Here is a 56,983-nt window from a genome sequence, read left to right as displayed (position 1 = left end):
CAGGCCGAAGCAGCCGAGGGCCTCGCCGGAGCACAGCCGGGGCAGCCACTCGCGCTTCTGCTCCTCGGTGCCCCAGGCGGCGACGGTCTTGGCGACCAGGCCGAGGGAGACGGAGACGATGCCGCGCACCGCGGAGTCCCCGCGGCCCAGTTCCTCGGTGACGAGCGCGTAGGAGACGTGGTCGCCGCCGGAGCCGCCGTACTCCTCGGGGACGGTGAGGCCGAGGAAACCGAGGTCGCCGAGCTTCTTCACGATGGACCGGTCCACGCTCTCGGCACGGTCCCACTCGGCGGCGTACGGGGCGATCTCGCGCTCGCTGAACGCGCGGGCGAGCCGGCGCACGGCTTCCTGCTCCTCGCTGGGTTCCAGGTTCACGGGTGCCTCCGGGTGGGGCGCGGTCGCGGGTGCCGGAGCCTTTAACTAGCACCGGTAGTTTATGACGGGCAGGGCCTACTATGTGGCGCATGGCCAGACCGCGCAAGCCCCTCCTGAGCAGAGACCGCATCGTCGAGGCGGCCGGTGCGCTGGTGGACGCGGAGGGGCTGGAGGCGGTGTCGACGCGGCGGCTGGCCGCGGCCCTCGGGGTCAGCGGGCCCTCGCTGTACAACCACTTCCGGACCAAGGACGCGATCCTGGAGGCGGTGGCGGACGCGGTGAGCGCCCGGGTCGACCTGTCGATGTTCGGTGCCGTCGGCGGCGGCGGCGAAGGAGACCGTGTCGGTGACGGTGGGGCGCGCCGGGACTGGCGCGAGGCCCTGCACGCGTGGGCGCACTCGTACCGGGACGCCCTGGCGGACCACCCGAACATCGTGCCGGTGCTGGCACGGGGGCCGGGCCGGCGCCCCGCCGGGCTGCGGCTGGCGGACGCGGTGTTCGGGGCGATGACGGAGGCGGGATGGCCGCCGGCCCACGCGACGCGGATCGGCGCCCTGATGCGCTACTTCATCCTGGGCTCGGCTGTGGCCTCGTTCGCCCGGGGGTTCGTGGACGACGAGGCGGCGTACGACCCGGTGGACTACCCGCACCTGGGGCGGGCCCACCTGCTGGCGGAGCGCAGGCGCGAGGTGGACGAGGGCGCGTTCGAGACGGGCCTGACGGCCCTGCTGGACGGCCTGTCCCTCCAGTACGAGGCCCTGCGGGAGCCGCGGGCCTGACCCGGCCGGCCGCACGGGGTGGGTGCGGCCGGCCGGTCGGACCCGGGGCCGGCCGGATCAGAAGACGACCAGGGAGCGGCCGCCCTTGCCCGCGAGCATCGCGTCGAAGGCGGCGGGGATGCCGTCGAGGGTGATCCGGTCGGTGACCAGCGCGCCGAGGTCGAGGCGGCCGGCCCGCACGTGGTCGGCGATCACCGGGAGGTCGCGGGCCGGATCGCTGTTGCCGTAGACGCAGCCGCTGAGGGTGCGGGCGTAGTGGAAGATCTCCAGCGCGTGGAAGGCGACCTGCTGCTCCTTGCCGCCGATGCCGACGACCGTGGTGCGCCCGCCCCGGCGGGTGGAATCCCAGGCCCCGCGGATGGTCTCCGCGCGGCCCACGCACTCGACGGCCACGTCCGCGCCCTGACCGGCGGTGAGCGCGCGGATCTGCTTGGCGGTGGTCTCGGAGGCGAGCACGAAGTCGGTGGCCCCGGCGGCACGGGCCAGTTCCTCCTTCGCCGGGGAGACGTCGACCGCCACGACGGCCCCCGCCCCGGCGATCCGGGCCGCCTGCAGCGCGGCCAGGCCGACCCCGCCGACACCGAACACGGCCACCGACTCGCCGGGGCGGACCTGGGCGCTGTGGTGGACGGCCCCGTACCCGGTGAGGACGGCGCAGCCGAGCAGGGCGGCTTCGGGCAGCGGGATCCCGGCGGGCGCGGGCAGCACGCAGTTCGCCGCGACGACGGTCTCCTCGGCGAAGGCCGCGACGTTCAGCCCGGGGTGCAGCTCGGTGCCCTCGGCGTCGTGGGCGTAGACCGCGCCGACCCCGGTCAGGGCCTTGGCGCAGAGCCAGACCTCGCCGATCCGGCAGTGGTGGCACTCCCCGCAGGACGGGGCCCAGTTGAGCACCACCCCGTCGCCGGGTGCGACGTGGGTGACACCCTCGCCCACCGAGACGACCGTCCCCGCGCCCTCGTGGCCGAGGACGGCGGGAACGGGCACCCGCATGGTGCCGTTGGTGAGGGAGAGATCGGAGTGACAGACCCCGGCTGCGGCGAGCCGCACCCGGACCTGCCCGGGGCCGGGTTCGGGCAGCACGATGTCCCGTATCTCCAGCGGGGCTCCGACGGCGGGCAGGATGGCGGCGCGGACCATGGTCTTCGTCTCCGTGTCTTCTGGGGTGCTGCGGGTCGCGGTCAGAACTGCAGGGACTTGGTCTGGAGGTACTCCCCCAGGCCGTGCGGGCCGAGCTCGCGGCCCACGCCCGACTGCTTGTAGCCGCCGAAGGGCGCGCGCACGTTGAAGCGGCCGCCGTTGATGTCCACCTGACCGGTGTCCATGCGCCGGGCGAAGGCCACGGCCGTCTCCACGTCCGCCGCCCAGACGGCGCCGCCCAGGCCGTAGACCGTGCCGTTGGCGATGCGCAGGGCGTCCTCCTCGTCCTCGTAGGGGAGGATCGCCAGGACGGGACCGAAGATCTCCTCCTGGGCGATGGTCATCTCGGGGGTGACGTCCGCGAACACGGTCGGGGTGACGAAGTACCCGTGCTCGTGCGGCGCTTCGGAACCGCCCGCGACGAGTCGGGCGCCCTCCTCGACGCCCTTGTCGATGTACGCGCGCACGCGGGCGCGCTGCTTGGCGTTGATCACCGGGCCGAGTCGGGTGCCCGGGTCGCGGGGGTCGCCGGTGGGGTACTTGGCGACGGCGGCCACCGCGAGGGACACGGCCTCCTCGTACTGGTCCCGCTGGACGAGCATGCGGGTGAGGGCGTTGCAGCTCTGACCGGAGTTGCTCATGACGTCGGCGACGCCCGCGGCGACGGCCTTGGGCAGATCGGCGCCGGGCAGGATGACGTTCGCCGACTTGCCGCCGAGTTCGAGGGCGACGCGCTTGACGGCGGCGCCGGCGATGGCACCGATCTTCTTGCCGACGGCGGTCGAGCCGGTGAAGGAGACGAGGTCGACCCCTTCGTGCTCGGCCAGCGCCTGTCCGGCGACCGGGCCGGTGCCGGTCACCAGGTTGAAGACTCCGGCCGGGATGCCCGCCTCGTGCACGGCTTCGGCGAAGAGCTGCGCGGTCAGCGGGGTGTCCTCGGCCGGCTTGAGGACGAGGGTGCAGCCGGCGGCGAGAGCGGGTGACACCTTGGCAACGACCTGGTGCAGGGGATAGTTCCAGGGCGTGATGGCCCCGACCACACCGACCGGCTCCAGCAGCACGGTGGAGTTCCCGATCCGCTCCTCGAAGGCGTACTCGGCCGCCAGCTCGGCGTAGGAGGAGGCCACCGCGATCGGGGCCCCGACGTGGACGTTCTCCGAGAAGCCGGAGGTGGCGCCGAGTTCGGCGGTGATCGTCTCGGCGATCTCGCCCTTGCGGGCCGCCAGGGCGTCGCGCAGTGCACCGATCAGGGCGGCCCGCTCGGCCGGAGCCGTGGCCGCCCAGCCGGGGAGGGCCGCGCGGGCCGCGCGTACGGCCGCGTCCACGTCCTCGGCGCCCCCGGCCGGGACGGTGGCGATGACCTGCTCGTCGGCCGGGTTGACGACCTCGATCCGGTCGGTTCCGGCGGCGGGCCGCCACTCCCCGCCGATGTACATCCCGTCGTGGGCCTTCATGGCATTCCTCCCGAGCACGCACGAGCGCGTAGAGCTGACGTCGTCGACACCCTACAAACTAGCGCCGGTAGTTTTCGGGGCACCAGGGGCCGCCCGGCTCAGATGATGCCGAAAAGCATCCCCGCGGCCAGTACCACGAGGGAGGTGAGGGCCGCCCATTTCACCGTGAAGCGGGTGTGGTCGCCGAACTCGACCCTGGCCATGCCGACGAGGACGTAGACGGCCGGAACCAGCGGGCTCGACATGTGCAGGGCCTGGCCCACCAGGGAGGCGCGGGCGATCTCCAGCGAGGAGACCCCGTGGGCGGCGCCGGCCTCGGCGAGGACCGGCAGGACGCCGAAGTAGAAGCCGTCGTTGGACATGAAGTAGGTCAGCGGCAGGCTGAGCAGCCCGGTGACCAGGGCCATGTGCGGGCCCATGCCCTCGGGGACGGCGGCGACGAGCCAGTCGGCCATGTGCTTGACCATGCCCGTTCCGCTGAGGACGCCCGTGAAGACGGCCGCGGCGAAGACCATGCCGGCGACGTTGAGGACGTTGTCGGCGTGGGCGGCGATGCGGGCCTTCTGGTCCGGCATGTGGGGGAAGTTCACGGTGAGCGCGAGGGCGGCGCCGAGCAGGAACAGCACCGGGATCGGCAGCAGCTCCATGATCATCGCGGTGAGCAGGGCGACGGTGAGGCCCGCGTTGAACCAGTAGAGGCGGGGGCGCAGCGTCGGACGGTCGGGGTCGAGCCCCTGGAAGCCGTCGTCCCCGGGCGCGGCGGCGGAGGCGGCGCCCGCACCCGCGGCGGAACCCGGGCCGGAGGAGGAACCGGGGGCGGGATCCGTGGCGGAACCGGAGCCACCGCCCCCGGGCGCCTTCGCGTCCGGCTGCGCGCCCGTGTCCGTCCTGCCGCCCGAACCGACCGCGACCAGGAACTCCTCCTCGGCCTCGGCCCCCGCCTCCCCGGGCATCACCAGGGAGCCGACGCGGCGGCGCTCGCGCAGGCCCAGGACGTAGGCCAGGACGAAGACGCACAGGAGCCCGACCGCGAGGGCGGGGATCATCGGGACGAAGATGTCGGCCGCGTCCAGCTTGAGGGCGGTGGCGGCGCGGGCGGTGGGTCCGCCCCAGGGGAGGGTGTTCATCACGCCGTTCGCGGTCGCGGCGACGCCCGTCATGACCACCAGGCTCAGACCCAGCCGCTTGTAGAGCGGGTACATGGCCGAAACGGTGATCATGAAGGTGGTCGAACCGTCCCCGTCGAGGGAGACGATCGCCGCCAGCACGGCCGTGCCGACCACGACCCGCATCGGATCGGCCTTGCAGAAGCGCAGGATGCCCCGGACGATCGGGTCGAAGAGGCCGACGTCGATCATCACGCCGAAGTAGACGATGGCGAACATCAGCATGGCGGCGGTCGGGGCGAGCTTCCCGACGCCGTCGATGACGTAGTCCCCCAGGTGCGCGCCCTTTCCGGCGAACACGCAGAAGAGCGCGGGGATGAGGACGAGCGCCGCGATGGGCGACATTTTCTTCAGCATGATCAGGACCAGGAAGGTCGCGATCATGGCGAAGCCGAGGAAGGTCAGCATGCAGGGAACCTAGGTGCCGCCTCCTTGTGCCAACAAGACGTCGACGCGTGAGCAATACGAGCAAAACCCCAGCTCAGGGCAGGGGTACGAGTTCGACGGGGAAGCCGTTGAGCACCGCCGTCCCGGAGAGCGGGTCGAGCCGGGTGCCGTCGAGGAGCTGGTTGACGTTCACTCCCGGTTCGGCGGCCGCCACCGCGAGGCGGGTGCCGTCCCGGTCGTGGCCCCAGCCGTGCGGCAGGCTGACCACGCCGGCGCGGACGGCGTCGGTGACCTCCACGGGGACCTCCAGACTGCCGCCGTCGGCCGTGACCCGGGCCCGTCCCCCGTCGGCCAGTCCAATCCGCTCCGCGTCCCGCGGATGGACCTGGAGGGTGCAGCGGTTGGAACCTCCGGTGAGGGCCGGGACGTTGTGCAACCAGCTGTTGTTGGACCGCAGGTGGCGGCGGCCCACGAGCACCAGGGCGGCGGGGCGGCCGGTGAGGGCCGCGCGCAGTCGGGGGAGCTCGGCCGCGATCGGGTCCGGGAGCAGCTCGATCCTGCCGCTGCGGGTCCTGAGCAGGCCCGGGAGCCGGGGCCGCAGCGGGCCGAGGTCGATGCCGTGCGGGTGGGCGAGCAGCCTGTCCAGACTCAGCCCGCCGTCCGACCCGTCCGGCTGCCCGTACGCAGACCCGCCCTCCGGCGCTTCCGGCTGCCCGTCGGACTGCCCGACCGGCTGTCCTGCGGCGCCGAACAGGTCTCCGTACGGGCCGAGTCGCAGCATCAGGTCGAGCCGCCGTTCGGGTCCGTTCTCGCCCGCCAGGAGCCCCGCGAGGCGGGCGGGGTCGGCGCCGTGGAGGGGGGAGCGCCGGTCCGCGGTCTCCCGGGCGAGGGCGCCCTGGATCGCCGTCTCGTCGACGACGGACGGCTCGGCGGCGCCGTGCGTGCCGGAGACGGCCAGGACGAGGCGCGCGTGGATCTCGCACTCGTCGAGCCGCCCGGCTTCGAGGGGGACGGCGGGACGGGTGTAGCGGACCTGGTTGCGGATGGCGAAGCCGTTGAAGGCGAAGTCGTGGTGCGCGCTCTGGGACGGGGGCGGTGGAGGCAGCACGACGTGGGCGTGACGGGAGGTCTCGTTGAGGTAGGGGTCGACGCTGACCATGAAGTCCAGCCCGGCCAGGGCCGCGTCGAGCCGGCGGCCGTCGGGGGCGGACAGCACGGGGTTGGCGGCGATGGCGATCAGGGCGCGGATCCGCCCCGGACCCGGGGTCTCGATCTCCTCGGCGAGGGCGGCGATGGGCAGTTCGCTCTTGGCCTCGGGGTGGCCGGAGACCCGGCTGTGCCAGCGGCCGAGCGCGAATCCCCGGCCGGGTCCGGCCGCACGGGGGCGTGGGCCGGTCGCCGGGAGCGGGAAGAGGGCCCCGCCGGGCCGGTCGAGGTTGCCGGTGAGGATGTTCAGTACGTCGACCAGCCAGCTGGCGAGCGTCCCGTACTCGACGGTGCAGCTGCCGATCCGCCCGTAGACGGCGGCGGTCGGCGCGGCCGCGAGATCACGGGCCAGGTCACGGATCTCGGCGGCCGTGAGGTCGCAGGCGGGGGCCACGGCCTCAGGAGTGAAACTCCCGAGGGCGTCGGCGAGTTCCCCGAGCCCCTCGGTGTGTCGCGCCAACGCGCCGGGAGCGGACAGCCCTTCGGCGAGCAGGGTGTGCGCGACGGCGGCGAGCAGCAGGGCGTCGCTGCCGGGGCGGGGTGCGAGGTGCCGGTCGGCGAGCCGGGCGGTGCGCGTCCTGCGCGGGTCGACGACGACGAGGGTGCCTCCGCGCGCCCGCAGCGCCTTGAGCCGGCCGGGGAAGTCGGGGGCGGTGCACAGGGAGCCGTTGGACTCGACCGGGTTGGCGCCGAGCAGGAGCAGGAAGTCGGTGCGGTCGAGGTCGGGCACGGGGATGGCGAAGGGGTCGCCGAACAGCAGTCCGCTGGAGACGTGTTTGGGCATCTGGTCGAGGGTGCTGGCGGTGAAGAGGTTGCGGGTGCCCAGGGCGCCCACGAGCAGCGGCGGGTAGAGGGCGCCGGCCATGGTGTGCACGTTCGGGTTGCCGAGGACGACGCCCACGGACTGCGCCCCGTGTTCCCGGACCAGGGCGGGGACGGCTGCGGCGATGGCGTCGTAGGCCTCCTCCCAGGTCGCCCGGCGCAGGCGGCCGTCGCGGCGGACGAGGGGGGTGCGCAGCCGGTCCGGGTCGGCGTCGAGCGCTCCGAAGGCGGCGCCCTTGGGGCAGATGAAGCCGCGGCTGAAGACGTCGTCGCGGTCACCCCGGGCACCGGTGACGGTGGTCCCCTCGATGGTCAGGGTGAGGCCGCAGGTGGCTTCGCAGAGGGGGCAGATGCGCGGGGCGGTGCGGGGCATGGGCCCTCCAGGGGGCGGCAGGCCGCGGCACGGACCGTCGGCGGCCCGGCCCGGCGGCGCGGGCACGCGGGCGCCCCGAGCATACCGACCGGTAGGCACGTCGGGGAGGGGGTTGCGGCGACCGGTCGGCTCCGGGCCGTTCAGTCCAGGACCCGGGCCAGGTAGGCGTGCATCATGGCCCGCGTCTCGGCGACGATCGCGGGGTCCCCCGCCGGGTCGGACCGGAAGGCCAGCTGGACGAGCGCGTCGGTCGCCTCGACGGCGACCAGTACCGCGCGCTCCAGCCCGGCGTCGGGGACGAGGCGCAGATGCCCGCACAGCAGCCGGGTCAGGCGCGCGGCGACCAGGTGGTTCGGGTCGGCGGCGGGCCCCTCCGCGGGCGGCGCGGGCACGCCGAAGTCGACGAGGGCGAAGCCCGGGACGCTGCGCTTCATGGCCAGGTACTCGTCGAGGACGGCGTCCACGACGGGCCGCCAGTGGGCGACCGGCAAGACGGCGAGGCGCCTTTGGATGCCGTCGGCGTACCGGTCGAGGTTGCGGTGGGCGAGGGCGACGGCCATGGCCCGCTTGTTCCCGAAGAACCGGTAGACGGATCCGATGGGCACGCCGGCGCGCAGGGCGACGGCACGGGTACTGAGGTTCTCGTAGCCGGTCTCGTCCAGGAGCTCGGCACAGGCGTCGAGGATCCGGGCGAGACGGTCGGCGCTGCGCTGCTGGACCGGGGTCCGGCGCAGGGGGTGGGCGGGAGGCACGGGGTCCATCATGCCGCTCCTGGCGTGTGGTTCGGGTGAACGGGACGTCCGGCCCTCAGTTCAGCAGGAGAGTGAGCCCGCCGAGGGTGTACGTGACCATCAGCGCGAGCAGCGGGAGTTGGCCGGCCACGGCCCTGGCGGGCGGGAAGAGGCGGACGGAGCGGTCGTGGGCGGCGATCACGCCGAGTACGTGACCGACCACGACGGCGATCACCTGGAGGGCCGCGAGGCCTCCGGAACCCAAGGGGGGACTGGGCTCTGGGGCATTGTCAGTGCCCAGTGCCATGATTACTGTGCGTGGTCCTTCGGTGACGAGGAGGGAGAAGTAATGGGCGATGAGATAGCCGAGGGCGATCGGTACGAGTGAGTGCGCGAAGGCGGTCAGCGGGCGGGGGTGCGGGCCGCTGACGAGGCGGGTGGCGCCGGCGCACAGGCAGTAGAGGGTGGCGACGAGGGCGATGGAAGCGAGCAGCCCGAGGGTGGCCGCGGGGGTGCGGCCGAGGGGGGAGGTCTGAACGGCGTTGATCCAGGCGGGGTTGTCGGAGTAGCCGTCGTAGGCGGTGGACCCGAGCAGGACGCAGACGGTGGCGACGAGTCCGGGCCTCTCGGGCGTCGCGTCGAGTCCGTGCAGGGGGTTGCGCAGGGCCAGGCGGCCGTCGCCGCGGCGGCCGAGCGGTGAGAGCCGGGCCAGGAGGTCGGAGTAGGCCTCGAAGGCGTCGGCGTCGGCGAACCACCGCTCGCCGAAGCGGGCGGCGAGCAGCAGGTGGAGGGCGGCGTAGCCGGTGATGGCACAGAGGAGGGTGGTGGTGGATGCGGGATCGGGGGCGACGAGCTCCAGCCAGGTGAAGCCGAACAGCCCGGCGGCGGCGGGCCATTGGCCGAGCCGGGCGGGCAGGGGGCGGTCCTCACCGGGCGGGCGGCGGCGGATTCGGCGGAGGAGCCGGTGCAGGGTGCGCAGCGGGTTGAGCAGGCGCCAGACGGGGCCGAGGAGGAGGGAGGCGGGGACGAGTCCGACCCAGAGCAGGACGTAGACGGCGCCGGGAGCGGGGTTGCGGGCGGGGTCGTCGGGATCGAGGAGGAGGTGGAGGAGTACGGCGAGGGCTGCGGCGAGGCCGAGGCCGCGCAGGGTGGTGCGGGTGGCCGGCGCGTCGGCCACCCGCTGGAACCCGGCGGGCAGGGCCAGACCGGAGCGGTCGCCGCGGAAGCGGGAGACCGACCAGAGGAGACCGAGTGCGAGGAAGGAGACGAAGAGTGCGGTGAAGGCTCCGGCGAAGGCGTAGAAGGGAGAGATGGGCAGGTCGTGCTGGGAGCCGATCCCGTGCGCGAGCGGGACCTGCGGGTCGGCCGGGTGAAGGACCACGCTCCGGCCGGGCCCCGGCCCGAACGCCGCCACCGCTCCCGGCTCCGCCGACGGTCCGGGCCGGACGCCGGACCACACCCCGGGCGCTGACGCCCGGCCCTGGGCCGCCGCCCCGGGGCCGGGGGTCATCGGACCAGGAGCTGGGTCAGGACCAGCCCGGACTCGTGGGTCTCCACCTCGAAGAGGCCCGTGCGGTCGGCCGTCAGGACCAGGGTCGCCTCCTGGCCCGCGGGCAGGGCGAGTTCCTTGTCGTAGCCGTGGACGTGGAGGGTGTCGGCGCGGTCGCTGGTGACCCGCAGGGCGACGCGTTCGCCGCGCTTGACCTCGGTGCGGCCGGTGGCGGGGACCACCTTGCCGTCCCGGACGGCGAGGGTCACGGTGCGGTCGGCCCGCGGAGCCCCGGAGGGCGCCGCCGAGCCGGTCGGCGCGGGTGCGGAGTGGCTGTGGGACGCCTCGCCCGGGGGGCCCGCGGTCAGCGGCACGGACGCCTCGACCGGCTTGCCGGCGACGGCCCAGGCCGTGTGGTCGTCGGCGTAGAGGCGGACGGTCAGGGTGTGCGCGCCCTCGGGCACCTGCGCCGCGGGCAGGTGGAACCAGGGGCCGTACACGCGGGCCAGCTTGTGGCCGTCGAGTCCGAGGTGGGCGTGGCCGGCGCCCGGGAGGGCGGCGCCACCGGTGCTGTCGGGGGTGAAGCGGAAGTTGGTGACGGCCAGTTGGAGGTTCCAGCCGTCCTCGGAGTCGGGGCGGGCGGTGAGCCTGACCTCCGGCGCGCCCCCGGCCGGGACCTCGCGCAGGCGGTGGCCGCCGCCGTCCTGGGTGTCGAGCAGGGTGCCGGTACTGCCGGAGGCCTGCTCGTGGGTGGTGCCGGGTTTGTGGTGGGTGGTGGCCCTGCCCCCGCAGCCGGTGGCCGCGCCGCCCACGAGGAGCAGGAGGAGGGCGACGAGCGCGGCCGTGCGGGCGTCGGGGCGGCCGGCCCGCGCGGGCGGGTGGTCGGCAGGCGTCGCACCGGATGCGGGCCTGTGCGGGGACGGTCACTTCGGGCCTCCGATGGAGGTTCGGGCCGGCCGGCCACCGACCCCGCGGCCCGCCCCAGCGCCCGCGCCGCCACGCCCCGACAGCGGGCCGGCGGGGCGCCGGCGGTGGGCTCGACGAGTCGTCAGTAGCGGGCGTCGGGGCGAGGAGCGGGGCGTCGGGGCGGGTGCCGGCGGGCGGTACGGAGCGGGGATCCAGTCGAGAGCCGGGTCGGGGTGGGCCCCGCTCCGGACCGGGCCCCGGGGCAGGCGGTGAGGGGCAGGGCCCGCCCCGGAAGGGCCCGGGGCAGGGGCTCGGGCCAGGGGGCCAGAGCCGGGGGGCGGGGCGGGGGGCGAGGCGGGGGGGGCAGGGCGGGGGCGGGGTCAGGGGGTCAGGGCGGGGGCCGGGGTGGGGGGCTGGGGGGCCGAGGAGGTGCGTGGGGTGGGGCGGGCCGCGGCGACGGCCGTCCACAGGACCCACACCAGCGCCACCAGCGCGCGTATCCAGGCGGGGCTCAGCGGGATCCAGGGGATCATCAGAACGGCCTTGTCGAAGGCGTCCAGCAGGGTCAGCGCCCCCAGGAGCAGCGTCAGCCGGGCCAGCCAGGGGCGCCCGGGGCGCAGGGCCAGGCCGGCGCCGGTCCACCAGAGGCCGAGCAGCAGCAGGGCGAGGGCCGGGACGAAGGTGTCCTGGAGGGGCATCGTGGAGCCGGCCACGTCCAGGGCCACCCCGGCGGCCCCCAGCAGGGAGGCCACCGTGCCCAGCCGGGAGCGGCGCAGGCGGCGCCACCACAGCACCCCGCCGACCAGCAGCAGGACGGCCGCCACCGCCAGCGCGATCTGCGTCTCCACCCGTTCCAGACCGCGGGCCCCGTACCAGTCGCAGCCGGCCGGGAGTTTGCGGGCCTGGACGTTGTAGTCCGCACAGACCAGCAGCTGGGCGAGCTTGACCGGTTCGCCCACCAGCCGGGCGGAGGCGCCGCCGACCTCGCCGCGCGCCTTCCCGCACTGCGGCAGGGTGCCCGGGGTGGAGCCGTCGGGGCCGTCCTGCCAGCAGTTGCCGCGGCCCTGGCCGTCCCACCACACGTCGGTGCCGTTGGGCCGGGAGGCCCCTGACCTGTCCTTGCCGAGGATGTTGCCGGCGTACCGGTTGTGGTGGGAGGTGTCGGTCTGCTTCGACCACTTCTCCTCGCCGCGGATGTAGGCCGGCACCGCGCTGAGGAAGAAGGCGGCCCGCCGGTGGCCGTACACCCAGTTGTTCTCGTAGAGGTTCCAGTTGCCTCCGGCGGTGATGATGCCGGTGCCCGGCGGCATCGAGATCTGGGGGCAGACCACCCCCTGTTCGTAGCCGCGCTCGACGGGCGGCTTCGCGCAGGTGCCGTCGGCCACGTAGGGGTAGTAGTCGGCGTTGTTGTCGTGGATGAGGTTGCGTTCGAAGCGGGCGTGGTTCTGCGGGAGGCCGGGGTGTCCGGGGAAGGCGCTGTCCATCGAGGCGCCGCCCATGTTCTGGTCGAACTCGTTGTCGTGGACCCACACCGAGTCACCGGCGGTGCCGGAGTAGCCGACCATGTTGTGGTGGCTGCGGCAGCCGGTGATCTCGATCGAGTACCGGGGCACGTCGTAGCCGCGCCCGTCGTTGATGTTGGAGGCGCTGCCGGGGTAGATGCCGGAGTCTCCGTTGCCGTAGGACTCGCAGTTCTTGTACAGGCCGTGGTCGCTGGCGAAGGTCAGGAAGCCGTACTCGTCGTTCCAGCGGGTCAGTACGTCGTCGATGACGAAGCCGTCGCCGGCCAGTACGTACAGCGAGTTGAAGGTGGTGCGCTGGGCGGTGAAGTTGCGGAAGTAGACGCCGTCGGACTCGTCGGCGCGGATGGCGTTCAGCTTCTGGTACTTGGCGTCGATGACGACGTCCATGCGCGAGGCGCCGGTGCCCTCGATCTGGAGGTCCTTCTTGCCGAGGATCGCGACGAGGTTCTGGTTGTGCGGGCAGCTCGCCTGCTGTTCGCAGGACAGGATCTGGTAGCCCAGGGCGGAGTTGGGGGCCTTGAGGGCGGCGCACTCGCCCGTCGGCTTGGGGAGCGAGGGCTCCTCCTCGTAGAGGCCGGGCAGGACCGCGATGTTCATGCCGGGGCGGTCCACGGCGTCGACGGCCGCCTGGAGGTGGCGGTAGCCGGACTTCTCGCAGCGTTCGTAGAGGTCGAGGTTGCGGCGGCGCAGGTCGTCGGGGAATCCGGCGATGCGGCGCTCGAAGGCGGGCCGGTCGGTCTTGCAGACGATCAGGTCGGGCTCGGCCGCGCGGTACGCGGGGACGGATCCGGTGCCGTCGGGCAGGGCGACGGGGCGCTCTTCGTGCGCGAGGGCGGCGGGCGCGGCGGCGAAGAGGGACAGGAGGGCGAGCAGGGCGGCGAGGAGCGCCGCCGGCACGCCAGGGAACCTGCAGGTCCACGACATGCGCGTGAGAGTAGAGCAATGTTCATCTTTTCGGATCCCCTCCCGCACGGATCCGTCCGCACCGCCGTCCGCACCGCCGCCCGCACCGCCGCCCGGCGGGAGGCCCCGGCGGGAATCGGTGGCGTGGTCCGGGACGGCGTTGACGAGTGGCGCGCGGAATCCTACTGTCTGGCATAGGATTCCTTCGACGGAGCGGGAGCAGCCCATGAGTGAGCAGGCCAGGAAGACGGCGGAGGCGCTGGAGTACCTCACCGGCTTCGGAAACGAGCACAGCTCGGAGGCCGTGCCGGGCGCACTCCCCCACGGCCGCAACTCACCCCAGCGCGCCCCGCTCGGCCTCTACGCCGAGCAGCTCAGCGGCAGCGCCTTCACCGAGCCGCGCCGCCACAACCGCCGCTCCTGGCTCTACCGGATCCGCCCTTCGGCCGCGCACCCCGCCTTCACCCGGGTCGGCAACGGAGCACTGCGCACGGCGCCCTTCACCGAGGCGGTCCCGGACCCCAACCGGCTGCGCTGGAACCCGCTGCCCGACCCGGCCCCGGGCACCGATTTCCTGGCCGGCCTGTGGACCCTGGGCGGCAACGGCGACGCCACCCAGCGCACCGGCATGGCCATCCACCTCTACGCCGCCAACGCCGACATGACGGACCGGGTGTTCAGCGACTCCGACGGTGAGCTGCTGATCGTCCCGGAGCGGGGCGGCCTGCTGCTGCGCACCGAGCTCGGCCTGCTCTCGGTCGGCCCCGGCGAGGTGGCCCTGATCCCGCGCGGCATCCGTTTCCGCGTCGAGCTCCTCGACGGAGACCGCGACGGGGGCGGCGCGCCCGCCCGCGGCTACGTCTGCGAGAACTACGGACAGCCCTTCGACCTCCCCGACCTGGGCCCGATCGGCGCCAACGGCCTCGCCGCCGCCCGCGACTTCCGGGCGCCCGTCGCCGCGTACGAGGACGTCGAGCGTCCCACCGAGGTGGTCAACAAGTTCTGCGGGAACCTCTGGTCCGCCACCTACGACCACTCCCCCCTCGACGTCGTGGCCTGGCACGGCACGCACGTCCCGTACGTCTACGACCTGCGCCGCTTCAACGTCATCGGGTCGATCAGCTACGACCACCCCGACCCGTCGATCTTCACCGTGCTGACGTCGCCCTCCGACACCCCGGGCCTGGCGGGCGTGGACTTCGTGGTCTTCGCCCCGCGCTGGCTGGTCGGCGAGGACACCTTCCGCCCGCCGTACTTCCACCGCAACGTGATGAGCGAGTACATGGGCCTGATCGAGGGCGCCTACGACGCCAAGGCCGAGGGCTTCGTGCCCGGCGGCGGCTCGCTGCACAACATGATGTCGGCGCACGGTCCCGACCGCGAGACCTTCGACCGGGCCAGCGCCGCCGAGCTGAAGCCGCAGAAGATCGACGACGGCCTGGCCTTCATGTTCGAGACCCGCTGGCCGATCACCGCCACCCCCCAGGCGGCCGGGGCGGAACACCTCCAGCGCGGATACGACGATGTCTGGGAGGGTCTCCAGCGCCACTTCCGCGCCTAACATGCGCATGCGTGCGCGCACGGCCCCCGTGCGCGCACGCCCGCCGCCTGCACTCCAGTCTGCCGCCGTTCGGAGAACCACCCGTGACCGCCTTCGCCCCCGACTCCCTCGTCCTGAACCGGAAACTGCCCCTCTGGTACCAGGTGTCCCAGTCCCTGCGCGCCTCGATACTGGGCCGCACCCCGGACGCCTCCTTGCGCCTGCCGACCGAGGAACAGCTCGCCGAGCACTACGGCGTGAGCGTCCTGACGATGCGCCAGGCGCTCAAGGAGCTGGAGGTCGAGGGCCTGATCAGCCGGCACCGGCGGCGCGGCACCTTCATCGAGCCGGGCGCGCTGCGCAGCGCCCCGGTGCGGCTGCTGGGGTCGGTCGACGCGATCGTGGCCCAGCAGTCGGGTGAGCGGACGACGATCCTGGGACGGGAGCGGACTCCGGTGGCCGGTGAACTGCTGGAGCACTTCCCCGACACCGCCGAGGTGGTCACGTACCGCAGGCTCCGCCACGACGGGGAGAGCGGCGAGCCCACGAACTGGGCGGAGAACGCGGTGCGCCCGGAGTTCGCGGACGCCGTGGACCTGGACGACCTGGTGCGGTGGCCGATGACGAAGGTGCTGCGCGACGTGGTGGGGGTGCGGATCAGCCGGATCACCGACACCGTCGAGGCGCGCCTGGCGGACCCGGTCACGGCCGAGCTGCTCCAGGTCCCGCTGCTGAGCCCGATCCTGCACTACACGGGCGTGACGTACGACGAGGACGGGCGGGTGGCCGACGTGGCGCGGATCCGCTACCGCGGCGACCGGTTCTCCTTCACGGTGACGGTCGACGCGCCCTGACGGTGACGGGCCCTGCCGGCCGACGGGCCCCGGCGCTCGCTCGACGGGCTCTGACACTCGACGGGACCTGACACTCGACGGGAGCTGACGCCCGACGCGTCCTAGCTCTTCTCGCCCTGCTCCTCCCCGGGGCGTTCCCCCTCGGCCTGGGAGGGGGTGGTGCGCATCGTATGGGGGTGCTGTTGCTGCTTGCGCTGCTGCTCGTCCATGTCCTCGTCGAGCCGCTCGCCCTCCGCCTGTGACGGCGTCGAATACTCGTCGTACTGACTCATGGCCGACTCCTAGGTCGGTACGGATCGCATGTATGCGTACATAAGGAGCGTAACGCTTCGGCCTGGACACGGCCCGGCCCCCGCGCCCCGTCGCTACCATCTGCCGGGTGAGCGAAGACGTACCGCTGCTGGACGATCTGATGCCCTGGTCCGTGGGCGGCCTGCGCCTGGGGCGGGACTGGGTGGTCGCGCCCGGTCCGGCCACGCTGCGCGCCCGCTGGACGGCCCTGACGCGCGCCGAAGGGCCGGAGCGGGAGCTGCTGTTCCGCCCGAGCCGGACCCGTACGCCCGCGGCCGGAGCGGCCGCCCTGCCCGGGCAGCGCTCGGCGACGGCCCGGTTCTCCGAGGCCCCCGGCCCGTTCCCCGACCCCGTGCGGGTACTCCGGGCGCCCTTCGACGAGCAGTGGCTGCTGCCCGACCAGCGGCTCATCGACTCGGCGCGCCCCGAGCTGTGGCGGGTCCTCGACGCGCAGCAGCTGTTCGTGGTGGAGACGCCGGAGCCGCTGGTCACCGCCCACCTCCCGGCGGGCCGGCTCGGCCGGATCCGGCCGCTGCACCGGCGCCCCGGCGGGGCCGAGCCGAACCTCGCGCCGGGCCTGCTGCCGCTGCTGGGGGCGCGCCACGGCGGCTGGGTCACCCCCGAGGACGTGCTGTGCTGGATCCTCGCCGCGGGCCGCCCCGGGCCGCGCGGGTACGAGGTCCCGCTCGCGGCGGACCCGGAGCGGTGGCGGGCCGGGCTGGAGCTGGGTCAGCGGCTGCTCACCGTTCAGCTGCGCGGGGTGCGGGGCGGGGAGCCGCCCCGGCTGCCGGGCGGGCGGCGGCCGTACGTCCGCTCGGCGGTGACGGCCTGGCCGCAGGAGCTCGCGTACGACCCGGAGAGCGAGACGCTGACCCTCGGGGACGGTGCGGTCTCCCCGGTTCCGGCGGGCGCGTGGGAGTACGAGGCGCAGGGCGTGCGGGTGCTGGAGTCCTGGTTCGCCGCGCGCGGTGCGCACCGGGATCCGCGGGCGCGGGGGCTGGAGGCGTTCGGCCCGGCCGAGTGGCCGCAGTCCTGGACCTCGGAGCTGTCGGCCCTGGTGACGACCCTGGCGCTGCTGGCCGATCTGGCCCCTCTGCGGGCTGCGTTCACTCCCGGACCGCTGCTGGCGGCCGGGGAACTGACGGCCGCCGGGGTGCTGCCGCCGCCGCGCTGGTCCCGGCGGCCCGCGTCGGTGCTGGACCACCAGGAGGAGGGCCCGGGCGGCCAGTTCGCCCTGCTGTAGCCCCTGCACGCCGCGCGGGCGCGGCAGCCCCGGGCCACGCGGACACGGCGCGGCCGGCCCCGTCAGGGAGCGGGGTCCCAGGCGCCCAGCAGGCGGGACACCGCGCGGTCGAAGACCGTCGCCATGTCGGGCGGCACCGGGGATGCCGGGCCGCTCGCCGTGAGGGCCTCGGCGAGCCGCGGGTACTCCCCCGACGCCAGCCGGGAGCCGAGCCAGGCCGTCCGTACACCCTGTTCGGCGGCCTCGCTCCAGGGCAGCGAGCGGGCCCGTTCGGCCAGGGCCAGCTCGCTCCCCACGAACGCGGCCACCGTGCCGTTCACCGCGGCGATCAGCTCCAGCTTCTCGCCGCCGGAAGCCTCCAGCGGCGCCAGGCAGGCCAGGCTGTGCTCCAGGTACCGCAGGGCGTGCGGGCCGAACCCGTAGACCGGGCTCAGCAGTCGCGGCAACCACGGGTGGCGGTGCATCAGGGCCCGGGTCTGTCGGGCCAGCGCGAGCAGGTCGGCGCGCCAGTCGCCGCTCGGCGGGGTCAGTTCGTACTCCCCGCTGACGGTGTCGACCATCAGCTCGTGGAGGTCCTCCTTGCGGGGGACGTAGTTGTACAGGGACATGGTCCCGGCACCGATACCCGCCGCCACGCGCCGCATGGAGACGGCCTCGATCCCCTCCGCGTCGGCGATCCGCACCGCCTCGGCGGCGATGGAGTCCCGGCTGTGCGCGGGGCGCGGTCCGCGCCCCGCGCGCACGGGGCGGGTCCAGATCACTTCGGGTTCAGCGGGGCGCCCGCCGGCTGTCATCGGTCACATCACCTCGTCGTCTCGCCACCATCTTAGTTACGTACACCGTACGTAGTGAGGTACGGTGCCCATATGACGACTACGTACGCTGTACTTAGTGAGGGTCTGGAGAAGCACTACGGTGAGGTGCGCGCGCTGCGCGGGCTGGATCTGGCCGTGCCGGAAGGCGCCGTCTGCGGGTTGCTGGGCCCCAACGGCGCGGGCAAGACCACCGCCGTCCGGATCCTCACCACCCTCACCGCGCCCACCGGGGGCCGTGCCCTGGTCGCCGGCCACGACGTCACCCGCGACCCCGCCGCCGTCCGCCGCGCCATCGGGGTCACCGGGCAGTACGCCTCCGTCGACGGGGACCTCACCGGCCGCGAGAACCTCCGGCTCTTCGCCCGCCTCGCCGGACTGCGCGGCAGGGCCGGGCGGGAGCGCGCCGACGCGCTGCTGGAACGGTTCGGGCTCGGCGAGGCCGCCGACCGGGTGGCCTCGACCTGGTCCGGCGGCACGAGGCGGCGCCTGGACCTCGCCGCCGGACTGATCACCCGCCCCCGGGTGCTGTTCCTGGACGAGCCCACCACCGGCCTGGATCCGGCGGCCCGCGAGCACATCTGGACGGCCGTGCGCGCGCTCGCCGACGAGGGCACCACCGTCCTGCTCACCACCCAGTACCTGGAGGAGGCCGACCGGCTCGCCGACGACATCCTGGTCGTCGACCGCGGCCGGGCCGTCGCCAACGGCACCCCGACCGCCCTCAAGGCCCGCATCGGCTCCTACGCCGAGGTCACCGTCGCGCGGGCGGACGCCCTCACGGCCGCGGCCGGGGTCCTCGACCGGCTCACGGGCGGGCGGCCCGCCCTGGACGAGCAGCGGCTCACCGTCGGGGCGACCGTGCTGGACCCCGGCGTCACCCTCCCGCAGGTGATCCGCGCGCTCGACGGCGCCGGCGTCCCGGTGACGGACGCGAGCCTGCGCCCGCCCACCCTCGACGAGGTGTTCCTGCGCCTCACCCGGGTTCCGGCCCCCGCCCCCACGAAGGAGAACGCGGCATGACCACCCTGCTCTCGGACGGCGGCGCCGTCCTGACCCGCCAGCTCCAGAAGGCCCGGCACGCCCCGGCGCTGCTGGTGCTGACCCAGACGATGCCGCTGACGATGCTGCTCTTCTTCGGCTACGTCTTCGGCAGCGCGCTCGCCATGCCGGGCTCCGAGTACCGCGAGTTCCTGGTGCCCGGACTGCTCGCCGCGACCGCCGCCAACGGCCTGATGACCGGCATGTTCACGGCCGCGCAGGACGCGCACCGCGGGGTGATGGACCGCTTCCGGACCCTGCCGATGAGCCGGAGCGCCGTCCCCCTGGGCCAGACGGCCGCCGACCTGCTGACCACGGCGGTGTCGCTGGTGCCGGTGATGCTGGTGGGGCTGGCGATGGGCTGGCGGGCCGAGAACGGACTGCCCGGCGCGCTCGGGGCGTTCGGCGTACTGCTGCTGTTCCGCTTCGCCACCGCGTGGGCGGGGACGTACCTCGGGCTGGTGAGCCGGAGCGAGGAGGCGGCGGGGCAACTCGCCAGCGCCACCTTCGTCCTGCCGATGCTGTCGAGCGCCTACCTGCCGACGGCCGGGCTGACCGGCTGGCTGCGGACGGTCGCGGAGTGGAACCCGATCAGCGCCGTGGCCACCGCCGTACGGGCCCTGTGCGGCAACGCCGGCGGCGAGGCGGCCCCGGGCGCGTCCTGGCCGGCGGTCCACCCGGTGGCCGGGGCGGTGCTGTGGTCACTGCTCCTGCTGGCGCTCTTCGTACCGCTGGCCACGCGCAGGTTCGCCCGCGGCCGGGACTGAATCCCCTCCGGAACCGAACCCCCTCCGGACGGGGACGGCGGTGGACGTACGGTCGCCGGACTGCGGGATCCGCGTGGCCGCACGCGGACCGCCGGGGCCGTACGGGGTGACAGACCCGGCCCTCCCGGTATAGGCATCGGTGTCATGGACACCGACCCGGCCCCCGCCGCCGCCCCCCGGGGCGCCGCCCCCGAGCCCCTCCCCCTCGCCGGCCTCACGGTCGTCGCCGTCGAACAGGCCGTCTCCGCCCCCTTCGCCACCCGTCAGCTCGCCGACCTCGGCGCCCGGGTCATCAAGGTGGAACGCCCCGACGGCGGCGACTTCGCGCGGGCGTACGACACCGCCGCCCACGGCCTGGCCTCGCACTTCGTCTGGGCCAACCGCGGCAAGGAGTCCCTCGCCCTCGACCTGAAGGACCCGCGCGGGCTGGAGGTGCTGCACGAGCTGCTGGCCGGCGCCGACGTCTTCGTCCAGAACCTCGCGCAGGGCGCCGCCGCCCGCCTCGGGATCGACGCCGCGGCCCTGTGCGCCCGCTACCCCCGGCTGATCGCCGTGGACGTCTCCGGCTACGGGCCCGAGGGCCCCTACGCCCACAAGCGCGCCTACGACATGCTCGTGCAGTGCGAGGCCGGCCTGGTCTCGGTGACCGGCACGCCCGGGGTGCCCGTCAAGGCGGGGATCCCGGCGGCCGACATCGCCGCCGCCATGTACGCCTTCTCCGGGGTGCTCGCCGCCCTCCTGCGCCGCGGGGCGACCGGCCGCGGCGGCCCCGTCGAGGTGTCGATGCTGGACGCCCTCGCCGAATGGATGGGACATCCGCTGCACCACACGATGCACGGCGGGGAGCAGCCCGTACGGACGGGTCTCGCGCACGCCGTGATCGCGCCCTACGACGCCTACCCGACGGCCGACGGGGACCGCGTGCTGCTGTCCGTGCAGAACGACCGGGAGTGGGGGCGCCTGGCACGGCAGGTGCTGGGGCGGCCCGATCTCGCGGAGGATCCGGCGTACGCGACGAACGCGGCGCGCACCCGGGGCCGGGAGAAGACGGACGCGGTGGTGGCCGAGGCGCTCGGCCGGCTCGGCGCGGACGAGGCGGTGGGGTTGCTGGAGGCGGCCGGGATCGCCTGCGCACGGCTCAACTCGGTGGCACAGCTGGCCGCGCACCCGCAGCTCGCGGCACGCGACCGCTGGCGGGAGGTGGATTCACCGGCGGGCCCGCTGCGCGCGCTGCTGCCGCCGATCGGGCTGCCGGGTGGCGCGGAACCGCGGATGGGAGCGGTGCCCGCGCTCGGCGAGCACACCGACGCCCTGCTGCGCGCCCTGGGGATGACGGGCGCGCAGATCACGGCACTGCGCCGGGACGGTGTGATCGCCTGAGGCCGGGGGTACGCCGGGAGGCTCCCGGTGGACACCCGGGAGGGGACGGGGCCGGGGTGCGGCCGGGCCGGACCGGCCGCGCTGCGGGGAGGTTACGAGCGGCGGCTGCCGAAGAGCGTGCGCCGCAGCCTGCGCAGCGGGGCGAACAGCGCGACGCGCGCGCTCCGGCTCCGCTGGACGTGCGTGTGGTCGCGGGAGGTGAGCTCGCGCATCAGCAGGGTCGCCTCGGCCACCTCGTGGTGCGGGACGGCGGGACCGCCCAGCACGGCGAGATGGCGGTCGAGGCGCGAGCTGACCGCGCTGCTACCGCAGGTGATGGCAGGCACGCGGGGCGGCCTGCTGCGCATTGCTATCTGTTCCATGTCTCTCCCCACCCGTACGAGGGCACCCGGCCCGGGCAGGGTAACCCTATCGCCCCGGCGTCACACTCGGGTATCCCGGTGGTGTGAATTACCCCTGTAGTTACGGGTAGTTGACGATTACTCACCGGAGTCGACCGTCACTCTCCGCAGTTTCGGGCCGACTTGGGGAGCCCCTCGGAGGGGTGATCGGAGAGTGTCGTCACGACGGGGGCCACCCGACGCGCACTGCGCTAACTTGGAGTGATCACCCGGTGACGCTTGGGGGTTCGCGTGAGTGGGAACGAAGGCGGGGACGCCGCGCGTGTCGTCGCCGGACGCTACCGGCTGCTCGGCCCCCTGGGCCGCGGCGGCATGGGCATCGTCTGGCGGGCCCGGGACGAGGTACTGGGCCGAGAGGTCGCCGTCAAGGAGGTACGGGCCCCCGCCGGGCTGGACGCCGCCGAGGTGGCGCGCATGTACCGGCGCCTGGAACGGGAGGCGTGGGCGGCGGCCCGCGTCTCGCACCGCGGGGTCGTCACCGTCTACGACGTGGCGAGCGAGGACGGCCGGCCCTGGATCGTGATGGAGCTGGTGCGCGGGCTCTCGCTGGCGGAGGTGCTGGAGGGCGAGGGCCCGATGACCCCGCAGCGGGCGGCCCACCTCGGCGAGCAGGTACTGGCCGCGCTGCGCTCCGCACACGAGGCGGGGGTGCTGCACCGGGACGTGAAGCCCGCCAACGTACTGATCGCCAACGACGGGCGGGTGGTGCTGAGCGACTTCGGGATCGCGAGCCTGGAGGGCTCCTCCGCGATCACGATGACCGGCGAGGTGGTCGGCTCCCCCGAATACCTGGCCCCGGAGCGGGCGCTGGGCCGGGAGCCGGGTCCGGAGTCGGACCTGTGGTCGCTCGGGGTGATGCTGTACGCGGCCGTGGAGGGCGTCTCGCCGTTCCTCCGGGACACCCCGCTGTCGACGCTCCACGCCGTGGTCGATCTGGAACTTCCGCCGCCGCGCCGGGCCGGGCCCCTGGAGCCCGTACTGGAGGGGCTGCTGCGCAAGGATCCGCGGGAGCGGCTCGCCGCCGCGGAGGCCGCCCGGATGCTGCGGATCATCGGTGCGGGCGGGACCGTCCGGGCCCCCGGCGGGCCGGTGTCGGGGCCGGACGCCCCGACGGCCGTCGCGCAACCGGGGGGCGGGGCGTACGGGGAGACCCCGCCGATGGCCGCGGCGCCCGCACCCGTACCGCCCCCACCCGCGCCGCCGCGGCAGGGGTCGGCCGGGGCCGTGGTGACCTTCGGGATCGCGGGGCTGCTGCTGGTGCTGGCCCTGCTGGTGTGGCTCCTGCTGCGGGACACCGGCTCCGGGACGGAAGGGGGTGGCGGGGCCGGGCCCCCGGGCTCCGCGGCGGCCTCCGGATCCGCTCCGGCGACCGCCTCCGGCTCGGCTTCGGCGTCGGCGTCGGCCTCGGCCTCCTCCTCGGCGTCGGCGGGCACCGAGCCCCCGCAGAGCGTCACGCTCTACGTCCACACCGTGCGTCCCGCCTACGACGGGACCTGCCCGCCGCCCGAAACGCTCGCGCCCGCCTTCACCGGGACGCTGGAGGTGGCGCGCACACCCGCCGTGGTGGAGTACCGCTGGATCACGCGCGGGGGATCGGCTCCCGCGTCGGACTGGCAGAGCATCGTGTACGAGGCGGACGGGCCCCGGACCCGGCAGTTGAACCACACCGAGTCCGGGCACCGGGCGGGCGCCACCCTCGCCGACGCGGTCCGGCTGGAGGTGCGGCAGCCCGCTCTGACGGCCTCGCCGTGGCTGGAGTTCTCCGTGACGTGCGCGAAGGAGACCCCGACGGGCGGGGCCTCCTCCCCCGCCGCCTCCGCAACACCGGGCGGCACGCCCCCGCCGGATCCGACCCCGACGCCGACGCCGAGTCCGACTCCGATCCGTCAGACACCCCCTAGCGGAGACGGCGTACGGTCGCGCCCCGCCGGTCAGGCCTTGCCGGCGAAGACGGGCAGGTAGCCGCCGGACTGTCCGGCGGCGGTGGGGTGGTAGGACTCTCCGATGTTGAGCCAGTTGACGCTGTGCAGCCACGCGTCGCCGGAGCAGATCTCGTGGCCCGTGAAGGATCCGGCGACCGAGGCGAAGGCGAAGCCGTGGTCGGCGGCACGCTTGGCGATGGCGGCGTTGAGGTAGTCGGACGCGCCGTTGATGGCGGTGCGTTCGCCTTCGGTGAGGCCGGCGACGCAGTTCCCGTTCAGCTTGTAGAAGCGGGGGTAGCCGAGGACGACCACCCTGGCGCCCGGGGCCCGGCCGTGGATGGCGTCGTAGACCTGGTCGAGCCGGCCCGGGAGGGTGGAGTCCACGTACGCCTTGGCCTCGTTGACGCGGCTGACGCAGGTGGATTCGGACTGGAGCACACAGGTCGTCATGACGTCGGCGAATCCGGCGTCGTTGCCGCCGATGGTGATGCTGACCAGGTCCGTGCCGGAGTTGAGCGGAGCGAGCTGGCCGGAGAGGACGTCGTTCGTCCGGGCGCCCGAGCAGGCGACGAAGGAGAAGGTCTGGGGGGAGTGGGCGGCGGCCCACAGGGCCGGGTAGGCGCGGCTGGTGCGCTTGCAGTCGCCACTGGCGCCGTCGTAGCTGCCGGAGCCGACGCCGGAGGAGTACGAGTCGCCGAGGGCCACGTAGCCGAAGTCGGCCTGGGCGGCGGCCGCCTGGCCGGTTCCGAGCAGGGTGGCGCCGGCGGCGAGGAGCAGGGAGGAGGCGAGGGCTGCGAGGCGCGACAGTCTGATGCTCATGGGGATGGCTCCTTGTGGGGGGTTACTCCTGAGTCCGTGGTACAAGCAGCCGCGACCCTGTGGAAGTGTCCATGCCAAGAATGTTTCGGGGCGGCTTGGCGCCGGAATCTTCACGCCCGTTGCGTTTGAAGGGGGAACCCGGCCACCCGATCCGGCGAAACACGGGTGCGTGCGGGCACATCGTGCCGGATCATGGGCGCCATGCCAGCAGACCCGCAGGACGCGCTGCCGATTCGCCTGAACGTGGACGACAGTGACTCACCGTCGGATGTCGTCGACGCCCTGTTCCTCGGCCGGTTCGCCTCCGGCGAGCAGCCGTACGCGCAGAGCGTGACGATCGACCGGGTGAAGCCGGAGGCGACGCTGCTGCCGCCGCGGGCGACCGTGCTCCGGTCGGCGCGCGACACCGACCGCAGCGCCACGCTCGCCGAGGGCGAGGGGTGGACCGTGCTCGTCTCCCGCTGGAGCAGGGGCGCCGACGTGACGGTGACCGCGGTCAGCGACGAACTCGCCGCCGGGGTCCTCGACCAGGCCACCGAGGGGGCGCAGGACGAGCCCGAACCGCAGCCCGACAACGTCACGATGGGGTTCTGGTACGTCTCCCCGCGCCGCGGCCCGTACCGCACGACCCGGCAGATCTCCGCGGGCACCTGGGACGAGGTCCGGCCCAACTACACCGCCCCGGTGGCGACGGCGATGGACCGGCTGATGAAGATCACCCCGGACGACATCGCGGGCCGGCTGCTGCTCCTGCACGGACCGCCGGGCACCGGCAAGACCTCTGCGCTGCGGACGCTGGCCCGGTCGTGGCGGGACTGGTGCCAGGTGGACTGCGTCCTGGACCCGGAACGGCTGTTCAACGACGTGGGCTACCTGATGGACATCGCGATCGGCGAGGACGAGGGCTCCGCCAAGGGGCGGTGGCGGCTGCTGCTGCTGGAGGACTGCGACGAGCTGATCCGCGGGGAGGCCCGGCACACGGCGGGTCAGGCCCTGTCGCGGCTGCTGAACCTGACCGACGGTCTGCTCGGGCAGGGCCGCAACGTGCTGGTCGGCGTCACCACCAACGAGGACCTGGAGCGGCTCCATCCCGCGGTCGTCCGCCCGGGGCGCTGCCTGGCCCGCATCGAGGTCGGGCGGCTGACGCGGGGGGAGGCGGTGGACTGGCTCGGCACGGAGGAGGGCGTCTCCCGCGAGGGCGCGACCCTGGCCGAACTCTTCGCCCTGCGCCGCGGCACGGGACCGGCGGCGGTGGTCCCGGCGCAGCCGCAGACGCCGGAGGCGGGCCTGTACCTCTAGCCTCCGGCGGTCACGGGGGGGGCGGCTCGGGGCAGGCCCCCGAACCCCGCCCGCCCGACGGCGGCCCGCGCCCAGACCGCGCCGCTGGCACCGGGCACCGGGCACCGGGCACCGGGCACCGGGCCGAACCAACGACCGCCCGGGGCCCGCCAGGCGAACCGGCCCCGGACCGCGCACGACCTCCGGACACCGGACCGAACCAGCGGCGAACTGCTGCGGGGGCGAGCCGGGTCGGCGGGTGGCTAGGGGGTCGCGTAGCGGGCGCGGAGGGCGGACGTGGCCGCTTCGACGGCTTCCGCCTCCGTCAGGCCGAGGCGGTGCGCCCGCTCCGCGTACGCCTGCGCGGCCGCGGCCGCCTCCCGGGAGGAACCCTCGGCGGCGGCGACGAACGTCCCGTTGCGGCCCCGCGTCTCGATCACCCCGTCGGCCTCCAGCGCCCGGTACGCCTTGGCCACCGTGTTGGCGGCCAGCCCCAGTTCCTCCGCCAGGCCGCGCACCGTCGGCAGCTTGTACCCCGCCGGGAGCTTCCCCGACCGGGCCCGGTCGGCGATCTGCGCGCGCAGTTGTTCGTACGGGGCGGCCGCGCCGGCCGCGCCGTCGATCCTGATCTTGAGGTTGGTCGAGGTCACGCGGCCGATTCTCCCCCATCCGCCGGATAATTCGCAGGCGCGGGCCGCGGCCGCGCCCGTAACGTCGGCCGCATGACCCTTGTGATCCGCGATCTGCGCCCCGCCGACCCCGCGGACGCGGAGGCCGTCGTACGCGTGCGCCGCGCCGCCCTCCCGTTCATGGTGACCACCGCCGCCGGCGTGACCCACGAGCTGGCCGGCGCGCCCGCCGCGAAGCGCTACCGGCTGCTCCTCGCGGAAACCTCCGACGGCCGTGCCATCGGCACCGCCCAGGTCGGGCTCGCGTACGACAGCCCCGAGCCCGGACAGTCGTTCGTCAACGCCTTCGTCGACCCCGCGCACCGGGGTCTGGGCGCCGGGAGCGCGCTGGTGCGCGCCGCCGAGGAGCACCTCGCGGCGGTGGGCGCGCAGGCCTCGTACAGCTGGGTGCTGAACGAGCCGGCGCACCTGGCCTTCGCCGAGCGGCACGGCTACCGCCCCGGCCGCTCCGCGCACTTCCTGCGCCTGGACCTGGCGGCCGGCGCCCTGCCGGCGCTGCCCGTCGCCCTCCCCACCGGGGTGGAACTGCGCCCCGGCTCGGCCTTCGCGGCCGATCCGCGCCCGCTGTTCGAGGCCGACGCCGAGGTGACGGCCGACGAGCCGGGCGACGTACCGGTGGAGCTGAGCGACTACGAGGAGTGGCTGGCCGACGTCTGGAACGACCCGACCCTGGACCACGGGCTGACCACGGTCGCCCTCGTCGACGGCCGGGTGGCCGCCTTCTCGGCCGCCCGGACCGACGGCGCCACCCGCTACTCCTCGGCGATGACCGGCACGTTGCGCGCCCACCGGGGCCGCGGGCTGGCCAAGCTCGCCAAGACGGACTCCCTCCACCGGGCCCGCGCGGCCGGGTACACGGAGGCGTTCACCGGCAACGACGCCGGCAACGGACCGATGCTCGCGATCAACGAGTGGTTCGGGTACGAGATCTGCGCGACCGAGACGCGCTGCACGAGGAAGCTGGGAGCGACACGATGACCACGCGATGGACCGTCACCCTCACCAAGGCCGGCCGCACCAAGATCAGTTATCCGGCGGCGCAGGTGTCCGACGACGGCGACCGGATCTCCGTGCGCGCCCCCTGGGCGGCGGACGGGGTGAAGGACTTCGGCTTCGTGCGCTTCGAGCCGGGCGACGTGTTCGTGGAGCACTTCTGGCGGACGCGCTGGTACGCGGTCAAGGAGGTGTGGAGCGGCGCGGGCGTCCTCAAGGGCTGGTACTGCGACGTGACCCGCCCGGCGGTGGTCCGCGAGGGCGAGATCGTCGTCGACGACCTGGACCTGGACCTGTGGGTGTCGGCGGACGGCGGGTCCGTCCTGCGGCTGGACGAGGACGAGTTCGCGGCGAGCGGCCTCGCCGCGAGCGACCCGGAGGCCGCGGCGCAGGCCGTCCGTGCCCTCGACGCCCTCGACGACCAGGCCCGCTCGGCCCCGGGGCTGCCCGCCCTGCTCGTCTGACGGCACCGAGGGGGAGGGATCCGGGGCCCTTTTCTGTGGGCCCGCTTAGGCCCTCCTTAAGCGGATCCTAAGGATCACCGCGGGGGCCCGGATCCGGGGCCGACGGCGGTTGGCGCGGGCTAGCTTGGCGGGGCCAGGGAGGGTCGGTGGCGGCGGGAGCCCGGTTCGGGACGGCGCCGCGCCGCCCGGTTCCGCTGGCGCGCCCCTGCCTTGTGCCCTAAGGAGATCGACCCATGCCCGCGTCCCGCCGCCGTACCGCCCTCCGTATCGCCGCCGCCGGTCTCGCCCCGCTCGCGGTGGCCGCGTACGCCGCCGGGCCCGCCGCCGCCCACGGTTCGATGACGGACCCGGTGAGCCGGGTGGCGGCCTGCTACGCGGAGGGGCCCGAGTCCCCCAAGTCGGCCGCGTGCAAGGCCGCCGTGGCGGCGAGCGGGACGCAGGCGTTCTACGACTGGAACGCGGTGAACATCGCCAACGCGGCCGGCCAGAGCAAGAAGCTGATCCCCGACGGGCAGCTGTGCTCCGCGGGCAACGCCAAGTACAAGGGGCTGGACCTGCCCCGCGCGGACTGGCCCGCCAGCCCGATGACGGCCGGGGCGCACACCTTCCGCTACAAGGGCACCGCCCCGCACAAGGGCTCCTTCGAGCTGTACGTGACGAAGGACGGCTACGACCCGACGAAGCCGCTGAAGTGGTCCGACCTGGAGCCCGCCCCGTTCGCGAAGGCCACGGACCCGGGCATGCAGAACGGCGACTACGTCTTCAGCGGGACGGTCCCGAAGAAGACGGGCCGTCACCTGATCTACAGCATCTGGCAGCGCTCGGACAGCCCCGAGGCCTTCTACACCTGCTCGGACGTGGTCTTCGGCAAGGACAACGGAGCGGGCGCCGGTACGGGCAGCGGTACGGCGGGCGGCGGTACGGGGAGCACCGCGGGCGGCGCGCCGGCCACCCGGCCCTCCGCCGGATCCGGCACCAAGCCCTCCTCGACGCCCGCCGCGCCCGTGCCCGACACGGACGTGCCGCCGGCCGAGGCGCCGACGGACCGGCAGATCGCCGACGGCGCCGGCAAGTCCTCCGTGGAGCACAACGGCCACGGCGACAACGACCCGAAGACGAACGGCGCGGCGGGCGCCGCGCCGGTCTCCGTTCCGTTCTCCTCGCCGTCCCCGGCCGGCTCCGAGACCGGCGGCCTCGCGCAGACGGGCGGCAGCGGCGCCACCCCGGCGATCGCGGTCGCCGGGGCCGGCGCGCTGGCCGTCGGTGCGGCCGTGATGTTCGCGGTGGCCCGCCGCCGGTCGGCGGCGGGCCGTCACGGCCGCTGACGGGCGGCCCGGACCGCCTGTGCGTCAGTCGAAGACCGACGCACAGGTGGTCCGTTCGGCGTGTGCGGGGTCGAGGGAGTTGACCGCCTCGTGCCAGGCGATGCGGTCGGTGAGGCCAATGGTCACGTGCTCGGAGATGTCCAGCGGGCACAGGTCCTGGAGCAGGACGTTGCGTACGTTCGGCCCGTCGAGGAACTGGGTCCGGTAGGGGGTGACCACCTCGTCGTAGCGGGTGGAGATCACCGTGTACTTCACGCCGGGGACGGTGTCGCCGCCGGCGTTCAGCTTGTTCTGGAAGGCGGACCCGGCGATCTGGTCGGCCAGCCCGGGGGTGGCGGCGCTGATCAGGTCCTCGGCGCCGGGGAAGTACGGGAGGAGCTTGGTGAGTCCGGACAGGGTGGTGCCGTGGTTGTCGGGGGCGAGCCCGACGAGCGCGTTGACCTTGGCGCCGCCGCCCAGGAACTTCAGGTAGTAGCGGGGCATCATGCCGCCCTGGGAGTGGCCGACGAGGTCGGCCTTGGGGGCGCCGGTGGCGGACAGCACCCGGTCGACGAAGGTGTCGAGCTGGGCGGCGGACTGGTCGATGGGGCCGAGCCCGTTGAAGAAGGGCACGCCGGGAAGCTGTCCGTAGTCGAGGGAGTAGACGCAGTACCCGCGGTGGACCAGGTACGGCGCGAAGCCGAGCCAGTTGTCCACGGAGTTCCCGAAGGTGCCGTGGACGAGGACGACGGGGCGCGGGTGCGCGGCGGAGGGTTTGCAGGACCAGTCGTTCCAGCCGCTGCTGGGGCCGGACGCGGCCTGGGCGGCACCGCTGGGGGCGACGAGGGCCGCGGCGGCGAGGGTGAGGACGGCTAGCGGGCGGAGCAGGCGTCTCCAGGGCAGCATGGGGTGATCTCCTTGCGGGTCAAGGGGAATGCGTGGGGGTTCGTCCCGTGATCCGGATCACAAGGGGCTGCTGTCAGCCAAATTACGGGCGAGTAGCAAGACAGGGAAGTTACGCGTCGGTAAAAACTGGTGTGTCGAGGCCGTATCCAGCGCCGCTCCGGAACAATGGACGCCTCCGGACCCGGACTTGAGGTGATCGCGGCCGTGCAGAGCGCTCCCGGCGCGGGTACCGCCCTGGCCGCCCCGTCGGCGCTGGCGGCCGATCCGCTGGTCGCGGCCGTCACGGAGACCGCCGTACGGGTCCTGCGGCCGCGGGCGGAGCACACCGCCGGGGCCGGGGTGCCGCGCACGCACCTGGACGCGCTCGCCGCGTGCGGTGCGTACGGGCTGCTCGGATACGAACCGGACCCGGCGGGCGGACTCACGGCCCGTCAGGTGGTCCGGGAGGTCCACGAGGTGCTGGCGGCCGTCGATCCGTCGACGTGGTTCGTGTGGACGCAGCACGTGCCGGCGGTGAGGGCGCTGCTGGTGGCGGACGGCCCGGACGGGGACGCCGTGCGCGCGCGGTGGCTGCCCGCGCTGCTGGCCGGTGAGCGGCGGGCCACGGCCGGCTACGCCTTCCTGCGCCATCCGCGCCCTCCGGTCACGGCGGAGCGGGTGCCGGGCGGATGGCGGCTCGGGGGGCGGGTGCCGTGGATGACGGGCTGGGGCCTGGCCGACCTGGTCTACGTGGGCGCGGTCACCCCGTCCGACGAGGCGCTGTTCGCGCTGGTGGACTGCGCCGGCCCGGACGGCGGGCTGAGCGCCGTCGGCGGGGCGGCCCCGCTGTGGGCGATGGGCGGTACGCACACGGCCTCGGTCGAGCTGCGCGGGGTGCGCGTGCCCGACGCGCGGGTGGTGGGGCGGATGCCGCGGGCCAACTGGATCCGGGCCTACGACCTGGAGAACGCCGACGCCCAGCCGGCCGTCTTCGGCCAGCTGCGCGCGACCGCCGACTTCCTGCTCGGGTCTCCCCCGTTCGAGGAACTCGGCCTGCGGCTCGCGCGGAGGACGGCCCGGCTGCGCGCGGAGGCCTACGCCCTGCGGGACGGGCTCGCGCCGGGGGAAGGGACCGCCGGGCGGCTCGCCCTGCGGGCCGCCGCCCTGGACCTGGCCGTACGGGCGGCCGCGGCGTGCGTGGCCGTGGCCGGCGGCCGGGCGGTCCAGTTCGGGCACACCGCGGGACGGCTCTCCCGCGAGGCCCAGTTCCACCTGATCCAGGCCCAGACCACCCCGCTGCGCGAGGAGACGGCCCACCGCCTCCTCCCCGACCTGGACGACTGACCGGGCCGCGCCCGCTGCCCGTGCGGAACTTCGGGGCGACCTCGTGAGCCGGGATTCAGCGCCCCGGAGGCGAAGCCGCCCCCAGAAGGAAGGTCGCGGCGGGGCGGACCGTCCCCGGGCCGAAGCGGGCGTTGGCGCGGTCGATGGCGGCTTCGGCCGTGAGGCGGGATTCGCGGGCGGGGTCCAGGGAGAGCTGGCGGGCGGTGCCCGCGGCTGCGGTGAGGTCCTCGGCGCGGAGCACCATGCCGGTGAGCCGGGCCCGTTGCAGACCGGCCGCGTCCATCAGCCGGTACGCGAGGGTGCGCAGGTCCTCGTCGTGGGCGGAGGGTTCGGGCAGCCGCCGGGACTTCTCCCAGCGGGTGCCGCCCGCGAACTGGAGGGTCAGGGACAGGGAGCGGGCGGCCTGGCGGCGTCCGCGCAGGGCGGCGCCGAGCCGTACGACGAGGGCGAGGAGGGCGGCGCGGGCGTGCGGGCCGTCCAGTTCCTGGCGGGTGAAGCCGGTGCGGACGGCGGCCGAGGGGGGCAGGTCGCGCGGGGTGACCGGGCGCGGGTCGATGCCGCGGGCACGGTCGGCGACGAGCCGTCCGGACCGTTTGCCGAGGATCCGTTCGAGGACTCCGGGCGGGACCCGGGTGAGCGCCCCGACGGTGTGCAGCCCGTAGCCGCGCAGGGCTTCGGCCTGGCGGGGGCCGAGCCCGTACAGCGCGTCCACGGGGAGCGGGGCGAGGAAGCCGGCCACCGCCGCCGGGTCGTCGGGGACGGTCAGGGTGCCGCCGCCGGGTTCCGGGATCCGCGCGGAGGCCATGGCCGCCACGGCCCAGGTGCCCGCGACGCCGATCCGGACGTCCGTGCCGAGCCGGGCCACCGCGCGCAGCCGGACGACCTCGGCGATGCGGGCGGGGTCGGCGCCGAAGTACCGCTGGGCGCCCCGCACCTGGACGAGGGCCGCCCGGGGCGGCAGGGCCTGGACGACCGGGGAGAACTCGCGCAGCAGGTCGAGGACCTCGCGGTAGCCCTCGGGGGTCAGGGTGGGGGCGCAGCGCACGTGCAGGACGCCCGCTCCGGAGCGGGGGCGGTTCATCCCGCGCTCCCGGGGCTGGAGTGCCACAGCTTGCGGCCGGTGGCGGCGCGGTCCCCGGGCGGCTGGAGGTCGGCCCACGGGTTCATCTCGTAGCCGGTCGGGAGGTGGATGCGGCGGCCGTTGCCGGGGGTGGCCGTCGGCGTGGGCAGGGGGGCGGCCAGGCGGGCCGTGACGGCTCCGAGGCCTTCGCGGGCGCGCAGTTCCGCCAGTTCGGCGAGGTCCCAGGCGGCCGCTCCGACGACGCTCAGGCTCTGCGGTCCGCGCCGCTGCACGACGCCCCGGACCAGGAGCAGGAAGGAGTGGAAGACGGTGTGGGCGCAGGCTTCCTGGCTGTCGTCGAAGAAGGCGAGGTCGACGAGGCCGGTGCCGTCGTCGAGGGTGGTGAAGACGACCCGTTTCCCGGAGCGGATCGGCGGGGTCTGGGTGGCGGCCTTGGCGCCGGCGACCAGGACGGTCCGGCCGTGCGCGGTGTCCCGCAGGCGGCGGGCCGGGACGACGCCCAGTTCGGCGAGGAAGGCGTGGTGGTCCCCCATGAGGTGGCGGGAGGCGTCCATGCCGAGGACGCCGAGTTCGGCGCTGAGCCGTTCGGCTTCGGTGAGGTCGGGCAGTCCGACGGGGGCGGTGGAGCGGCCTCCGCCCAGCGGCAGTTGGGTGGAGCCCCTGGCCCCGGCGGCGCGCTGGGTGCCGTGGAGTTCCGCCAGGTGCAGCAGCAGGTCGCGGCGGTTGGCGCCGAAGGCGTCCAGCGCGCCGACCTGGGCGAGGCGTTCGGCGACGGGGCGGCCGGGGTGCGCCCGGTCCCAGAAGTCGCGCAGCGAGGCGTAGGGCCGGCCGGCCTCGATGCGCAGGGCTTCGGCCTCGCTGATGCCGTGGACGTCGGAGAGGGCGAGCCGCAGGCCCCACCGCTCCGGTTCACCGGACACCAGTTCGATGCGGTGGGTGGTCGCCGAGTGGTTCACGTCCAGCGGCAGCACCGGAACGCCCCGGCGCCGCGCGTCGGCCAGCAGCAGCCGCTTGGGGTACATCCCGGGGTCGTGGGTGAGGAGTCCGGCGTAGAAGGCCGCCGGGTGGTGGGCCTTGAGCCAGGCCGACTGGTACGTCGGCACGGCGAAGGCCACGGCGTGCGCCTTGCAGAAGCCGTAGCTGCCGAAGGCCTCGACGATCTCCCAGGTACGGGCGATCACCTCCGCCGCGTAGCCCCGCGCGGCCGCGGTCGCCGCGAACCAGGCCTTGATCCGGCCCTGGGAGTCCGGGTCGGAGAGCCCGCGCCGGACCCGGTCGGCCTCGTCCCGTCCGCAGCCGGTCATGACGTGCACGATCTCGATGATCTGCTCGTGGAAGACGACGACCCCGTAGGTCTCGCGCAGTGCGTCGGCGAGGTCGGGGTGCGGGAAGCGGACCGGGGCCCGCCCGTGCCGGGCCTCGATGAAGGGGCGCACCATGTCGGCGGCCACCGGGCCCGGACGGAAGAGGGAGATGTCGACGACCAGGTCGTGGAAGGCCGTCGGCTGGAGCCGGCCCACCAGGTCGCGCTGGCCCGGGGACTCGATCTGGAAGCAGCCCAGCGTCTCGGCGGAGCGGATCAGTTCGTACGTCGGCCCGTCTCCCGGCGGCACCTGCGCCGGGTCGTCCAGGTCGAGTTCGCGTCCCGTGGCCCGCCGCAGCTCCGCGACGGCGTGGGCCATCGCGGACTGCATCCGCACGCCCAGGACGTCGAGTTTGAGCAGCCCGAGGTCCTCCACGTCCTCCTTGTCGAACTGGGACATGGGGAAGCCCTCGCCGCTGGTGGGGACCACCGGGGTGCGGGCGAGCAGGGTGGCGTCGGAGAGCAGGACCCCGCACGGGTGCATGGCGGTGCCGCGCGGCAGCGCGTCCAGGGCCTCGACGAGGTCCCACAGCCGCTCGTACGGCCCGCCGCTCGTCCCGTCCCGTACGTCGCGCAGTTCGGGCAGTTCCTCCAGGGCGGCACGGGCGTCGCGGGCGCGGATGTGCGGGAAGGCCTTGGCGAGGCGGTCGACGGTGGCCGGGTCCATGGACAGGGCGGCGCCGACGTCGCGGACGGCGTGGCGGACCCGGTAGGTCTCGGGCATGGCGACGGTGGCGACGCGTTCGGCGCCGAAGCGGGCGATGATCCGGCGGTACACCTCCAGCCGGCGGGCGGACTCCACGTCGATGTCGATGTCGGGCAGGACGCGGCGGCGCTTGGACAGGAAGCGCTCCATCAGCAGTCCGTGCGCGAGGGGGTCGGCGTGCGCGATGCCGAGGAGGTGGTTGACGAGGGAGCCGGCGCCGGAGCCCCGGGCGGCCACCCGGATGCCCATCTCCCGTACGTCGTCGACGACCTGGGCGACCGTCAGGAAGTACGAGGCGTAGCCGTGGTGGGCGATGACGTCGAGTTCCTCGTGCATCCGCTCCCAGTACGCGGGGTCGTCGGCGTGGCCGCGCAGCACCAGGCCCGCCGACGCCCGGGAGGTGAGCACCCGCTGGGCGGTACGGCGGGCGGCGCCGACGAGGCGGGCCTCGGGGAAGTGCACGGAGCCGATGCCGAGGTCGTCCTCGGGGTCGACGGAGCAGGCCTCGGCGGTCTCCCGGGTCCGCGCGAGCAGGCGGCGGGCGTCGGCGGGGCGCAGGCCGGCGGCCTCGGCGATCCGGTCGGCGGCCTCCGCCATGCGGCCGGGGTCCTTGAGCCAGCGTTCGCCGCCGTCGAGGGGGCCCCGGGGGTCGACGGGGACCAGGCGGCGGGCGGCGTCGAGGACGTCGGCGACGGGGCCCTGGCCCGGGTCGGCGTAGCGGACGGCGTTGGTGAGCACGGCCGGGACGCCCTGCTCGGCGGCGAAGCCGACGGTACGGGCGGCCAGCCGCAGCGAGCCGGGGCCGGTACCGGTGCGGCCGTGGTGGACGGCCTCCAGGCGCAGGGCGTCCCCGTAGACCTCCCGCCAGGGCGCGAGCAGCCGGGCCGCCCGGTCGGGGCGCCCGGCGGCGAGCGCCCGGCCCACCTCGGAACCGGGCCCGAGCAGCACGAACACCCCGTCGCCGGACAGTGCCTCCCGGGGCACCACCGGCTGCGGCCCGGGGCCGCCCGGTGCGGAGCCCGCCCCGGCGGACTCCGCGGCCTCCCCCCGCCCGGCCGGGTCCGCGGCGTGGGCGGCGGTGACCATCCGGCACAGCTGCGCCCATCCGGCGGCGCCGTCGCGGGCCAGGAAGAGGGCTCGCGGGGCGGACTCGTCGACGAAGGCCCCGCCCTTGACGGGGACCCGCCTGCGGTACGAGGCCTCACCGGCCCCGCCCGCGGGGGTCCCGGCCCGGGATCCGGCGGCCGGCTCAGCGGGGGACACGGCCAGGTCCACCCCGAACAGGGGCCGGATCCCGGCCTTCGCGGCCGCCTTCGCGAACCGCACCGCGCCCGCGAGGGTGTCGCGGTCGGTCAGGGCGAGGGCGTCCATGCCCCGCTCGACGGCGCGCTCCGCCAGCCGCTCCGGGTGCGAAGCCCCGTACCGCGTGGAGAACCCCGAAACGGTGTGCAGATGCGTAAAACCAGGCACCCGCGGCCTCCTGCTTCGCTCGAATCAACACCTCCCCCGGCTCCACCATAGAGCAATTCGAATATCCGTGCGAAACAGTTGTTCGATCATCCATTCGGTCCTCCCCTGCTGCGCCCGGCCCCCGTCGCGTCGAGCGTGAGGGACATGACCCAGCCCACCGAGAGTCCCGCCGCCGAGCCGACCGGCGGCTTCCTCGCCGAGGTCAAGGACGCCGTGACCGTCCGGGCCGCCCTGCTGGTCCTGGGCGTACTGGCCCTCCAGCTGGCCTTCGTCACCTCGTACATCGGGGCCTTCCACCATCCCGAGCCCCACGAGATCCCGATCGCGGTGGCCGCCCCCGTCGAGCGGGTCGCCCAGGAGTCGGCGCAGCGGCTCGCCGCACTCCCCGGCAAACCCCTCGACCCCCGCGCGGTCGAGAACGAGGTCGCCGCCGTCACCCAGGTCGAGAACCGGGAGGCCGACGGCGCGCTGGTCATCGACCCGGCCGGCACCACCGACCGGCTGATCGTCGCGAGCGGCGCCGGGGCCTCGCTCTCCCAGGCCCTGGAGCAGGTCGTCGGCGCGGTCGAGAAGGCCCAGGGGCGCAGCGTCCGGGTCGTCGACGTGGCCCCCGCCTACCGGGGCGACGCCCGCGGGCTCAGTTCCTTCTACCTGGTCATCGGCTGGTGCGTGGGCGGCTACCTGTGCGCGGCGATCCTCGCGATCAGCGCCGGGGCCCGTCCCGCCAACATCCACCGCGCCGTCATCCGGCTCGGCGCGCTCCTCCTGTACTCCCTCGTCGCGGGGCTGCTCGGCGCGGTCATCGCCGGCCCGGTGCTGGACGCGCTGCCCGGCTCGCTCATGGGGCTGTGGGGCCTGGGCACCCTGGTGGTCTTCGCGGTCGGCGCCATCACCCTGGCCTTCCAGGGGCTGGCGGGCGTGATCGGCATCGGCCTGGCCATCCTGCTGGTCGTGGTGCTCGGCAACCCGAGCGCCGGGGGCGCCTACCCGTACCCGCTGCTGCCGCCGTTCTGGAGCGCGATCGGCCCGGCCCTGCCGCCGGGCGCCGGCACGTACGCCGCCCGCTCCATCACCTACTTCCACGGCAACGGCGCCCGCGGGCCGATGCTCGTGCTGTCCGCCTGGGCCGTGGCCGGCGCCGCGGTCACCCTGGCCTGCGCGGTCACGCGCCGGGGCAGACCGGGGGCGGCCGTGGGCAGCGGCCTGCCCGATCCCGACCCGCCCGTCCCCCGCCCCTCCGGCGGAACCGGCCCCGCACGGTGAACACCCCCGCCCGGTGGCGCCCCGGACGGCGGCCGGAGGCGCAAGCCCTCCCGGACGGCCGCCCGGCCGCCCGGCCGCCCGGCCCCCACGGGCACCGCGACCGCTCCGCGCGGCGGGGCCTCGAACTCCGCGCCCGCGCCGTCCGCGCCGACGCCGAGCCTCCCGTAGCCGAAGAACCGCCGCCGTGGCTCAGCCCGCCCGGTGGACGATTTCGCCCGCGACCACCACCGTTTCGGCCACCGTGCCCGGGATCCGGTCCGCCGGGACGCGCAGGATGTCGCGGGACAGCACCACGAAGTCCGCAGCCTTGCCGACGGTGAGGGAACCGCGTTCCGCCTCCAGGAAGTTGGCGTGGGCGGAGCCCATCGTGTAGCCGTACACCGCCGTCTCCACGTCCACCGTCTCCGCCGGCTGCCACGCGGGGCCCCCGCCGGACAGCGGGCGGCGGGTGACCGCCGTGTAGATGCCGACCATCGGGTCCATCTCGGCGACGTTCCAGTCGCTGGAGAAGGCGAGCACCGCCCCGGCCTCGTGCAGGCTCCGCATCGGCCAGGCCTTGTGCCAGCGCTCCTCCCCCACGTTCTCGGCCCAGTCCTGGCCGGGGCCCGCGATCTCGGGCGCGCAGTGCCGCGGCTGCATGCAGGCGACCACGCCCAGCTCGGCGAAGCGCGGCACGTCCTCGGGGTCCAGGCACTCCACGTGCACCACCTGGTGGCGGGCGTCGCGCGGGCCGTTGACGGTGCGGGCGTGCGCGACGGCGTCCAGGACGGTGCGGATGCCCCGGTCGCCGGTGGCGTGGACGAAGCACTGGAAGCCCCGCGCGTCCAGCTTCGCCAGCAGCTCCGCGAACTCCTCGGCCGGGTAGAAGGTCTCGCCCCGGTGGTGGCCGCAGCCCGCGTACGGTTCCAGCAGCGCGGCCGTACGGGGTTCCACCACGTCGTCGATGTACAGCTTGAGCGGGCCCACCCGCAGCCGGTCCCCGGCGAACCGCCGGGCGGCTTCGGCGAACTCGTCCAGGTCGGCGTCGCCGGTGCCGCGCGGGTGGAACAGGGCGGCGACGATCCGCGAGCGCAGCCGGCCCTCGGCGCGGGCCCGTTCGTACAGTTCGAGGTCGTCGAGGGAGTTCTGCGGTTCGACGACGGTGGTGATGCCGAAGCCGATGGCGTCGTCGAGGCTCCTGGCGAGGCGTCCGTACTGCCGGTCGGGCGAGGCCCACGGCACGCCCAGTTCGCGCAGCGCCCGGTGACCGTCCCGGGACAGGCCCTTGACGGCGAAGTCCTTGACGAAGCCGGTGGGTTCGCCGGTCACCGGGTCCACGGCGGCCGTGCCGAAGGCCAGGTCCGTACGGTCCCGGGTGACGCCCAGCCGGTGCAGGGCGGCGGTGTTCAGCCAGGCCGTGTGGACGTCGTACGAGAGCACGATCGCCGGGACGTCCCCGGTGACCGGGTCCAGGTCCGCGGCGGTGGGCATCCGGCCGCCCGGGATCGCGGAGTAGTCGAAGGCCTCGGCCTCGATCCACTCGGCGTCGGGGTGCTCCGCCCGCCAGGCCCGTATCCGCTCCCGGATGCCCTCCAGGGTGCGCACCCCCGCGAGCTGGACGCAGTCCGCGTCGGATCCGAGCCGGACGTGGTTGTGGGCGTCGACGAACCCGGGCAGGACCAGCCGGCCGCCCGCGTCGATCCGCTCGGTGTCCGGCCCGGCCCAGGCATCCGCCCCGGCATCGGGGCCGACCCAGACGATCACCCCGTCGCGGACGGCGAGGGCCTCGGCCTCGGGCAGGTCCGGGTCCACGGTGTGGATCCGGGCTCCGGTCAGCAGCAGGTCGGCGGGGAGGGGACGGGACATGGGTGCTCCAGGGTGCGTGGACGTACGGGGGGGAGAGATCAGGCCGCGGAGGCGTACGCCGGAAGGCGGCGGCGGGCGAGGGCCCAGTAGACGAGCCCGGAGACCACCGAGCCGAACAGGGTCAGGTCGGCTCCGCCGAGCGGGGCCACGAGCGGTCCCGTCCACAGCTCGGAGTCGCAGGTCAGGGCGGCGAAGACCAGACCGGCGAGGAGGGCGGTCATCCCGGCGGGGTGGTAGCCGGAGCGGTACCAGTAGGCGCCCCGGCGCCCGGCGTGCAGGGCTTCGGCGTCGTAGTGGCAGCGGCGCATCAGCATGTCGGCGAGGAAGACCCCGCCCCAGGGGGCGAACACGATGATCAGCAGGGAGAGGAAGGAGAGCAGCGAGGTGGTGAAGTCGGCGAGGAAGAGCGCGGCGAGCGAGCCGGCGGCGGTGACGGCGCCGCTGATGCCGAGGGCGCGGGCGCGGCTCCACGGGATGCCGAGGACCTGGAGGTTCAGGCCGGAGGAGTAGAGGGTGATGATCGAGTTGGTGACGGAGCCGCCGAGGACCAGGAACAGGAACAGCGGCCGGAACCACCCGGGCAGCAGGCCCTCGGCTCCGGCGACGGCGTCCGTCATGTCGGTCTGGGTCGCGGCGGCCACCCCGGCGACGCCGAGGGCCACGGAGGAGACGATGCCGCCGAGGGCCCCGGTCCAGGTGATCGACTTCAGCGAGGTGGTGCGGGGCAGGTAGCGGGTGTAGTCGGCGGGCATCGGCAGGTACGAGAACGGCCCGGCGAGCATCACCACGAAGGCCAGGCTCCAGCCGGAGAGTCCGGGTGCGGCGGCCGGGGCGGCGGAGGTGTCGGCGCCGGGCAGGACGAAGACGAGCAGCGCGCCGAAGCCGGCGGCCAGCACGTACGCCGCCCAGCGCTCGGCGAACTGCACGGTGGCGTGGCCCCACAGGGTGACGGCGAAGGTGAGTACGAGGGTGACGGCGAGCGCGAGGGCGCGGGCCGTCTTCCCGTCGGCGAGGCCGGTCTGGGCGAGGAGCAGTTCCAGCGCCAGGGTGCCGACGACGGTGTTGACGATGGTGTAGCCGATGCTCACCACCCAGTTCAGGACCCCGGCGGGAAAGTTGCCGCGGGTCCCGAAGGCGGCGCGGGAGATGACGAGCGTGGCGGTGCCGGTGCGGATGCCGCTGAGTCCGGCGGCGCTGATCGCGAAGAAGGACAGGGCGCTGAGCACGACCACGGCGGTGGCCTGCCAGAAGGAGAGCCCGAAGGCGACGGCGAGGGCGCCGTTGATCACGTAGGTGAAGGTGAGGTTGGAGCCGAACCAGAGCCAGAAGAGGTCCTTGGCGCCGCCGTGGCGTTCGGCGTCGGGAATGGGGTCGATGCCGTGCGTCTCGACGCGGAACACCTCGTCGACGTCGGCTCTCCCCTGTGTCTCCTGCTGTGCCATGACGGACCCCTGACTCTGGCTGACGCCGGCCATGAACCTTGAATGACGTTCTAGGTTCTTGAATGGCATTCAAGATGCGGTGCGGGGTACGGCCACGTCAAGACCCTGTCCGGGATAAGGTCTGGCCAGGGAAGATCGGGAAGGGGGACCGGTGGCGGGAGCGGCGCGGCGGCGCGACGGGCGGATCGCCCAGGAGCGGATGCTGGAAGAAGCCATGGCCGCGATCGCCGAGGACGGCCTCGCGACGCTCACGATGTCCGCGCTGGCGGAGCGGCTCGGCACCAGCGGCGGCCACATCCTGTACTACTTCGGCAGCAAGGACCGGCTCCTGCTGGAGGCCCTGCGCTGGAGCGAGGAGCAGCTCGCCGGGGAGCGCCGGGCACTGCTGGGCCGGCGGGTGACAGCCTCCCGCAAGCTGGACCTCTTCCTGGAGCTCTACCTCCCCGAGGGGCCGCGCGACCCGCGCTGGACGCTCTGGATCGAGCTGTGGGCCCGTACCGCCTCCAACGAACCACTGAAGGCCGCCCAGGAGGAGATCGACGAGGGCTGGCAGCGGGACCTGGAGGCGCTCCTCGCCAAGGGGGTGGACCAGGGCCGGTTCGCGCCCCTGGACGTGCCCGCCCGCGCCTCGGAGCTGCTGGCCCTGCTGGACGGGCTGAGCACCCGGGTCGTCCTCGGCCAGCGCGGCGCGGACCGCGCCCGGGCCCTGGAGCGGGCCCGCTCGGCGGCGTCCCTGCTGGTCCCGGCCCTTCCGCGGGTCCCGGAGGCGTAGGCCCCGCCATCAGGGCCGTTCCTCCACGGCGGGCCCTGCGGGAACCCTTCTTTTTCGAACTGTTTTCCCGGTGCGTCAATTCGGCACCCAAAACCGGAAGCAACCGCACCGAAAAAGCCCTCCAAGGACAGGGCGAGGGCCGTTCAGCGCCGTTCACATCCTTTCGATCACCGGCTTGACCTGCGCATATGCCAGAGGACCAAAGGCCTTCGCGCGCTCGCGAAATCGTTCACGAGAATTTCCCGGGGATGCGGCCTACCGCACTCCCCGGCCGAAGAGCACAATCACCCTGACTGCTCGCGTCGAACGTGAGGGAGGGAACGCGTGCGCAAAGAAGTGCGCACCGCGGACGGACGCACTCTGGTGGCCGAACGCTGGGGCGATCCGGACGGCAAGCCCGTCCTCCTGCTGCACGGCATGCCCGGCAGCCGCCTGGGCCCGGCGCCCCGGGGCATGGTGCTCTACCAGCGGCGGGTGCAGCTCATCGCGTACGACCGGCCCGGCTACGGAGCCTCCGACCGCCACCCCGGCCGCACCGTCGCCGACGTGGCCCACGACGTGGCCGCCGTCGCCGACTCCTTCGGCCTGGACGCCTTCGCCGTGGCCGGCCGGTCCGGCGGCGGCCCCGGCGCCCTGGCCTGCGCCGCCCTGCTGCCCGACCGGGTGACCCGGACCGCCGCCCTGGTCCCCCTCGCCCCCCGGGACGCCGAGGACCTGGACTGGTTCGCCGGGATGGCCGCCTCGAACGTGCGGGAGTACACCACCGCCACCGACGACCCCGAGGAGCTCGCCGCCCGGCTGATCCCCCGCGCCGCCGGGATCCGCCGGGACCCGGGGCGGCTCCTGGAGGAGCTGCGCCGGGAGCTGACCCTCAACGACCGCATGATCGTCTCCGATGCGGGCCTGCGGTCGATGCTGCTGCGCAACTACCGCGAGGGGGTCCGGACTTCGGCCTGGGGCTGGATCGACGACATCCTGGCCTTCAGCCGCCCCTGGGGTTTCGACCCCGCCGACATCCGCTCCCCGGTCCTGATCTGGCACGGGGAGCTGGACGTGTTCTCCCCGGTCGGCCACTCCCGCTGGCTGGGCCGCCGCATCCCCGGCGCCACCACCACCATCGACCCGGACGCCGCCCACTTCGCGGCCTTCCGCGCCCTGCCCGACGTCCTCAACTGGCTGCTGCGCGAACTCCCGGCCCCGGCCCTGGGCGAGGAACAGCCCGCCTAGGCGGTCCCGGTCCCCGGCCGGTGCGCGGGGAGGGGGACCCCGGCCCGGCGTTCAAGATCATCGGGTGCAGAATGACCCGTATGTCGATAACGAACACGCCCGAAACGGCAGCGATCGAAGACGCCCCCCTCGTCAGCCGCATCCTGACCCGCGCCTTCGACGACGACCCGATGATGCGCTGGTTCTTCCCCGACGACGCCTCCCGCGAGGAGTCGCTGGGCCGTTACTTCACCACGCTCTTCACCCGGCAGTACGTCCACCACGGCGTGTGCGAGCGCACCGGGTCGGCCGCCTCCTTCTGGGTGGCCCCGGAGGCGGGGGACAAGGCCGTCCCCGACGCCGGGACCATCGACGAGCTGCGCACCATCCTCGGCGACCGGGCCGGCCTGTTCGGGGAAGCCGTCGGAGCGGCCTCCGCGCACACCCCGCGGGAACCGCACTGGTACCTCGCGCTCATCGGCGCCGACCCGGCCGCCCAGGGCCAGGGCCACGGCGCGGCCCTGCTGCGCTCGGGGCTGGCCAAGGCCGACGCGGCGGGCCTGCCCGCCTACCTGGAGTCCTCCAAGCCGTCCAACCTCCCCCTCTACGAGCACTTCGGCTTCCGGGTGCGCGCGGAGGTGCCGCTGCCGGGCGGCGGGCCCGTGCTGTGGGGAATGTGGCGCGAGCCGCGCCGGCCGGCCGACGCCTAGTCGCGTGACCCGTTACGTCCGGCTCCGTGCGGCGGGAACCGCCGGGCCGGGCGTGACGCGGGGCAGCAGCCGCTCCACCGGCGTGTCCAGGTGCAGTTGCAGCAGGCGGTGCGGGAAGAAGAACCCGCTGTCCGTACGGAAGAGCAGCACCCGCTCCTCCGCGGTGTGCAGGAACCGCCGGTACCGGTAAGGGGTGTGCCCCCGGTACGCCAGGACCGCCCGGATCGTCCAGTGCCGCAGGACCGCCAGGCCCCCGAACCGGAAGCCCCGCACCACGGCGAACAGGAGACCCAGCAGGGCGGCCACGAAGCCGGCCCGCCGCAGGTCGTGACCGGGCACCGCCAGGCCGATCAGCGCGATCAGGCCGAGTGCCCCCACGGCCAGCCCGGCGAACCCGTGGACCAGGGAGAAGCGCACCGTGCGGCGCACCCCCTCGTTGGGGCGCGGCCGGCGGTCCTGGAGCGAGGGCTCGAACTGGTTGCCGACGATGTAGACGAGGCCCAGCAGCGCGGCCGCGGCCGGGCCGATCCACGAGGGCTCCGGGCAGAGCAGGTGGACGACGTAACCGAGGAGGAACTCGATGGCGAGCCACATGAACAGCGACAACGCACCGCGCACGATGTGGAACTTGGTCTTCGAATAGATCATCCGATCACCCCGCCGCCAGGTCCACCGCATCTGCTCCACCGGATCGAAGACATCGGTGAAGGAGGCCTCCATCTGGGTCGCGGCGACCCACATGTAGGCGAGGGCCACCACCACGGCTCCCGGTGCCATCAGGTCGACGTGCGCCACGTAGACCAGCCAGTACACCATGACGACCATCAGGGGCCCGGTGGCCGCGACGGGGCCCGCGATGGCCCCCCGCTTCCGGTCGCCGCCGTCCTCGCCGGCCTCCGCGAACCGCTTCTCCGACTTGTACGCCGTCACGGCGCAGGTGACCGCCATGGTGGCGGCGAGGGCCGCCGCGCCGGAGACACTGGTGTGCACCACCCCGGCGCGCACCGCCGCCGCCACCCACAGGACGGGCAGCCCGAGCGCGCAGACCGACATGACCAGGTTCGGGACGATCCGCGGGAGCATCTGCTCCGTGCGCGACAGCCAGCCGAGGTCGAGGCGGTCCAGGTAGAGCACGTGCTCACCGCGCTCGGTCAGGGTCCGGGCCAGCCAGGTCAGCCAGGTCAGGGTCCGCTCGGGGGCCCCGTCCGGCCGCGGGCGCTCGCGCCGCAGGCACTCCCCCACGTAGGCGTCGAAGATCCGGCCGCGCCGTTCGGCGAGGCTGCCGGGCCGGCGCAGGTCGGTGGCGGGCCTGTTGCGGTACGTGACGCGGATGAAGCCGAGCATCATCGGCGACTGGAGCAGCGGCCAGAGGTCCGCGTCCTCCTCCAGCGCGGCGTGCACGTCCGCGAGGGCCTCCCGGTCGGCGGCGAGGAAGTCCTGGACGTCCTGCCGGCCCGGGGGCTGGATCTCGACGTAGTGCCGGGAGCGGAGGGCGAAGGCGAGACGGCGCAGGTCGGCCTCGTCCGTCCGGCAGCCGACGGCCATCCCCGGGCAGACGCGGCGCAGGCGCCGCAGTTCCGCGACGCACTTGGACCGGTCCCCCTCCGGCACCTCGTCCAGGCCGTCCAGCACCGGGAGCAGCCGGTGTTCGCTCAGCCAGGTCCGCACCAGCAGGCGGGACACGTCGCCGTACTGACGGACGATCGCCTCGGCCAGCCACTCCTCCAGGGGTTCGCCCCGGTAGGTGTCCAGGCGCAGGTAGACCGGGACCCGCAGGGGCTCTCCGTCCGCGCCGCCCTCCAGCTCCTCGACGGCCAGGCGGTGTGCGAGCCGGGCGAGTTGGGTGGTCTTGCCCATGCCCGGCTTGCCCAGCACGACCAGGTCGTCGGTTTCCTCGTAGAGCGCGCGGATGCTCGTCACGCGGGTCGGCACCGGTACGGGTTCGCTCCTGCGGGCCCTCCTGTCGCGGCGGCCGCGCCCGGCGTACTCCTCCCGGCGCGCGGTCAGGACCGCGAACCGCGGCTGGAGGTAGTGGTGGGCCTCGGCCCGCGCGAGTTCGTCGGCGGTCCTGTCCCTGACCTGCTTGACCAGCTTGCGGCGCAGGCGTCCCGCCTGTCTGTCCCGGCGGGTCCGCGCCGGCCAGGTGAACGCCATGACCACCCAGGCGACGGCGTTCCGCAGCAGCCTGCGGACGGGGTAGCGGCGGACGTCCGGGGCGGGACCGGGAGCGGACGGCGGGGCGGCCTCGGCGGGCCCCGCGGTCCCGTCCGCGTCGGCGTCCCCGACCCCGGGCAGCGGCGGAAGGGGCTCGTCCTCCTCGACGGCCGATCCGGCGCCCGCCTCCACGGCCGACTCCCGCTCGGCGACGGCCCGGTGCCACCGCGGCTCCCACTCGGCGGGGTCCCCGCTCAGCGCCGTCACCATGGACAGGAACAGGGACAGCGAGGGGGGCCTCTTGCCCGAGAAGGACTCCGAGACATAGGACCGGCTGCAGTGGGCGGCCTCGGCCAGTGCGGTGACGGTGGGGCGTTCGGCCGGGTCCAGCCCTTCGTAGAGCTCGTCGTGGACCCGGCGCATGAGCGTCACCCAGGGCCGTATCTCCGGTGGGGCCGCCGCCGGATCGGGGCGCTGGGGCCCCCGTGGCCGAAAGCCGGCAGATGCTGCCATCAGCTCTCCTCGTTCACGAGCCGTTCATTGGCGTTCACTCGTTCACAGGTGCCGGACGTCCCTGGTCAGCGGGGGTGCGGCGGGCATAGAACGGTGGTCGGTGGGACGCGTCGGCCGGAGCCTGCGCGGCCTGTTCCGGGGCGCCAAGTCCGCCCCGGAGCACTCATATTGGCCATCGGAACGTCGCTTGTACGGCCAACCGTCAGGTCCGGAGGATTTCTTGACGGATCCGTCGGACCCCGGCGCGCCCCGCCACCATCCGTCGTCCGTTCGTTCGAGGAGCACGCACATGACCGTCACACGCCTTCTCGCCCCCCTCGGCGGCCTGTTGGCGGCCGGCCCGGTGGCACTGGACGGGGCCCCCTGGTGGGCGGCCGCGGCGACGGCGTTCGCCGGCCTGCTGGTCCTGCGGGCCGAGGCCCTCGTCAACGCCCGCAACGAGGCCCGCCGGGGCCTCCACGAACACCGGCTCCTGGGCGAGGTGTCCCGCCGGCAGGCGCTGGCGTACCTGCGGGAGGTCAGGCGGGACCGGTCCGACCCGGCCGCCGGTACGGGCACGGCTACGGCCGCCGGTACGGGTACGGGTGCGGGTGCGGAATCCGGTACGGGTGCGGGCGCCGGTGCGGCCTAGCCGGGCCCCGTCGGGGCGCGGCGGGGGCGCTGGGGGCGGGCGCGGCGCCGTCCCCGGACCGCCCTCAGGCGTCGCCCGCCTCCCGTGCGGCCGCGGCCAGCAGGGCGAGGACCCCGGCGAGGCGTTCCCGGGCCGCCGGGTCCGTCAGGAGGCCGTCGGCGGCGGGCTCCCCACCGCCGACGGGGACGCGGACGCAGGCCTCGTCCACGACGGCGGCGCCGGTGTAGCCGAGCACCGTCCGGAGGGTGGCCGCCGCTCCCTCGCCCCGGCCGGGCGCCGCCGCGTTCACCCAGGCGACGGGCTTGTCGCAGATCTCGGTGCCGCCGACCGTCCAGTCCAGCAGGTTCTTGAAGGAGCCGGGCAGGGTGCCCGCGTACTCCGGGGCGCAGATCAGCAGCGCCGCCGCCCCGGCGATCGCGGCGCGCAGTGCGGCCACCGGGGCGGGCAGCGGGTCGTGGTCGTCGTCGGGGTTGAAGTGCGGGAGCCCGCCGAGGCCTTCGTAGAGGACCGCCTCCATCGGCTCCGGGGCCAGCGCGGCCACCTCGCGGGCGGTGCGCAGCACACGGTCGTTGGAGGACCCGGCGCGCAGACTTCCGGACAGCAGCAGGATCACGGGGGGTGTGGGCATCCGCCCAACCTACCGACCTGCGGTGACGCGGACCCCGGGCGCCCCCGGCGGCCCCCGGACGCCCCCGCCCGAAAATTGGATCTTGCATTCCGGCGAACGGCCGAATGCGCCCTCTTGAGAATTGCGCCACGCTTTCTATAGAACGCTTGACCAGGCGTCATGTCTCGGTTGCCAATGGGGTGTGGGCGAGTAAAGTCCACGCTTGACAGCAGTGACGCACTGGTGTCATTTCCCCCCATTTCAGATGGCCTCCCCGAGGACGGTGTCGTGAACACTTCCGCAACCCCCCCGACCAGCACGGACAAGGACCGCCGGGTCCCGCTCACGCGGATCGACGCGCGCAGCGCTTCCGCCGCCGCGGCGGTCGGCCGGGTCCTCCCCTCGGAATCCGGCCGTCACGTTCAGACACCGATCTTCAACTCTGCGCTCTGACGGAGAAGTCCGCGCTCTAGACTGGTGGAATGACCGGCCTGATCGCATTCCGCGAGATCGTCCTGAAGGTTCACAGCAGATGCGATCTCGCTTGTGATCATTGCTATGTCTACGAACACGCAGATCAGAGCTGGCGAGCCCGGCCGAAAGTGATCTCCCCCGGGGTCGTTTCCCAGACCGCGTCGCGGCTCGCCGAACATGCCCGTGACCATGAACTCCCCTCCGTCACGGTGATCCTCCACGGAGGGGAACCCCTGTTGGCGGGTCCCGGCCGACTACGGCTCGTGTGCGAGGAGTTCACCCGTGCGCTCGCCGGTACGGCCGCCCTCGATCTGCGGATCCACACCAACGGCCTCCAGCTGAGCCCCCGGTACCTGGACCTCTTCGCCGAGTACGGCGTCCGGGTGGGCATCTCCCTCGACGGGGACCGCGCGGCCAACGACCGCCACCGCCGCTTCGCGGACGGCCGTACGAGCCACCCCCTGGTGCTGGCCGCGGTCGACCTGCTCCGCTCCGCGCCCTACCGCCACCTCTACCAGGGCATCCTGTGCACGGTGGACGTGGCCAACGACCCCGGCGCCGTCCTGGACGCCCTGGTCGAACTGGAGCCGCCCCGGATCGACTTCCTGCTCCCGCACGCCACCTGGCAGACCCCGCCGGTCCGGCCCGACGGCGCGCCCGACGCGTACGCGCGCTGGCTGCTGCGGGTCTTCGACCGCTGGGACCGGCTGGACCGGCCGGTGCCCGTACGGCTCTTCGAGTCCCTGCTGTCCACCCTGCGCGGCGGTCCCAGCCTGACGGAGTCCCTGGGGCTGGCCCCGACCGACCTCGTGGTCGTCGAGACCGACGGGTCCCTGGAGCAGGTCGACTCCCTCAAGACCGCCTTCGAGGGAGCCGCCGCCACCGGCTTCAACGTCTTCGACCACCCCTTCGACCTGGTCGCGGCCCATCCCGGGGTACGGGCCCGGCAACTGGGCCTGGCGGGCGTCAGCGGTACGTGCCGGCGCTGCCCCGTCGTACGTTCGTGCGGCGGCGGGCTCTACACCCACCGCTACGCGGAGCCGGGCGGCTTCGACAACCCCTCCGTGTACTGCTCCGACCTGCGCGAGCTGGTGGACGGCGTGGAGGGCCGCACCGCCGCCCGGGAGACGGCCCCGGAGCTGGCCGACGCGGGCGCGCTCGCCCGGTCGCAGGAGGAGCTGACCCGGGTCCTGCTGGCCCGGCTGCACGCCGACCTCGCGCCGGACCCCGACCGGGCGCGGGCCTGGGAGCTGCTGGCCGCGGTGGAGGCGGCCGGGCGGCCGGGCGCGGACGCGCTGGACGCCGTACTGGACCACCCGTTCACCCGGACCTGGGTGCTGGAGGCCCTGGAGGCCCTCCGGGAGGGGCGGGCGGACGGGCCCGGCGCGGCCCGCCGGCTGGCCGCGCTGGCCGCCGCGGCGGTGCTGCGGGGCGGGCTGGAGCTGCCGGCGGAGGTGACCTACCGGGACGGCGAGGTGTACCTGCCGACGCTGGGCCTGCTGCGGCTCGGGGAGCCCGGCACGGACGGGCGGGCCTCACTGCACCACACCGGCGAGGGGTACGCCGTACGGGACGGGCGCACCGAGCACCGCTTCGGCCCGGAGGCGGGGGACGCGCGCTGGCTGCCCGTACGGACCTGGTCGCCGGGGCCCGGGGCCGACCCGGTGGCCCTGGAGGACCTGGACCCGTACCGCAACTGCTTCGCCCGGCCGCCGCGGCTGCGGCTCGGCGCCGGCGAGGCGCGGGAGTGGGGCGGCCGGCTCGACGCGGCCTGGGCGCTCCTGCACCGCACCGTCCCCGTGTTCGCCCGCGCGGCGGCGGTGGGGCTGAGCACCCTGACCCCGCTGGCGGGCGGCCCGCGGGCCGGTGGCTGGGGCGAGGCCGGTCGGCACGGGCCGGGCGCGCTCGGGGTGCCGTACGGCGCCGGGGTGCGGGAGACCGCGATGGCCCTGCTGACCGGGCGGCGACGGGCCCGGTTGCGGGCGCTGACGGAGGTGGCCGACCTGTACGCGCTGGACGGGGCCTGGCAGCACCCGTCGCCGTGGCGGACCCGCCCGGTCCCCGTGTCGCGGCTGCTGGCCGACGTGCACGAGCGGGTCGCGGTGGAGGCGTACCGGCGGGCCACCACCACGCACGAGCCCGACGGGGCGGACCGCATCCACCGGGCCCTCGACCGGCTGTCGGGGGCGGCCGAGCTGACGGTGACCGGCAAGCGGCTCGTGGAGGAGCTGCGCTGGGAGCTGAAGGCGGTGGACGCGTGACGGCCCCCGGCCCCGGCCCCCGCCGGACCGACGGACCGCCCGGCCGGACCGACGGACCGCCCCGCCGGACCGACGGACCGCCCCGCCGGACCGACGGACCGCCCGGCCCGACCCACGGCCCGTCCGGCCGGAGCGGACCGCCCGGACCGCCCCCGTCCGGACCGCCCCCGCCCGAGCGGTCGTTACCGGCGGCCCCGCCCGTGGGGGCCCTCGCACTGGCCGTGCAGCTCCGCCTCCTCGGGGTGCGCCCCCGTCAGCGGCTGCTGGTGCACGCCGCCCTGCGCGGGACCGGTCTGCGCGCCGAGGCCCTGCGGGACGCCCTGCGGGGGGTGCTCGGCCCCGGCGGCACCCTGGTGGTCCCCGCCTTCACCGCCTCGAACTCCCTCACCTCCACCTCCCACCTGGCCCGGATCGCGGGCCTGGGCGAGCGGGAGGTGAAGGAGTTCCGCTCCCGCATGCCCGCCTTCGATCCGGAGCGCACGCCCAGCGAGGGCGTGGGCGTCCTGGCCGAGACGGTCCGCACCACCCCGGGGGCCGCCCGCAGCGCCCATCCGCAGACCTCCTTCGCGGCGCTCGGGGCCGACGCGCACCGGCTCTGTGCGGAACACCGGCTGGAAAGCCATCTGGGCGAGGACTCCCCCCTGGGAAAGCTGTGCTGGGAGGGAGGGCAGGTACTCATGATCAATGTGGGATTTTCCGCCTGTACCGCTTTCCATCTCGCGGAGTATCGAATTCCGAAGCCCCCCTTGCGCATGTACGACTGTGTGGTGAAGGTGAACCTGCCGGGGGGTCCGCACGGGGGAGGACGTGAGGGGGCGTGGACCTCGTACGAGGACGTCAGGCTGGACGACGGTGATTTCGCGGAGATCGGCGGGGCATTCCCCGATTCCCGGGTGCGCCGCGGCCGGGTGGGAGGGGCACCCGCCGCGCTCTTCTCGATTCCGGAGGCCGTCGATCACGCCCTGGACTGGATGACCGAAAACAGACGCTGATTGACTGAACGATGAGGGGATGTGGCGAAGCAGCTCCGGAATGATGTTTCTTCGCTCGCATCTTCGGGACGGGGGTCGTGTGCCCGCATCAGTGCAGCCGTACTTTTTTCTCAGTTATGCGCATACACCGAGGTTCGGGCCGGGAGGACCCGATCCCGACATGTGGGTGGAGCGCCTGTTCCGTGACCTCTGCAACCACATCATGGCGCTGACCGATCTGCCCGCGGGATCCGAGGCCGGCTTCATGGACCGGGAGATACGCAGCGGCGAGGGCTGGTCGGAGCGGCTCGGGGCGGCACTCGCCACCTGCCGGGTCTTCGTTCCCCTGTTCTCGCCGCGGTACTTCGCCAGTGAGATGTGCGGGAAGGAGTGGTTCGCCTTCGCGCAGCGCGCCATCCAGCACGGCGCGCTCAGCAACCAGCGGGCCGAGGCCATCGTCCCCGCCCTGTGGGTTCCCGTCCCCCCCTCACAGCTCCCGGGCCCGGCCGAACGGCTGCAGTTCAACCACAACACCTTCGGCGAACGCTACGTCACCGACGGGCTGTACGGGCTGATCAAACTCCGCGGGTACGCCGAGCAGTACGAGCAGGCCGTCTACGAGCTGGCCCGGCGGATCGTGCGGGTCGCCGAGACCGTCCGCCTCGACCCCGTCCGCCCGCTCGACTACCGGCTGGTGCCCAGCGCCTTCGGACCCGCCGGGGGGCGGCACGCCGCCGGCCCGGGCGGCGGCCCCGCCCGCACCCTGCACGTGACCGTCGCCGCCGCCTCCCGGCACGACCTGCCGGCGGGGCGCAGCCCCGAGTACTACGGGGAGAGCGCCCTGGAGTGGAACCCGTACCACCCGGTGGCCCGGATGCCGATCGCGTACGTGGCCGAGGACCTCGTCAAGAACCTCAACTACCAGACCACGATGTCCTCCTTCGACGACGAGGCCGGACACTTCGACAGCAAGCAGCCGCCCACCCGGCCGGAGATCCTGATCGTCGACCGCTGGGCGGTGGAGGACGAGCACCGGCGCCAGCGGCTCGCCGCCTTCGACCAGGAGCACCGGCCGTGGATCAACGTGGTCGTGCCGTGGAACCGGTACGACCACCAGAGCCGCGCGAAGGAGACCGAGCTGGCACGGCGGCTGGAGGAGACCCTGCCCGTCAAGATGGGCCAGGGCCGGGCCGCCTGCCGGGCCGCCGCGAACGGCGTGGCCAACATGGAGACCCTCGGGCAGATCCTGCCGCAGGTGGTCGAAGCCGCCGCCCAGCAGTTCCTCAGACACGCCCAGGTGTACCTGCCGGCCGGGAACACCCACACCGAACGCCCCCGCCTGCTGGGGCCGATGGGCATGGGCGGACCGCCCGTACCGCCTCCGGCGCCCTTCCCGCCCACCGTGCAACGCGGGCCCGACGGGGCGGACGGACCCGCCGGGGCGGACGGGTCCGACGCAGACAACGACAGCACCGACACCGACCGGGGGGACGCGGATGACAGCCAGTCGTGACAGCCGAGACGGACGCATCGTCACCTTCTATTCCTACAAGGGCGGAACCGGCCGCACGATGGCTCTGGCCAACACCGCGTGGATCCTCGCCGCCAACGGCAAGCGGGTCCTCGCCGTGGACTGGGACCTGGAGGCCCCGGGCCTGCACCGGTTCTTCCACCCCTTCCTCGATCCCTCCACGCTCGGGGCCACCACCGGGGTCATCGACCTGATCAGCGAGTACGCCTGGGCGGCCACCAGCCCCGTGCAGCGCGCCGACGACTGGCACAGGGACTACGCCCGGATCCAGCCGCACGCCGTCTCCCTCACCCCCGAGAACCTGGGCTGGGAGTTCCCCGACGGCGGCACCCTGGACTTCGTCTCGGCGGGCAGGCAGAACCGCGAGTACTCGGCGACCGTCTCCACCTTCGACTGGGACAACTTCTACGACCGGCTCGGCGGCGGCCTCTTCTTCGACGCGCTGCGGGCCGACATGAAGAAGAACTACGACTACGTCCTGATCGACAGCCGCACCGGGCTGTCCGACATCGCCGACATCTGCACCGTCCACCTGCCCGACGTCCTGGTCGACTGCTTCACCCTCTCCGACCAGTCCATCGACGGCGCCGCCTCCGTCGCCCGGCAGATCGACGAGCGGTTCAACGACCGCGGCATCAAGATCTACCCGGTCCCGATGCGGATCGACGAGGGCGAGAAGGAGAAGGCCGACGCGGGCCGCGCCCTGGCCCGGATCAAGTTCGACCGCTTCCCGAACGGCCTGGTCGGGGACGAACTCACCTCCTACTGGGGCGCGGTGGAGATCCCCTACCGGCCCTACTACGCCTACGAGGAGACCCTGGCCACCTTCGGCGACGAGGCCGGGCTCACCAACTCCCTGCTCTCCGCCTTCGAACGGCTCACCACGGTGGTCACCGGGGGCGAGGTCACCTCCATGCCGGCCATCGGCGAGGAGGTCCGGCTGCGGATCCGGGACGCCTTCACCCGCCGCCGCCCGGCACTGCCCGCCGACCTGTTCCTCTCCTACGTCGCCGAGAACCGAATGTGGGCCGACTGGATCGAGTCGGTCCTGACCCGGGCCGGCTTCCGGGTCGTCCCCCGGGACGTGTCCGCCGAGCGGGTGCCCGACGCGGCCGCCGCGGGTGCGCCCGGCGACACCCTGGGCGCGGGCATCAGCGTCGACACCGCGGCCCGGACCGTGGTGCTGCTCTCCAGCGCCTACCTGAAGTCGGCGCGGGCCGTGGACGTGTGGAACCGGGCCGCCGCCGAGGACCCGACCGGGGGCCGCCGCCAGCTGGTGCCGCTGCGGGTGGGCGACGTACGCCTGGCGACGCCCTACATCGACCGCAATCCGGTGGACCTCTTCCGCCTCGACGAGGTGCACGCGACCACCGCCCTGCTGCGGGCCGTGGAACGCCCCATGGCGCTGCCGGAGAGCGTCGCGAGCGCCTCCCAGCCCGGCCCCCGCTTCCCGGGGACGGTCCCGAAGATCTGGAACGCCCCGCCCCGCAACCCCGGCTTCACCGGGCGCAGCATCGTCCTGGAGCGGATGCGCGACCAGCTCGGCGGCGGCATGGCCGTGGTGCTGCCGCAGCCGCAGACCCTGTACGGGCTCGGCGGCGTCGGCAAGACGCAGGTGGCGCTGGAGTACGTGCACCGGTTCATGGCCGACTACGACCTGGTCTGGTGGATATCCTCCGAGCAGACCGACGACGTGGTGGCGGCCCTCGCGGAGCTGGCCGTACGCCTGGGCGCGCAGACCGGCGAGGACATGTCGGCCGCCTCCCAGGAGGCGATCGACCTGCTGCGGCGCGGGGTGCCGTCCTCGCGGTGGCTGCTGGTCTTCGACAACGCCGACGATCCCGAGACGCTCAAGCGGTTCTTCCCGCCGGGCGGCCCCGGGCACGTGCTGGTCACCTCGCGCAACCAGTCCTGGTCGCAGTACGGGGACGCGCTGCCGGTGGACGTGTTCCTGCGCGAGGAGTCCATCGAGCACCTCCAGCGCCGGGCGCCGGGGCTGACCAAGGACGACGCCGAGCAGGTGGCCGTCGCGGTGGGCGACCTGCCCCTGGCCGTCGAGCAGGCGGGCGCGTGGATCGCGGAGACGGCGACGCCGGTGTCCGAGTACCTGGAGCAGCTGGCGCAGCAGGCCGCGCGGGTGCTGGGCCTGAACCAGCCGCCCGGGTACCCGGAGCCGGTGGCGGCCACCTGGAACGTGTCGATCGAGCGGCTGCAGTCCCGCTCCCCCGCCGCCGTGCGGCTGCTGCAGCTGTGCGCCTTCTTCGCGCCGGAGCCGATCTCGGCGAACCTCCTGTACAGCAAGGAGATGATCGACGCGCTCAAGCCGTACGACTCCTCGCTCCAGGAGAAGCTGGTGCTGGGCCGGGTGATCCGGGAGATCGGCCGGTTCGCGATGGCCAAGGTCGACCAGGTCAGCAACAGCATCCAGGTGCACCGGCTGGTGCAGGCGGTGATCCGGGCGCAGCTGTCGGAGGAGGAGCAGCGCGAGGCCCGGCACGCGGTGCACCGGATCCTGGCGGGTGCGCGGCCCGATGACGACGAGCCGATAGACAACCCGGCTACCTGGCCGCGGTTCAACACGATCTGGCCGCACCTGAGCCCGTCCGAGGCGCGGTTCTGCAAGGAGCCGGAGACCCGGCGGCTGCTGATCGACCGGGTGCGCTACCTGTGGAAGCGCGGTGACTTCAAGGCCGCGTACGCGCTGGGCGAGGAACTGCGCGAGTCGTGGCGGGAGATGCTCGGCAGCGACGACCTCCAGTACCTGTACCTGCGTTTCCACCTCTCCAACATCCTGCGGTCGCAGGGCCGGTTCGTGGAGGCGAAGGAGCTGGACGAGGTCACGCTGGAGCGGCAGCGCACCGCGCTGGGTCCCTCGCACCCGCACACGTACATGACCACGAGCGGCCTGGCGATGGACCTGGGCGCGCTGGGCCGGTACGGGGAGGCGATGGAGCTGGCGACGGCGGCGCACGAGGGCTTCGGGCAGATCTTCCACGAGGCGCACCCGCGCACCCTGGCCGCCGCGAACAACCTGGCGCTGAACCTGCGGATGGTGGGGCAGTACGCGCGGGCCAGGGAGATCGACCAGGAGGTCTTCGACCGGCGCACCGAGGTGCTGGGCCCGGACCACCCGTACACCCTGTCCTCGGCGCAGAACCTGGCCCGGGACCTGCGCGAGGTGGGCCGCTACGACGATTCGGTGCAGCTGCTGAGCCGGACGTACGACATCTACAAGCGGACGCTGGGGCGGGCGTTCCCCGGCACGCTGTCGGCGGCGAAGAACCTGGCGGTGTCGCTGCGGCGGGCGGGCGAGCTGGAGGACGCGCTGCGGCTGACGACGGCCACGCGCAACCGGTACCGGGCCAAGTACACCTCGGTCAATCCGGACCTGCTGGCCTGTGAGCTGAACCTGGCCTCGGACCTGTTCGCGACGGGCGACCCGGGCGCGGCGCGGGACCTGGCGCAGGAGGTGGTGGACGAGTACATGAAGGTGCCGGGCGAGAAGCACCCGTACACCCTGGCCGCGCTCAACAACCTGGCGGTCTTCCACTGGGGCACGGGGGCGGCGGAGACGGCGGAGCCGATGCTGCGCCAGACGATCCGCAGCATGCGCGAGGTGCTGGGCGACAACCACCCGCACACGGTGTTCGCGCACCTGAACCTGGCGAACGCGCGGGCCGACCTGGGTGACCCGGAGGGTGCGCTGGAGCTGGAGCGGATCGCGGTGATGCGGCTGCGCGAGGCCCTGGGGGCACACCACCCGGAGACCCTGGCGAGCGCGTCGAACATGGCGGTCAGCCTGGACATGATGGGCCGCAAGGAGGAGGCGGCCCGGGTGCGGGCGGAGGCGGTGGCGGAGCTGACGCGCCTCCTCGGGGAGGACCACGGTCTGACCCGGTACGCCCGGGACGAGCGGCGGGTCCACCGGGACCTGGAGCCGCTCGCGGTGTGATCCGACGGAGGGCGGCGGGGGCCCCGCGGACGCGGGGTCCCGGCCGCCCGCCACCCGACATCAGGGGGGCGCTGTGACCGACAGCATGACCTTTCGCAACGAGGACCTGCCGGCCCTCTTCCACCACACCGACCAGGCGGCGGTCTCGCGGCAGCGGGAGTCCACCCAGGCGACCCGCGCGCAACTGCTGCTGCTGGTCGCGGCCGCCGGTGCCGCCGCCCTGCCGTCCGGTCCCGCCGTGGGCTCGCTGCACGTGTTCGGGGCGCTCAGCGCGCTGGCGTACGCGGGGGTGCTGGCCGTGGGCGTACGGGCGACCCGGCGGCGGGCCCGTCCGCAGTGGCAGCTCAACCGCAGCGCGGCGGAGTTCATCAAGTCCCTGGCGTGGCGCTACGCCGTGCACGGGGCGCCCTTCGGCAGCGAGGTGGCCGGGGCGGAGGGGGCGTACCGGGCGCGGCTGGAGAAGGGGCTGGACGAGCTCCGCAAGATGGGCTGGGAGGATCCGCGGACGGCGGGCCTGGTGCCGGAGGGCGGGGAGGTCACCGGGGCGATGAACCGGCTGCGCGGGATGGAGTACGCGGTGCGCCGGGAGACGTACGTGCGGGACCGGCTGATCGAGCAGCGCAACTGGTACCGGCGCAAGACGGAGGGGTCGCGGCGGGCGACGGCGCTGTGGTCGTGGACGATCGTGCTGCTGACCTGTCTGGCCCTGCTGTTCGCGCTGGCCGGGGCGTTCGGTCCGGGCTCGGGTCCGGT

At 74.2% G+C, this 56,983-nt stretch carries 45 protein-coding genes (2 of these 45 running past the window's edge); 24 read left to right on the top strand and 21 right to left on the bottom strand.

Going from position 1 to position 56,983, the window contains the following annotated elements; translation table 11 throughout:
• Window positions 1–375, bottom strand: partial view of an acyl-CoA dehydrogenase family protein gene (locus ACZ5D2_RS03075; RefSeq protein ID WP_468926816.1) — the 5' end (the start) only. The gene continues 777 nt to the left of window position 1, outside the view; the window shows 375 of its 1,152 coding nt (coding positions 1–375); it begins with the start codon at window positions 373–375; its stop codon lies beyond the left edge, outside the window.
• A gap of 80 nt (window positions 376–455) precedes the next feature.
• Here ACZ5D2_RS03075 and ACZ5D2_RS03070 point away from each other — a divergent pair, with 80 nt between their 5' ends.
• Entirely contained in the window at window positions 456–1,154 is a 699-nt protein-coding gene (locus ACZ5D2_RS03070) for a TetR/AcrR family transcriptional regulator (RefSeq protein ID WP_371679266.1), read from the top strand.
• Between the two features lie 57 nt (window positions 1,155–1,211).
• Here ACZ5D2_RS03070 and ACZ5D2_RS03065 read toward each other — a convergent pair whose 3' ends face one another.
• From ACZ5D2_RS03065 to ACZ5D2_RS03030, 8 genes are all read right to left on the bottom strand, one after another.
• A complete protein-coding gene (locus ACZ5D2_RS03065; protein ID WP_371679265.1) occupies window positions 1,212–2,291 on the bottom strand; it encodes a Zn-dependent alcohol dehydrogenase in 1,080 nt (359 codons plus the stop codon).
• A 41-nt stretch (window positions 2,292–2,332) separates the two neighbouring features.
• Window positions 2,333–3,745 (bottom strand): aldehyde dehydrogenase family protein, encoded by a 1,413-nt coding sequence (locus tag ACZ5D2_RS03060; protein WP_468926812.1) that lies wholly within the window; start codon window positions 3,743–3,745, stop codon window positions 2,333–2,335.
• A gap of 98 nt (window positions 3,746–3,843) precedes the next feature.
• Window positions 3,844–5,319 carry a CitMHS family transporter gene (locus ACZ5D2_RS03055; RefSeq protein WP_468926810.1) on the bottom strand — a complete coding sequence of 492 codons (1,476 nt, stop codon included), beginning with the start codon at window positions 5,317–5,319 and terminating at the stop codon, window positions 3,844–3,846.
• A gap of 73 nt (window positions 5,320–5,392) precedes the next feature.
• Window positions 5,393–7,699: a molybdopterin-dependent oxidoreductase gene (locus ACZ5D2_RS03050; protein ID WP_468926808.1), complete on the bottom strand. Its 2,307-nt coding sequence runs from the start codon at window positions 7,697–7,699 to the stop codon at window positions 5,393–5,395.
• Window positions 7,700–7,839: 140 nt separating this feature from the next.
• Window positions 7,840–8,460: a TetR/AcrR family transcriptional regulator gene (locus ACZ5D2_RS03045; protein WP_371681329.1), complete on the bottom strand. Its 621-nt coding sequence runs from the start codon at window positions 8,458–8,460 to the stop codon at window positions 7,840–7,842.
• A gap of 46 nt (window positions 8,461–8,506) precedes the next feature.
• The gene (locus ACZ5D2_RS03040; RefSeq protein WP_468926806.1) at window positions 8,507–9,940 is read right to left on the bottom strand and encodes a hypothetical protein; all 1,434 of its coding nucleotides are present in this window, start codon (window positions 9,938–9,940) and stop codon (window positions 8,507–8,509) included.
• Window positions 9,937–10,731, bottom strand: coding sequence for a cupredoxin domain-containing protein (locus tag ACZ5D2_RS03035; RefSeq protein WP_468926803.1), 795 nt, complete (start codon window positions 10,729–10,731; stop codon window positions 9,937–9,939). Before ACZ5D2_RS03035 ends, ACZ5D2_RS03040 begins: the two co-directional genes overlap by 4 nt.
• A gap of 474 nt (window positions 10,732–11,205) precedes the next feature.
• On the bottom strand, window positions 11,206–13,272 hold the full coding sequence (locus tag ACZ5D2_RS03030; protein ID WP_371679260.1) for a right-handed parallel beta-helix repeat-containing protein: 2,067 nt from the start codon (window positions 13,270–13,272) through the stop codon (window positions 11,206–11,208).
• 205 nt (window positions 13,273–13,477) lie between these two features.
• Between ACZ5D2_RS03030 and hmgA the strand changes: the two genes are divergently transcribed.
• Together hmgA and ACZ5D2_RS03020 are read left to right on the top strand one after the other, a co-directional pair.
• The gene (hmgA, locus tag ACZ5D2_RS03025; RefSeq protein WP_371679259.1) at window positions 13,478–14,812 is read left to right on the top strand and encodes a homogentisate 1,2-dioxygenase; all 1,335 of its coding nucleotides are present in this window, start codon (window positions 13,478–13,480) and stop codon (window positions 14,810–14,812) included.
• 83 nt (window positions 14,813–14,895) lie between these two features.
• Window positions 14,896–15,645, top strand: coding sequence for a GntR family transcriptional regulator (locus ACZ5D2_RS03020; protein WP_371681327.1), 750 nt, complete (start codon window positions 14,896–14,898; stop codon window positions 15,643–15,645).
• A gap of 101 nt (window positions 15,646–15,746) precedes the next feature.
• Here ACZ5D2_RS03020 and ACZ5D2_RS03015 read toward each other — a convergent pair whose 3' ends face one another.
• Window positions 15,747–15,917 (bottom strand): hypothetical protein, encoded by a 171-nt coding sequence (locus ACZ5D2_RS03015; protein ID WP_371679258.1) that lies wholly within the window; start codon window positions 15,915–15,917, stop codon window positions 15,747–15,749.
• Window positions 15,918–16,057: 140 nt separating this feature from the next.
• On the opposite strand from ACZ5D2_RS03015, the gene ACZ5D2_RS03010 reads away from it, so the two are divergent.
• On the top strand, window positions 16,058–17,179 hold the full coding sequence (locus tag ACZ5D2_RS03010) for a type ISP restriction/modification enzyme (RefSeq protein ID WP_371681326.1): 1,122 nt from the start codon (window positions 16,058–16,060) through the stop codon (window positions 17,177–17,179).
• 62 nt (window positions 17,180–17,241) lie between these two features.
• Here ACZ5D2_RS03010 and ACZ5D2_RS03005 read toward each other — a convergent pair whose 3' ends face one another.
• Window positions 17,242–17,973, bottom strand: a complete 732-nt coding sequence (locus ACZ5D2_RS03005; RefSeq protein ID WP_371679257.1) for a TetR/AcrR family transcriptional regulator — start codon at window positions 17,971–17,973, stop codon at window positions 17,242–17,244.
• A 72-nt stretch (window positions 17,974–18,045) separates the two neighbouring features.
• Between ACZ5D2_RS03005 and ACZ5D2_RS03000 the strand changes: the two genes are divergently transcribed.
• The 3 genes from ACZ5D2_RS03000 to ACZ5D2_RS02990 all read left to right on the top strand — a co-directional run bounded on the left by ACZ5D2_RS03000 (window position 18,046) and on the right by ACZ5D2_RS02990 (window position 21,179).
• Entirely contained in the window at window positions 18,046–19,014 is a 969-nt protein-coding gene (locus ACZ5D2_RS03000; protein ID WP_371679256.1) for an ATP-binding cassette domain-containing protein, read from the top strand.
• Entirely contained in the window at window positions 19,011–19,799 is a 789-nt protein-coding gene (locus ACZ5D2_RS02995; RefSeq protein WP_371679255.1) for an ABC transporter permease, read from the top strand. The genes ACZ5D2_RS03000 and ACZ5D2_RS02995 overlap by 4 nt, the downstream gene beginning before the upstream one ends.
• A gap of 144 nt (window positions 19,800–19,943) precedes the next feature.
• The gene (locus ACZ5D2_RS02990; protein ID WP_468926796.1) at window positions 19,944–21,179 is read left to right on the top strand and encodes a CaiB/BaiF CoA transferase family protein; all 1,236 of its coding nucleotides are present in this window, start codon (window positions 19,944–19,946) and stop codon (window positions 21,177–21,179) included.
• A gap of 92 nt (window positions 21,180–21,271) precedes the next feature.
• Here ACZ5D2_RS02990 and ACZ5D2_RS02985 read toward each other — a convergent pair whose 3' ends face one another.
• Window positions 21,272–21,541, bottom strand: a complete 270-nt coding sequence (locus ACZ5D2_RS02985; protein WP_078950594.1) for a hypothetical protein — start codon at window positions 21,539–21,541, stop codon at window positions 21,272–21,274.
• Window positions 21,542–21,811: 270 nt separating this feature from the next.
• Between ACZ5D2_RS02985 and ACZ5D2_RS02980 the strand changes: the two genes are divergently transcribed.
• A complete protein-coding gene (locus ACZ5D2_RS02980) occupies window positions 21,812–23,542 on the top strand; it encodes a serine/threonine-protein kinase (RefSeq protein ID WP_468926793.1) in 1,731 nt (576 codons plus the stop codon).
• Here ACZ5D2_RS02980 and ACZ5D2_RS02975 read toward each other — a convergent pair.
• Window positions 23,512–24,315, bottom strand: a complete 804-nt coding sequence (locus ACZ5D2_RS02975; RefSeq protein WP_468927226.1) for an SGNH/GDSL hydrolase family protein — start codon at window positions 24,313–24,315, stop codon at window positions 23,512–23,514. The two genes, ACZ5D2_RS02980 and ACZ5D2_RS02975, sit on opposite strands and share 31 nt — an antisense overlap.
• 207 nt (window positions 24,316–24,522) lie before the next feature.
• Between ACZ5D2_RS02975 and ACZ5D2_RS02970 the strand changes: the two genes are divergently transcribed.
• Window positions 24,523–25,620, top strand: coding sequence for a DUF5925 domain-containing protein (locus ACZ5D2_RS02970; RefSeq protein WP_371679251.1), 1,098 nt, complete (start codon window positions 24,523–24,525; stop codon window positions 25,618–25,620).
• A gap of 242 nt (window positions 25,621–25,862) precedes the next feature.
• On the opposite strand, the gene ACZ5D2_RS02965 is transcribed toward ACZ5D2_RS02970, so the two are convergent.
• Entirely contained in the window at window positions 25,863–26,249 is a 387-nt protein-coding gene (locus ACZ5D2_RS02965; RefSeq protein WP_371679250.1) for a GntR family transcriptional regulator, read from the bottom strand.
• Window positions 26,250–26,321: 72 nt separating this feature from the next.
• Here ACZ5D2_RS02965 and ACZ5D2_RS02960 point away from each other — a divergent pair, with 72 nt between their 5' ends.
• The 3 genes from ACZ5D2_RS02960 (at window position 26,322) to ACZ5D2_RS02950 (ending at window position 29,070) form a co-directional block, all read left to right on the top strand.
• On the top strand, window positions 26,322–27,266 hold the full coding sequence (locus ACZ5D2_RS02960) for a GNAT family N-acetyltransferase (protein ID WP_468926788.1): 945 nt from the start codon (window positions 26,322–26,324) through the stop codon (window positions 27,264–27,266).
• Entirely contained in the window at window positions 27,263–27,745 is a 483-nt protein-coding gene (locus tag ACZ5D2_RS02955) for a ribonuclease FAU-1 family protein (protein WP_371679248.1), read from the top strand. The genes ACZ5D2_RS02960 and ACZ5D2_RS02955 overlap by 4 nt, the downstream gene beginning before the upstream one ends.
• A 233-nt stretch (window positions 27,746–27,978) precedes the next feature.
• Window positions 27,979–29,070: a lytic polysaccharide monooxygenase auxiliary activity family 9 protein gene (locus ACZ5D2_RS02950; protein ID WP_468926783.1), complete on the top strand. Its 1,092-nt coding sequence runs from the start codon at window positions 27,979–27,981 to the stop codon at window positions 29,068–29,070.
• 24 nt (window positions 29,071–29,094) lie between these two features.
• Here the strand turns inward: ACZ5D2_RS02950 and ACZ5D2_RS02945 are convergent, their stop codons facing one another.
• Window positions 29,095–29,955, bottom strand: coding sequence for an esterase/lipase family protein (locus ACZ5D2_RS02945; RefSeq protein WP_371679246.1), 861 nt, complete (start codon window positions 29,953–29,955; stop codon window positions 29,095–29,097).
• 204 nt (window positions 29,956–30,159) lie between these two features.
• On the opposite strand from ACZ5D2_RS02945, the gene ACZ5D2_RS02940 reads away from it, so the two are divergent.
• A complete protein-coding gene (locus ACZ5D2_RS02940) occupies window positions 30,160–31,278 on the top strand; it encodes an acyl-CoA dehydrogenase (protein WP_371679245.1) in 1,119 nt (372 codons plus the stop codon).
• A 55-nt stretch (window positions 31,279–31,333) separates the two neighbouring features.
• Here ACZ5D2_RS02940 and ACZ5D2_RS02935 read toward each other — a convergent pair whose 3' ends face one another.
• Together ACZ5D2_RS02935 and ACZ5D2_RS02930 are read right to left on the bottom strand one after the other, a co-directional pair.
• Window positions 31,334–32,359 carry a DNA polymerase Y family protein gene (locus tag ACZ5D2_RS02935; protein ID WP_371679244.1) on the bottom strand — a complete coding sequence of 342 codons (1,026 nt, stop codon included), beginning with the start codon at window positions 32,357–32,359 and terminating at the stop codon, window positions 31,334–31,336.
• Entirely contained in the window at window positions 32,356–35,898 is a 3,543-nt protein-coding gene (locus ACZ5D2_RS02930) for a DNA polymerase III subunit alpha (protein ID WP_371679243.1), read from the bottom strand. The genes ACZ5D2_RS02935 and ACZ5D2_RS02930 overlap by 4 nt, the downstream gene beginning before the upstream one ends.
• Before the next feature lie 144 nt (window positions 35,899–36,042).
• On the opposite strand from ACZ5D2_RS02930, the gene ACZ5D2_RS02925 reads away from it, so the two are divergent.
• The gene (locus tag ACZ5D2_RS02925) at window positions 36,043–37,161 is read left to right on the top strand and encodes a DUF3533 domain-containing protein (protein WP_371679242.1); all 1,119 of its coding nucleotides are present in this window, start codon (window positions 36,043–36,045) and stop codon (window positions 37,159–37,161) included.
• A gap of 189 nt (window positions 37,162–37,350) precedes the next feature.
• On the opposite strand, the gene ACZ5D2_RS02920 is transcribed toward ACZ5D2_RS02925, so the two are convergent.
• On the bottom strand, window positions 37,351–39,006 hold the full coding sequence (locus ACZ5D2_RS02920) for an amidohydrolase (protein ID WP_371679241.1): 1,656 nt from the start codon (window positions 39,004–39,006) through the stop codon (window positions 37,351–37,353).
• 38 nt (window positions 39,007–39,044) lie between these two features.
• Window positions 39,045–40,448 carry a purine-cytosine permease family protein gene (locus tag ACZ5D2_RS02915; RefSeq protein ID WP_371679240.1) on the bottom strand — a complete coding sequence of 468 codons (1,404 nt, stop codon included), beginning with the start codon at window positions 40,446–40,448 and terminating at the stop codon, window positions 39,045–39,047.
• A 151-nt stretch (window positions 40,449–40,599) separates the two neighbouring features.
• On the opposite strand from ACZ5D2_RS02915, the gene ACZ5D2_RS02910 reads away from it, so the two are divergent.
• From ACZ5D2_RS02910 to ACZ5D2_RS02900, 3 genes are all read left to right on the top strand, one after another.
• The gene (locus ACZ5D2_RS02910; protein ID WP_371679238.1) at window positions 40,600–41,220 is read left to right on the top strand and encodes a TetR/AcrR family transcriptional regulator; all 621 of its coding nucleotides are present in this window, start codon (window positions 40,600–40,602) and stop codon (window positions 41,218–41,220) included.
• A 324-nt stretch (window positions 41,221–41,544) separates the two neighbouring features.
• Window positions 41,545–42,447 carry an alpha/beta fold hydrolase gene (locus tag ACZ5D2_RS02905; protein WP_371679237.1) on the top strand — a complete coding sequence of 301 codons (903 nt, stop codon included), beginning with the start codon at window positions 41,545–41,547 and terminating at the stop codon, window positions 42,445–42,447.
• A gap of 71 nt (window positions 42,448–42,518) precedes the next feature.
• Complete coding sequence (locus ACZ5D2_RS02900; RefSeq protein ID WP_371679236.1) at window positions 42,519–43,136, top strand: GNAT family N-acetyltransferase; 618 nt, start codon at window positions 42,519–42,521, stop codon at window positions 43,134–43,136.
• A 12-nt stretch (window positions 43,137–43,148) separates the two neighbouring features.
• On the opposite strand, the gene ACZ5D2_RS02895 is transcribed toward ACZ5D2_RS02900, so the two are convergent.
• On the bottom strand, window positions 43,149–45,713 hold the full coding sequence (locus ACZ5D2_RS02895; protein WP_371681324.1) for an NACHT domain-containing protein: 2,565 nt from the start codon (window positions 45,711–45,713) through the stop codon (window positions 43,149–43,151).
• Between the two features lie 379 nt (window positions 45,714–46,092).
• On the opposite strand from ACZ5D2_RS02895, the gene ACZ5D2_RS02890 reads away from it, so the two are divergent.
• Window positions 46,093–46,434 (top strand): hypothetical protein, encoded by a 342-nt coding sequence (locus tag ACZ5D2_RS02890; RefSeq protein ID WP_468926772.1) that lies wholly within the window; start codon window positions 46,093–46,095, stop codon window positions 46,432–46,434.
• Window positions 46,435–46,498: 64 nt separating this feature from the next.
• On the opposite strand, the gene ACZ5D2_RS02885 is transcribed toward ACZ5D2_RS02890, so the two are convergent.
• Window positions 46,499–47,062 carry an NADPH-dependent FMN reductase gene (locus tag ACZ5D2_RS02885; protein WP_371679234.1) on the bottom strand — a complete coding sequence of 188 codons (564 nt, stop codon included), beginning with the start codon at window positions 47,060–47,062 and terminating at the stop codon, window positions 46,499–46,501.
• Window positions 47,063–47,329: 267 nt separating this feature from the next.
• Between ACZ5D2_RS02885 and fxsA the strand changes: the two genes are divergently transcribed.
• The 6 genes from fxsA to ACZ5D2_RS02855 form a co-directional block, all read left to right on the top strand.
• Window positions 47,330–47,494, top strand: coding sequence for an FxSxx-COOH cyclophane-containing RiPP peptide (fxsA, locus tag ACZ5D2_RS02880; RefSeq protein WP_371679233.1), 165 nt, complete (start codon window positions 47,330–47,332; stop codon window positions 47,492–47,494).
• 29 nt (window positions 47,495–47,523) lie between these two features.
• Window positions 47,524–49,776 (top strand): radical SAM/SPASM protein FxsBH, inactivated beta-hydroxylase extension form, encoded by a 2,253-nt coding sequence (gene fxsBH / locus ACZ5D2_RS02875; protein ID WP_371679232.1) that lies wholly within the window; start codon window positions 47,524–47,526, stop codon window positions 49,774–49,776.
• A 200-nt stretch (window positions 49,777–49,976) separates the two neighbouring features.
• Window positions 49,977–50,768 (top strand): AAC(3) family N-acetyltransferase, encoded by a 792-nt coding sequence (locus ACZ5D2_RS02870; RefSeq protein WP_371679231.1) that lies wholly within the window; start codon window positions 49,977–49,979, stop codon window positions 50,766–50,768.
• 43 nt (window positions 50,769–50,811) lie between these two features.
• On the top strand, window positions 50,812–52,260 hold the full coding sequence (locus ACZ5D2_RS02865) for a TIR-like protein FxsC (RefSeq protein WP_371681323.1): 1,449 nt from the start codon (window positions 50,812–50,814) through the stop codon (window positions 52,258–52,260).
• Window positions 52,244–56,230, top strand: a complete 3,987-nt coding sequence (gene fxsT, locus ACZ5D2_RS02860) for an FxSxx-COOH system tetratricopeptide repeat protein (protein WP_371679230.1) — start codon at window positions 52,244–52,246, stop codon at window positions 56,228–56,230. The genes ACZ5D2_RS02865 and fxsT overlap by 17 nt, the downstream gene beginning before the upstream one ends.
• Window positions 56,231–56,315: 85 nt before the next feature.
• Window positions 56,316–56,983: the 5' portion of a DUF4231 domain-containing protein gene (locus ACZ5D2_RS02855; protein ID WP_371681322.1), read on the top strand. 229 nt of this gene lie beyond the right edge of the window; only the first 668 of its 897 coding nucleotides appear in the window; the start codon lies at window positions 56,316–56,318; its stop codon lies off the right edge, out of view.

Source organism: Streptomyces sp. NPDC031479, assembly GCF_055581065.1.
This window is presented reverse-complemented; position numbering and strand designations above follow the sequence as displayed.

Excerpts from the sequence above, each read along its gene's own strand:
- ACZ5D2_RS03060 (WP_468926812.1), bottom strand. The coding sequence starts at position 3,745 with ATGAAGGCCCACGACGGGATGTACATCGGCGGGGAGTGGCGGCCCGCC.
- ACZ5D2_RS02945 (WP_371679246.1), bottom strand. The coding sequence starts at position 29,955 with ATGCTGCCCTGGAGACGCCTGCTCCGCCCGCTAGCCGTCCTCACCCTC.
- ACZ5D2_RS03065 (WP_371679265.1), bottom strand. The coding sequence starts at position 2,291 with ATGGTCCGCGCCGCCATCCTGCCCGCCGTCGGAGCCCCGCTGGAGATA.
- ACZ5D2_RS02995 (WP_371679255.1), top strand. The coding sequence starts at position 19,011 with ATGACCACCCTGCTCTCGGACGGCGGCGCCGTCCTGACCCGCCAGCTC.
- ACZ5D2_RS02925 (WP_371679242.1), top strand. The coding sequence starts at position 36,043 with ATGACCCAGCCCACCGAGAGTCCCGCCGCCGAGCCGACCGGCGGCTTC.
- ACZ5D2_RS02990 (WP_468926796.1), top strand. The coding sequence starts at position 19,944 with ATGGACACCGACCCGGCCCCCGCCGCCGCCCCCCGGGGCGCCGCCCCC.
- ACZ5D2_RS03005 (WP_371679257.1), bottom strand. The coding sequence starts at position 17,973 with ATGACAGCCGGCGGGCGCCCCGCTGAACCCGAAGTGATCTGGACCCGC.
- hmgA (WP_371679259.1), top strand. The coding sequence starts at position 13,478 with ATGAGTGAGCAGGCCAGGAAGACGGCGGAGGCGCTGGAGTACCTCACC.
- ACZ5D2_RS02960 (WP_468926788.1), top strand. The coding sequence starts at position 26,322 with ATGACCCTTGTGATCCGCGATCTGCGCCCCGCCGACCCCGCGGACGCG.
- ACZ5D2_RS02890 (WP_468926772.1), top strand. The coding sequence starts at position 46,093 with ATGACCGTCACACGCCTTCTCGCCCCCCTCGGCGGCCTGTTGGCGGCC.
- ACZ5D2_RS02920 (WP_371679241.1), bottom strand. The coding sequence starts at position 39,006 with ATGTCCCGTCCCCTCCCCGCCGACCTGCTGCTGACCGGAGCCCGGATC.
- ACZ5D2_RS02865 (WP_371681323.1), top strand. The coding sequence starts at position 50,812 with ATGTTTCTTCGCTCGCATCTTCGGGACGGGGGTCGTGTGCCCGCATCA.
- ACZ5D2_RS03070 (WP_371679266.1), top strand. The coding sequence starts at position 456 with ATGTGGCGCATGGCCAGACCGCGCAAGCCCCTCCTGAGCAGAGACCGC.
- ACZ5D2_RS02895 (WP_371681324.1), bottom strand. The coding sequence starts at position 45,713 with ATGCGCCGGGTCCACGACGAGCTCTACGAAGGGCTGGACCCGGCCGAA.
- ACZ5D2_RS03050 (WP_468926808.1), bottom strand. The coding sequence starts at position 7,699 with ATGCCCCGCACCGCCCCGCGCATCTGCCCCCTCTGCGAAGCCACCTGC.
- ACZ5D2_RS02970 (WP_371679251.1), top strand. The coding sequence starts at position 24,523 with ATGCCAGCAGACCCGCAGGACGCGCTGCCGATTCGCCTGAACGTGGAC.
- ACZ5D2_RS02985 (WP_078950594.1), bottom strand. The coding sequence starts at position 21,541 with ATGGAACAGATAGCAATGCGCAGCAGGCCGCCCCGCGTGCCTGCCATC.
- fxsT (WP_371679230.1), top strand. The coding sequence starts at position 52,244 with ATGACAGCCAGTCGTGACAGCCGAGACGGACGCATCGTCACCTTCTAT.
- ACZ5D2_RS03045 (WP_371681329.1), bottom strand. The coding sequence starts at position 8,460 with ATGGACCCCGTGCCTCCCGCCCACCCCCTGCGCCGGACCCCGGTCCAG.
- ACZ5D2_RS02950 (WP_468926783.1), top strand. The coding sequence starts at position 27,979 with ATGCCCGCGTCCCGCCGCCGTACCGCCCTCCGTATCGCCGCCGCCGGT.
- ACZ5D2_RS02935 (WP_371679244.1), bottom strand. The coding sequence starts at position 32,359 with ATGAACCGCCCCCGCTCCGGAGCGGGCGTCCTGCACGTGCGCTGCGCC.
- ACZ5D2_RS03015 (WP_371679258.1), bottom strand. The coding sequence starts at position 15,917 with ATGAGTCAGTACGACGAGTATTCGACGCCGTCACAGGCGGAGGGCGAG.
- ACZ5D2_RS02900 (WP_371679236.1), top strand. The coding sequence starts at position 42,519 with ATGACCCGTATGTCGATAACGAACACGCCCGAAACGGCAGCGATCGAA.
- ACZ5D2_RS03040 (WP_468926806.1), bottom strand. The coding sequence starts at position 9,940 with ATGACCCCCGGCCCCGGGGCGGCGGCCCAGGGCCGGGCGTCAGCGCCC.
- ACZ5D2_RS03030 (WP_371679260.1), bottom strand. The coding sequence starts at position 13,272 with ATGTCGTGGACCTGCAGGTTCCCTGGCGTGCCGGCGGCGCTCCTCGCC.
- ACZ5D2_RS02915 (WP_371679240.1), bottom strand. The coding sequence starts at position 40,448 with ATGGCACAGCAGGAGACACAGGGGAGAGCCGACGTCGACGAGGTGTTC.
- ACZ5D2_RS03055 (WP_468926810.1), bottom strand. The coding sequence starts at position 5,319 with ATGCTGACCTTCCTCGGCTTCGCCATGATCGCGACCTTCCTGGTCCTG.
- ACZ5D2_RS03010 (WP_371681326.1), top strand. The coding sequence starts at position 16,058 with ATGCCCTGGTCCGTGGGCGGCCTGCGCCTGGGGCGGGACTGGGTGGTC.
- ACZ5D2_RS03000 (WP_371679256.1), top strand. The coding sequence starts at position 18,046 with ATGACGACTACGTACGCTGTACTTAGTGAGGGTCTGGAGAAGCACTAC.
- ACZ5D2_RS02955 (WP_371679248.1), top strand. The coding sequence starts at position 27,263 with ATGACCACGCGATGGACCGTCACCCTCACCAAGGCCGGCCGCACCAAG.
- ACZ5D2_RS02885 (WP_371679234.1), bottom strand. The coding sequence starts at position 47,062 with ATGCCCACACCCCCCGTGATCCTGCTGCTGTCCGGAAGTCTGCGCGCC.
- fxsBH (WP_371679232.1), top strand. The coding sequence starts at position 47,524 with ATGACCGGCCTGATCGCATTCCGCGAGATCGTCCTGAAGGTTCACAGC.